The 56,285-nt window shown below is 70.3% G+C and carries 49 protein-coding genes and 2 pseudogenes (1 of these 51 running past the window's edge); 27 read left to right on the forward strand and 24 right to left on the reverse strand.

Translation table 11 applies throughout. The features are described 5' to 3' along the window. The first annotated feature begins 215 nt into the window (after nucleotides 1–215). On the forward strand, nucleotides 216–857 hold the full coding sequence (locus ABH927_RS30715; protein WP_370027347.1) for a TetR/AcrR family transcriptional regulator: 642 nt from the start codon (nucleotides 216–218) through the stop codon (nucleotides 855–857). Here ABH927_RS30715 and ABH927_RS30720 read toward each other — a convergent pair. The 4 genes from ABH927_RS30720 to ABH927_RS30735 are packed head-to-tail and all read right to left on the reverse strand — an operon-like array spanning nucleotide 829 to nucleotide 4,658. Further along, nucleotides 829–1,917 (reverse strand): ABC transporter ATP-binding protein, encoded by a 1,089-nt coding sequence (locus tag ABH927_RS30720; protein WP_370027349.1) that lies wholly within the window; start codon nucleotides 1,915–1,917, stop codon nucleotides 829–831. The genes ABH927_RS30715 and ABH927_RS30720 overlap by 29 nt on opposite strands. Before the next feature lie 5 nt (nucleotides 1,918–1,922). After that, entirely contained in the window at nucleotides 1,923–2,708 is a 786-nt protein-coding gene (locus tag ABH927_RS30725) for an ABC transporter permease (protein WP_370027351.1), read from the reverse strand. Further along, nucleotides 2,698–3,558 (reverse strand): ABC transporter permease, encoded by an 861-nt coding sequence (locus ABH927_RS30730; protein ID WP_370027353.1) that lies wholly within the window; start codon nucleotides 3,556–3,558, stop codon nucleotides 2,698–2,700. The genes ABH927_RS30725 and ABH927_RS30730 overlap by 11 nt, the downstream gene beginning before the upstream one ends. Beyond that, nucleotides 3,555–4,658, reverse strand: coding sequence for a spermidine/putrescine ABC transporter substrate-binding protein (locus tag ABH927_RS30735; RefSeq protein WP_370027355.1), 1,104 nt, complete (start codon nucleotides 4,656–4,658; stop codon nucleotides 3,555–3,557). The genes ABH927_RS30730 and ABH927_RS30735 overlap by 4 nt, the downstream gene beginning before the upstream one ends. Before the next feature lie 135 nt (nucleotides 4,659–4,793). Here ABH927_RS30735 and ABH927_RS30740 point away from each other — a divergent pair, with 135 nt between their 5' ends. Together ABH927_RS30740 and ABH927_RS30745 are read left to right on the forward strand one after the other, a co-directional pair. Continuing rightward, a complete protein-coding gene (locus ABH927_RS30740) occupies nucleotides 4,794–5,969 on the forward strand; it encodes a hypothetical protein (RefSeq protein WP_370027357.1) in 1,176 nt (391 codons plus the stop codon). 27 nt (nucleotides 5,970–5,996) lie between these two features. Next, a complete protein-coding gene (locus ABH927_RS30745) occupies nucleotides 5,997–6,941 on the forward strand; it encodes an SIS domain-containing protein (protein ID WP_370027359.1) in 945 nt (314 codons plus the stop codon). Nucleotides 6,942–6,949: 8 nt separating this feature from the next. On the opposite strand, the gene ABH927_RS30750 is transcribed toward ABH927_RS30745, so the two are convergent. Then, on the reverse strand, nucleotides 6,950–7,183 hold the full coding sequence (locus ABH927_RS30750; protein ID WP_370027361.1) for a hypothetical protein: 234 nt from the start codon (nucleotides 7,181–7,183) through the stop codon (nucleotides 6,950–6,952). A gap of 98 nt (nucleotides 7,184–7,281) precedes the next feature. Then, nucleotides 7,282–8,355, reverse strand: coding sequence for a thiolase C-terminal domain-containing protein (locus ABH927_RS30755; RefSeq protein WP_370027462.1), 1,074 nt, complete (start codon nucleotides 8,353–8,355; stop codon nucleotides 7,282–7,284). 419 nt (nucleotides 8,356–8,774) lie between these two features. On the opposite strand from ABH927_RS30755, the gene ABH927_RS30760 reads away from it, so the two are divergent. Beyond that, nucleotides 8,775–9,827, forward strand: a complete 1,053-nt coding sequence (locus tag ABH927_RS30760; protein WP_370027362.1) for an LLM class flavin-dependent oxidoreductase — start codon at nucleotides 8,775–8,777, stop codon at nucleotides 9,825–9,827. A 43-nt stretch (nucleotides 9,828–9,870) separates the two neighbouring features. Continuing rightward, on the forward strand, nucleotides 9,871–11,403 hold the full coding sequence (locus tag ABH927_RS30765; protein ID WP_370027364.1) for an AMP-binding protein: 1,533 nt from the start codon (nucleotides 9,871–9,873) through the stop codon (nucleotides 11,401–11,403). Between the two features lie 126 nt (nucleotides 11,404–11,529). Here ABH927_RS30765 and ABH927_RS30770 read toward each other — a convergent pair whose 3' ends face one another. After that, the gene (locus ABH927_RS30770) at nucleotides 11,530–12,459 is read right to left on the reverse strand and encodes a cyclase family protein (RefSeq protein ID WP_370027365.1); all 930 of its coding nucleotides are present in this window, start codon (nucleotides 12,457–12,459) and stop codon (nucleotides 11,530–11,532) included. A 31-nt stretch (nucleotides 12,460–12,490) separates the two neighbouring features. On the opposite strand from ABH927_RS30770, the gene ABH927_RS30775 reads away from it, so the two are divergent. Then, nucleotides 12,491–13,675: a serine hydrolase domain-containing protein gene (locus tag ABH927_RS30775; RefSeq protein WP_370027367.1), complete on the forward strand. Its 1,185-nt coding sequence runs from the start codon at nucleotides 12,491–12,493 to the stop codon at nucleotides 13,673–13,675. 47 nt (nucleotides 13,676–13,722) lie between these two features. Here ABH927_RS30775 and ABH927_RS30780 read toward each other — a convergent pair whose 3' ends face one another. Then, nucleotides 13,723–14,472 (reverse strand): SDR family NAD(P)-dependent oxidoreductase, encoded by a 750-nt coding sequence (locus ABH927_RS30780; RefSeq protein WP_370027463.1) that lies wholly within the window; start codon nucleotides 14,470–14,472, stop codon nucleotides 13,723–13,725. 43 nt (nucleotides 14,473–14,515) lie between these two features. After that, nucleotides 14,516–15,103 carry an isochorismatase family protein gene (locus tag ABH927_RS30785; protein ID WP_370027368.1) on the reverse strand — a complete coding sequence of 196 codons (588 nt, stop codon included), beginning with the start codon at nucleotides 15,101–15,103 and terminating at the stop codon, nucleotides 14,516–14,518. 116 nt (nucleotides 15,104–15,219) lie between these two features. Here ABH927_RS30785 and ABH927_RS30790 point away from each other — a divergent pair, with 116 nt between their 5' ends. Together ABH927_RS30790 and ABH927_RS30795 are read left to right on the forward strand one after the other, a co-directional pair. Continuing rightward, the gene (locus tag ABH927_RS30790) at nucleotides 15,220–17,568 is read left to right on the forward strand and encodes a serine/threonine-protein kinase (protein WP_370027370.1); all 2,349 of its coding nucleotides are present in this window, start codon (nucleotides 15,220–15,222) and stop codon (nucleotides 17,566–17,568) included. Nucleotides 17,569–17,637: 69 nt separating this feature from the next. Further along, a complete protein-coding gene (locus ABH927_RS30795) occupies nucleotides 17,638–18,006 on the forward strand; it encodes a Zn-ribbon domain-containing OB-fold protein (protein ID WP_370027372.1) in 369 nt (122 codons plus the stop codon). A gap of 34 nt (nucleotides 18,007–18,040) precedes the next feature. Here the strand turns inward: ABH927_RS30795 and ABH927_RS30800 are convergent. Beyond that, a pseudogene (locus tag ABH927_RS30800) lies at nucleotides 18,041–18,372 on the reverse strand (RNA-guided endonuclease InsQ/TnpB family protein); the annotation flags it as partial. Nucleotides 18,373–18,385: 13 nt separating this feature from the next. Beyond that, nucleotides 18,386–18,478, reverse strand: a pseudogene (locus ABH927_RS30805) (helix-turn-helix domain-containing protein); the annotation flags it as partial. 149 nt (nucleotides 18,479–18,627) lie between these two features. Between ABH927_RS30805 and ABH927_RS30810 the strand changes: the two are divergent. The 4 genes from ABH927_RS30810 to ABH927_RS30825 all read left to right on the forward strand — a co-directional run bounded on the left by ABH927_RS30810 (nucleotide 18,628) and on the right by ABH927_RS30825 (nucleotide 23,572). Continuing rightward, on the forward strand, nucleotides 18,628–18,978 hold the full coding sequence (locus ABH927_RS30810) for a VOC family protein (protein ID WP_370027374.1): 351 nt from the start codon (nucleotides 18,628–18,630) through the stop codon (nucleotides 18,976–18,978). A 103-nt stretch (nucleotides 18,979–19,081) separates the two neighbouring features. Further along, nucleotides 19,082–20,614, forward strand: coding sequence for a class I adenylate-forming enzyme family protein (locus ABH927_RS30815; protein ID WP_370027375.1), 1,533 nt, complete (start codon nucleotides 19,082–19,084; stop codon nucleotides 20,612–20,614). A gap of 101 nt (nucleotides 20,615–20,715) precedes the next feature. Beyond that, a complete protein-coding gene (locus ABH927_RS30820) occupies nucleotides 20,716–22,836 on the forward strand; it encodes an acetate--CoA ligase family protein (RefSeq protein WP_370027377.1) in 2,121 nt (706 codons plus the stop codon). Next, nucleotides 22,823–23,572, forward strand: a complete 750-nt coding sequence (locus ABH927_RS30825) for a glucose 1-dehydrogenase (RefSeq protein WP_370027379.1) — start codon at nucleotides 22,823–22,825, stop codon at nucleotides 23,570–23,572. Before ABH927_RS30820 ends, ABH927_RS30825 begins: the two co-directional genes overlap by 14 nt. On the opposite strand, the gene ABH927_RS30830 is transcribed toward ABH927_RS30825, so the two are convergent. Continuing rightward, nucleotides 23,566–24,231, reverse strand: a complete 666-nt coding sequence (locus tag ABH927_RS30830; protein WP_370027381.1) for a PaaI family thioesterase — start codon at nucleotides 24,229–24,231, stop codon at nucleotides 23,566–23,568. The genes ABH927_RS30825 and ABH927_RS30830 overlap by 7 nt on opposite strands. A gap of 164 nt (nucleotides 24,232–24,395) precedes the next feature. Here ABH927_RS30830 and ABH927_RS30835 point away from each other — a divergent pair, with 164 nt between their 5' ends. Beyond that, on the forward strand, nucleotides 24,396–26,216 hold the full coding sequence (locus ABH927_RS30835; RefSeq protein WP_370027383.1) for a CHAP domain-containing protein: 1,821 nt from the start codon (nucleotides 24,396–24,398) through the stop codon (nucleotides 26,214–26,216). Between the two features lie 46 nt (nucleotides 26,217–26,262). Here ABH927_RS30835 and ABH927_RS30840 read toward each other — a convergent pair whose 3' ends face one another. The 3 genes from ABH927_RS30840 to ABH927_RS30850 all read right to left on the reverse strand — a co-directional run bounded on the left by ABH927_RS30840 (nucleotide 26,263) and on the right by ABH927_RS30850 (nucleotide 29,187). Beyond that, complete coding sequence (locus ABH927_RS30840; RefSeq protein ID WP_370027385.1) at nucleotides 26,263–27,309, reverse strand: acyl-CoA dehydrogenase family protein; 1,047 nt, start codon at nucleotides 27,307–27,309, stop codon at nucleotides 26,263–26,265. An 87-nt stretch (nucleotides 27,310–27,396) separates the two neighbouring features. Beyond that, nucleotides 27,397–28,539, reverse strand: a complete 1,143-nt coding sequence (locus tag ABH927_RS30845; RefSeq protein WP_370027387.1) for an acyl-CoA dehydrogenase family protein — start codon at nucleotides 28,537–28,539, stop codon at nucleotides 27,397–27,399. Nucleotides 28,540–28,608: 69 nt separating this feature from the next. Then, nucleotides 28,609–29,187 (reverse strand): TetR/AcrR family transcriptional regulator, encoded by a 579-nt coding sequence (locus ABH927_RS30850; protein WP_370027389.1) that lies wholly within the window; start codon nucleotides 29,185–29,187, stop codon nucleotides 28,609–28,611. Between the two features lie 93 nt (nucleotides 29,188–29,280). On the opposite strand from ABH927_RS30850, the gene ABH927_RS30855 reads away from it, so the two are divergent. Both ABH927_RS30855 and ABH927_RS30860 read left to right on the forward strand, forming a co-directional pair. Beyond that, nucleotides 29,281–29,694, forward strand: a complete 414-nt coding sequence (locus ABH927_RS30855) for an organic hydroperoxide resistance protein (RefSeq protein ID WP_370027391.1) — start codon at nucleotides 29,281–29,283, stop codon at nucleotides 29,692–29,694. A gap of 137 nt (nucleotides 29,695–29,831) precedes the next feature. Next, a complete protein-coding gene (locus tag ABH927_RS30860; protein WP_370027393.1) occupies nucleotides 29,832–30,935 on the forward strand; it encodes an alcohol dehydrogenase catalytic domain-containing protein in 1,104 nt (367 codons plus the stop codon). A 120-nt stretch (nucleotides 30,936–31,055) separates the two neighbouring features. Here ABH927_RS30860 and ABH927_RS30865 read toward each other — a convergent pair whose 3' ends face one another. Further along, on the reverse strand, nucleotides 31,056–33,365 hold the full coding sequence (locus ABH927_RS30865) for an MMPL family transporter (RefSeq protein WP_370027395.1): 2,310 nt from the start codon (nucleotides 33,363–33,365) through the stop codon (nucleotides 31,056–31,058). 115 nt (nucleotides 33,366–33,480) lie between these two features. Here ABH927_RS30865 and ABH927_RS30870 point away from each other — a divergent pair, with 115 nt between their 5' ends. From ABH927_RS30870 to ABH927_RS30910, 9 genes are all read left to right on the forward strand, one after another. Further along, nucleotides 33,481–34,020, forward strand: a complete 540-nt coding sequence (locus ABH927_RS30870) for a TetR/AcrR family transcriptional regulator (RefSeq protein WP_370027397.1) — start codon at nucleotides 33,481–33,483, stop codon at nucleotides 34,018–34,020. A 143-nt stretch (nucleotides 34,021–34,163) separates the two neighbouring features. Then, on the forward strand, nucleotides 34,164–36,758 hold the full coding sequence (locus ABH927_RS30875; protein ID WP_370027399.1) for an AAA family ATPase: 2,595 nt from the start codon (nucleotides 34,164–34,166) through the stop codon (nucleotides 36,756–36,758). Between the two features lie 51 nt (nucleotides 36,759–36,809). After that, the gene (locus tag ABH927_RS30880; RefSeq protein WP_370027400.1) at nucleotides 36,810–39,002 is read left to right on the forward strand and encodes a transglycosylase domain-containing protein; all 2,193 of its coding nucleotides are present in this window, start codon (nucleotides 36,810–36,812) and stop codon (nucleotides 39,000–39,002) included. 68 nt (nucleotides 39,003–39,070) lie between these two features. Beyond that, nucleotides 39,071–40,399: an alkyl sulfatase dimerization domain-containing protein gene (locus ABH927_RS30885; protein WP_370027402.1), complete on the forward strand. Its 1,329-nt coding sequence runs from the start codon at nucleotides 39,071–39,073 to the stop codon at nucleotides 40,397–40,399. Between the two features lie 130 nt (nucleotides 40,400–40,529). Then, nucleotides 40,530–41,327 carry an alpha/beta fold hydrolase gene (locus ABH927_RS30890; RefSeq protein WP_370027404.1) on the forward strand — a complete coding sequence of 266 codons (798 nt, stop codon included), beginning with the start codon at nucleotides 40,530–40,532 and terminating at the stop codon, nucleotides 41,325–41,327. Then, a complete protein-coding gene (locus ABH927_RS30895; RefSeq protein ID WP_370027406.1) occupies nucleotides 41,324–42,574 on the forward strand; it encodes an LLM class flavin-dependent oxidoreductase in 1,251 nt (416 codons plus the stop codon). Before ABH927_RS30890 ends, ABH927_RS30895 begins: the two co-directional genes overlap by 4 nt. Before the next feature lie 29 nt (nucleotides 42,575–42,603). Then, nucleotides 42,604–43,485 (forward strand): TIGR03619 family F420-dependent LLM class oxidoreductase, encoded by an 882-nt coding sequence (locus ABH927_RS30900; protein ID WP_370027408.1) that lies wholly within the window; start codon nucleotides 42,604–42,606, stop codon nucleotides 43,483–43,485. A gap of 33 nt (nucleotides 43,486–43,518) precedes the next feature. Further along, entirely contained in the window at nucleotides 43,519–44,352 is an 834-nt protein-coding gene (locus ABH927_RS30905; protein ID WP_370027410.1) for a HipA family kinase, read from the forward strand. After that, on the forward strand, nucleotides 44,349–44,735 hold the full coding sequence (locus tag ABH927_RS30910) for a DUF3037 domain-containing protein (protein ID WP_370027412.1): 387 nt from the start codon (nucleotides 44,349–44,351) through the stop codon (nucleotides 44,733–44,735). Before ABH927_RS30905 ends, ABH927_RS30910 begins: the two co-directional genes overlap by 4 nt. On the opposite strand, the gene ABH927_RS30915 is transcribed toward ABH927_RS30910, so the two are convergent. Further along, entirely contained in the window at nucleotides 44,716–45,558 is an 843-nt protein-coding gene (locus ABH927_RS30915) for a GNAT family N-acetyltransferase (RefSeq protein ID WP_370027465.1), read from the reverse strand. The two genes, ABH927_RS30910 and ABH927_RS30915, sit on opposite strands and share 20 nt — an antisense overlap. A 78-nt stretch (nucleotides 45,559–45,636) precedes the next feature. Then, the gene (locus ABH927_RS30920; RefSeq protein ID WP_370027414.1) at nucleotides 45,637–47,412 is read right to left on the reverse strand and encodes an alpha/beta hydrolase; all 1,776 of its coding nucleotides are present in this window, start codon (nucleotides 47,410–47,412) and stop codon (nucleotides 45,637–45,639) included. A gap of 343 nt (nucleotides 47,413–47,755) precedes the next feature. Between ABH927_RS30920 and ABH927_RS30925 the strand changes: the two genes are divergently transcribed. Next, on the forward strand, nucleotides 47,756–48,616 hold the full coding sequence (locus ABH927_RS30925; protein ID WP_370027416.1) for an LLM class F420-dependent oxidoreductase: 861 nt from the start codon (nucleotides 47,756–47,758) through the stop codon (nucleotides 48,614–48,616). A 33-nt stretch (nucleotides 48,617–48,649) separates the two neighbouring features. On the opposite strand, the gene ispG is transcribed toward ABH927_RS30925, so the two are convergent. Next, the gene (ispG, locus tag ABH927_RS30930; RefSeq protein ID WP_370027418.1) at nucleotides 48,650–49,813 is read right to left on the reverse strand and encodes a flavodoxin-dependent (E)-4-hydroxy-3-methylbut-2-enyl-diphosphate synthase; all 1,164 of its coding nucleotides are present in this window, start codon (nucleotides 49,811–49,813) and stop codon (nucleotides 48,650–48,652) included. A 153-nt stretch (nucleotides 49,814–49,966) separates the two neighbouring features. Continuing rightward, nucleotides 49,967–51,154 (reverse strand): 1-deoxy-D-xylulose-5-phosphate reductoisomerase, encoded by a 1,188-nt coding sequence (gene dxr, locus ABH927_RS30935; protein WP_370027420.1) that lies wholly within the window; start codon nucleotides 51,152–51,154, stop codon nucleotides 49,967–49,969. Between the two features lie 199 nt (nucleotides 51,155–51,353). On the opposite strand from dxr, the gene ABH927_RS30940 reads away from it, so the two are divergent. Together ABH927_RS30940 and ABH927_RS30945 are read left to right on the forward strand one after the other, a co-directional pair. Then, nucleotides 51,354–52,400 (forward strand): serine protease, encoded by a 1,047-nt coding sequence (locus tag ABH927_RS30940; protein WP_370027422.1) that lies wholly within the window; start codon nucleotides 51,354–51,356, stop codon nucleotides 52,398–52,400. A 51-nt stretch (nucleotides 52,401–52,451) separates the two neighbouring features. After that, the gene (locus ABH927_RS30945) at nucleotides 52,452–53,477 is read left to right on the forward strand and encodes a serine protease (protein WP_370027424.1); all 1,026 of its coding nucleotides are present in this window, start codon (nucleotides 52,452–52,454) and stop codon (nucleotides 53,475–53,477) included. Here ABH927_RS30945 and ppk2 read toward each other — a convergent pair. The 4 genes from ppk2 to ABH927_RS30965 form a co-directional block, all read right to left on the reverse strand. Further along, nucleotides 53,474–54,394: a polyphosphate kinase 2 gene (gene ppk2, locus ABH927_RS30950; RefSeq protein WP_370027426.1), complete on the reverse strand. Its 921-nt coding sequence runs from the start codon at nucleotides 54,392–54,394 to the stop codon at nucleotides 53,474–53,476. The two genes, ABH927_RS30945 and ppk2, sit on opposite strands and share 4 nt — an antisense overlap. A gap of 8 nt (nucleotides 54,395–54,402) precedes the next feature. After that, on the reverse strand, nucleotides 54,403–54,633 hold the full coding sequence (locus tag ABH927_RS30955; protein ID WP_370027428.1) for a hypothetical protein: 231 nt from the start codon (nucleotides 54,631–54,633) through the stop codon (nucleotides 54,403–54,405). A 13-nt stretch (nucleotides 54,634–54,646) separates the two neighbouring features. Further along, complete coding sequence (locus tag ABH927_RS30960) at nucleotides 54,647–55,792, reverse strand: anion permease (protein ID WP_370027430.1); 1,146 nt, start codon at nucleotides 55,790–55,792, stop codon at nucleotides 54,647–54,649. Nucleotides 55,793–55,898: 106 nt separating this feature from the next. After that, nucleotides 55,899–56,285: the final stretch of an aldehyde dehydrogenase family protein gene (locus ABH927_RS30965; protein WP_370027432.1), read on the reverse strand. 1,059 nt of this gene lie beyond the right edge of the window; 387 of the gene's 1,446 nt are visible here — the last part of the coding sequence; the start codon falls outside the window, past its right edge — the gene reads right to left on this strand; its stop codon occupies nucleotides 55,899–55,901.

A 56,285-nucleotide genomic window follows, 5' to 3' on the forward strand; every position in this document is an offset into this window, starting at 1 on the left:
ACCACCCGGTGACCGCGACGCCGCAGGACGTCCCCGATCCCGATGCAGTTGTTCGTCGGGCCGTAGGCACTCTCCGGCATGAACAGGATCGTCAGCTGCTTGTCTGTCATCTGGGGGCTCCCTGGTTCTTGTTGAATCGAGATTCAAATACGTATCTGGCTTACCCGTCAAGACCTGCGAGAGTATGGTGTCGCGTGCAGATGAAGCGGGGTGCAATGACTCAGCGCAAGAGCAAGGCGGACCGGCGGGTCGACCTGATCGACGCGGCCCGGAGGGCGATGATCCAGCACGGCGCCGAAGGCGTCCATCTGAACCAGATCGCGGAAGAGGCCGGCCTGACGTCGGGCGCGGTGCTGTACCACTACCCCGACCTGCGCGATCTGCTGATCGAGGCGCACCACGCCGGGATGGAGCGCTTCTACGAGCAGCGGGTCAAGAAGATCAGCGGCATCGCCGACCCGGCGCAGAAGCTCATCACGACGATCCGTTCGGGCCTCCCCGAGGGCCCCGACGACGCGGGCGTCCGGCTGCTGTGCGAGCTGGGCGGCGCGGCCGGGCGCAACCGGGTGTACGGCACGCTGCTGACGACGCTGTTCGACCGGCAGGTGTCGATGTTCCAGACGATCCTGGAGACCGGAGCGGCCCACGGCATCTTCACCCTCGCGCAGGACTCCGAGACGATCGGCCGCAACCTCGTCGCCCTCGAGGACGCGTACGGCTACCGCATCATGGCCCGCCATCACTCGATCGACGCGGAGCGGGCGGTCGAGCTCATCCTCGACTACGCCCGCCTCGCCACGGGGAACCCCCTCAAGGCCGCTAGCCCGGTCAAACCGAACGGTCGCCGCGCTCGCTGACCGGGATGAGGCTGGCGTCGGCGGCGTCCCAGCCGAGCTGGACCTCCGTACCGGTCTCGACCCTCGCCGGCCCCTGGGTGGCCACGAGGACGTGCCCCTCGTGGCCGGGCACGCTCAGCGCCACATGCGACGTGCCGCCGTAGAAGCTGACGTCCACGACCGTCCCCCTCAGCTCGCCCGCGCCGAGCCGTACCCGCTCGGGACGGACGGCGAGCAGCGCCCGCGCGCCCACCTGGAAATCCCCGGCGAGGCCTGTGGCGGGCGCGGGCAGGACGCCGAGGCCGCCGACCTCCAGGCCCTTGGCGGTCACGGTGCCGGGGAACAGGTTGTTGGCCCCGATGAAGTCGGCCACGAACGGCGTGCGCGGCCGGTCGTAGAGGGCGACGGGGGCGTCCAGTTGCTCGACCCGGCCGCCCTGCATGACGGCGATGCGATCGGCGAGCGACATGGCCTCCTCCTGGTCGTGGGTGACCACGACGAAGGTGATGCCGACCTCGTTCTGGAGCCGCTTCAGTTCGAGCTGCATCTCGGCCCGGACCTTCTTGTCCAGCGCGGACAGCGGCTCGTCGAGCAGCAGCAGCCGGGGGCGCTTCACGATCGCCCGTGCGAGCGCGACCCGCTGGCGCTGCCCGCCCGAAAGCTGATGCGGCCTCCGGCGGGCGTGGGCGCCCAGGCCCACGGTCTCCAGCACCTCGGAGACCCGCTTCCTGATCTCCTCGCGGGGCAGCTTCTCCCGCTCCAGGCCGTAGGCCACGTTCTTCTCGACGCTCATGTGCGGGAACAGCGCGTACGACTGGAACATCAGGTTGACCGGGCGGCGGTGGGCCGGGACGGCCAGCAGGTCGGCGCCGTCGAGCCGCACCGAGCCGGTGTCCGGCTCCTCGAACCCGGCGAGGATCCGCAGCAGGGTCGTCTTGCCGCAGCCGGAGGGCCCGAGCAACGCGAAGAACTCGCCCTGCCGGATGTCCAGGCTGACCGAGTCGAGCGCGGTGACATCGCCGAACCGGCGGCTGACGCCGTCGATGGAGATCAGACTGGTCGTGGTGGTGGTCCCCGTCATGTGATTCACAGCGCCTCGGTCAGCTTGGTCAGGCGCTGGGCGGCGATCACGACGGTGAAGCTCACCGCGAGCAGCAGCGTCGCCAGCGCGTTGATCTCGGGAGTGACGCCGAACCGCACCATCGAGTAGATGACGATGGGCAGGGTCGGCTGGGATGGGGCCGCCGTGAAGAACGCGATCACGAACTCGTCGAGCGAGAGCGTGAAGGCGAGCAGCGCCCCGGCGACGATGCCCGGAGCGAGCGTCGGCAGCGTCACCTGGATGAACGTGGCGAACGGCGTCGCGCCGAGGTCCCGGGAGGCCTCCTCCAGCGACGTGTCCACGTGAGTCAGCCGCGCCCGGACGACCGCCGCCACGAAGGCCATGCCGAACACCGTGTGCGCGATCAGCACCGAGTGCAGCCCCAGCGTCATCTTGATCGCGGAGTAGAACACCAGCAGGCCGATCGCCAGGACCAGGTCGGGCAGGATCGCGGGCAGCGTGGCCAGCGCGTCCAGCAGCTTCGACCGCGTGTGACGCGCCAGGCCGATCGCGAGGAGCGTGCCGAGAATCGTGGACAGCGCGGTGGAGCCGAAGGCGACGATCAGCGTGTTCACCAGGCCCGTGCGGATGTCGGCGTTCCCGGCGAGCTTGCCGTACCAGTCGAGGGAGAAGCCGCCCCACGAGTACGGCGTCTTGTTCCGGTTGAACGACATGACGACGAGCACGACGATCGGCGCGTACAGGAAAAGGTAGGTGAGCCAGAACGGCAGCCGCAGCCAGCCGTTCCCGGACGTGCCCTTACGACGCATCGCGGCCCACCCTCCGGCTGGCCCAGGCCTGGGCGAACAGCAGCAGCACGAGCACGGCGATCACGGCGAGCGCGAGCACCGACCCGAACGGCCAGTCCCTCGCCTTGAGGAACTGGTCGCGGATGAGGTTGCCCACCATGATCCGGCGGCCGCCGCCCAGCAGCTCGGGGATGACGAAGTTGCCCAGGCTCGGCACGAACACGAACACGCAGCCCGTCAGCACGCCGGGCAGCGAGAGCGGCAGCGTGACCGACCAGAACGTGCGGGCCGGCCGCGCGCCCAGGTTCGCCGAGGCCTCCCTGAGCTGGGGGTCGAGGCGCTCGATCGCCGAGTAGAGGGGAAGGATCATCAGCGGCAGGTACGCGTAGAGCAGCCCGGCGACGATGGCTCCGTCGGTGTAGAGCAGCTCGACGGGGTCGAGCCCGACCGCCTTCAGCCCCGAGTTGACCAGCCCCTCGGAGTTGAGCAGCACGATCCAGGCGTACGTCCGGATCAGGAAGTTCGTCCAGAACGGCAGCACGACGGCCACCAGGGCGATGACCTTCCACCGTCCGGGCAGCCTGGCGATCATGTACGCCGTGGGGTAGCCGAGCAGCAGCGCGAGCGCCGTCGTGAGCGCCGCGAGCTTGACCGACCCGGCCACCACGTCGAGGTAGAGCGGGTCGGCCAGGCGCGTGAAGTTCTCTCCCGTCGGCTGGTAGACGATCCCGCCGAACCGGCCGCGGCGGAACACGGTGTAGCTCAGCACCAGCGCCAGCGGCACGAGCAGGAAGACGGTCAGGAAGCCGAACCCGGGCCCCAGCGTGACGACCCGGGCGACTGCCTTCCTGACCACCGGCGGAGACGTCATTGGGCCGCCGCGACCTCGGTGGACAGGCGCGTGTACGCGGTGGACGCCTCGCCGAGGTCGATCAGGCCCTCACCCTTGAGCAGGTCGGCCGGGGGCAGCGCCAGCTCGGGGTGGTCCTTGAGCAGGGCCGGGTCGACGGCGTCCATCGCGGCCTTGTTCGGGACCTTGTAGAGGATGTTCGCGGGCACCCAGCCGTGAACGGACGGGTCGAGGACGTAGTTGATGAAGGCGTGCGCCGCCTCCTTGTTCTTCGAGCTCTTGAGGATCACCATCGTGTCCGTCCAGAGGTCGCTGCCCTCCTTCGGCACCACGAACTTGATGTTCTTCTGGTCCGTGGGGCACCAGCCGTCCCAGGCCTCGACCATCACGGCCTCACCCGACTTGAGCCGGTCGCCGAAGGTCGTGTCGTCGTATGCCAGGAGGTCGGGCTTGACCTTCAGCAGGGCCGCCTTGGCCTTGTCGAGCGTGGCCTGGTCGGTGGTGTTGACCGAGGCGCCGAGCAGCTTGAGCGCCGGGAGCGCCAGCCACCGCTCGGTGGTCATCATGGTGATCTTCTTCTTGAGGTCGGCGGACGGGTTCAGCAGGTCGTTCCAGCTCGTCGGCGGCGTCTTCACCAGGTCACTGCGGTAGCACAGCCCCGTGGTGCCCCAGGTGTACGGAACCGAGAACTTGTTGCCCTTGTCGTAGGCGAGCTGGGTCGCCTCGGGGTAGAGGTTCTTCAGGTTCGGGATCAGCTCGGTGTGGAGCGGCTCCAGCAGGCCCTGGGCGTTGAGGGCCTGCGCGTACTGCCCCGACACGAAGGCCACGTCGATGCCGCTGTCGCCACCGGCCGTCAGCTTCGCCATCACGGTCTCGTTGGTGTCGTGGATGGCGACCTTGGTGTCGAAGCCGAGCTTCGCCTTGACCTGCTGCGGCAGGTCCTTGGGGCTGTAACCGTCCCAGATGGAGATCGTGAGGCTCTGCTTGGAGAGGTCCGCCTTGGCGTTGAGCGCGTCGGGTGCGGCCTGCCCTCCGGAGTCCGTTGTCGATGCGCCGCCACAGGCGGCGAGGGCGAACGCCAGGCCGGCGGAGGCCAGAGCGACGGGCACGTGACGCGGCATGGGGGCTCCCTTGCGATGAGGATGGCCGTCAGTGTTGCAGGACTGCTCAACGTAGACAAGACTTTGTCCAGCATCGTGAGCTTTACGTTTGTGTTTCGATTTGAATTATGATTCAGGAACAGTAGGGGAGAGTGCGTGGAACCCTCGCCATGGCCGGCCGTGTCCGAGCGGCCCGACGGCTCGCTGGAACTGGAGGCGAGGGAGGGCGTGACCGAGTCCGTCATCCGTGCGCTGGCTCAGGGCGCGTCTCCGGCGGAGGCCCACGATGGCCGGGGGGTCCCGCCGCCCTTCTCGGTCCGCGCGCTGGCTCCCCTGCCGGCCGTACCACCCGGTGAGCGGGCGATCGCCGTCGACCAGACGAACCACTCGGTGATCGCGGGCGAGACCGTGGTGGTCAAGTGGTTTCCCCGGCCGTCGCGGGCGCCGCATCCCGCCCCCGGGCTGCTCGCCCATCTGGCCGGATTCCCGCGCACGGCCACGCCGTACGCCGCGATCTTCTGGGAGGACGCGCTGGTCGCCCTGGTCACCGCGTACCTGCCCGGCGCGCAGGACGGCTGGGAGTGGTGCGTGGACGAGGCCGTCGCCGGGCGTACGGCTTTCGCCGCCGAGATCGGCCGCCTGGCCGCCGAGCTGCACGTCGCCATGGCCACGCCGTCGGAGATCTTCCCCGATCCGGTGCGGCTGCCTCCCCGGCCCGACTCCGCGACACGGCCCGACTTCGCGACACGGGCGGAGGAGGCGCTGCGGGAGGCGCTGACGCTCCACGACGCGGACCGGCCGAATGACCCGGACCGGCCGGACGGCCAGGAATGGCTGAACGACGCGGAATGGCTGCGCCTGCACGCCGATCACCTGCGGTGGGAGCTCGCCCCGCTGGCGTCCGCCGGGACGAGCCCGCTCATCCGGATCCATGGCGACCTGCACGTGGGCCAGATCCTCCGGTGGCGCGAGGGGTACGCCGTGGTGGACTTCGACGGCAACCCGACCGTGACGGACGCCGAGGCGTTCCAGCCCGCGGCGCGTGACCTGGCCCAGCTCACGACGAGCGTGGAGCACGTCGGCCAGGTGGCGATCAAGCGCAGGTCCGTGAACCCGGCCGCCATGGTCGCCTGGGTGGCGGCGGCGCGCGCGGGCGTGGAGACGGCCTATGCGGACGCGCTGGCCGAGGCGGGCCGGGAGGAACTGCTCGACCGGTCGCTGCTGCGGCCGTTCGAGGTCGAGCAGGAATGCCGCGAGCTCATTTACGCGGCTCGTCACCTGCCGCGCTGGCGCTACGCCCCCATGGGAGTGCTGCGTTCGTGGTTCGCATGATGACAACAACGGTGAGGGGTGGGTGTGGTGGACGCTGAGCTTTATCTGGCCGATCTGGAGGCCAAGCCGGAGGCGCTGGGCGCGCTGGCGGACTACCTGGACAGGGAAGACCCGTTCGAGGGGCTGCCGGAGTACGACCGGGTGGTGTTCCTCGGGATGGGCAGCTCGCGGTACGCGGCGGGCGTGGCGGCCCAGCGTCTCCGGGCGGCGGGGATCGACGCGGTCGCCGAATACGCCTCCGCGTCGATGGGCACTCCCCCGAGCCCACGGACGCTGGCGGTCGCCATCTCGGCGTCCGGCGGCAGCCGCGAGACGCTCGACGCGGTGTCCCGCCACGCGGGAACGTCCTTCGTCGTCGCGATGACCAACAAGCCGGGTTCGGCGATCACCGAGGGCGCCGGCCTGGTGGTGCCCATGGTCGCGGGCGAGGAGCGGGGCAGCGTGGCCTGCCGGACGTTCCAGCACACGCTGGCCCTCCTGCTCGCCTTCACCGCGCAGGCCCGCGCGGGGGACGAGATCTCAGGACTCGTACGGCGGGCCGCCGAGGCCACCGCCGACCTGCTCGACCGGCGGGGCGACTGGCTGGAGGAGACGGCGACACTACTCGACGGTCCGTACGGCGTCTACACGATCGCACCCGCCGAGCGGCTGTCGTCGGCCGAGCAGTCCGCGCTGATGTTCCGGGAGGGGCCGCGCCGCCAGGCGGACGCCTGCGAGACGGGCGACTGGGCCCACGTGGACGTGTATCTCACGAAGACGTATGACTACAGGGCTCTGCTGTTCCCCGGCTCCCGCTACGACGACCAGGCGATGGACTGGATCCGCCAGCGGGGCTCGACCGTCGTCACAGTGGGAGGCGACCTGGACGGCCAGGCGGGCTCGGTACGTTACCGGCACGACGACGACCCGGACGTCGCCCTGCTCACCGAGACACTGGTGGCCGAGCTGGTCGCCGCCACGTACTGGATGTAGCGGACGGCCTAACGCCAGCCGAGGCGGGTGGCGGCGTCGTCGGGGACGTAGCCGTCGGACTTCGCCTCGCCGATCCACAGGATGTCGTCGAACTCGGCGAGCGGGCCGACGGTATAGCTCATGGGCATCCGCGGCTGCACGGCGAACCGCACTTCGAGGTCTGGATCGAAACGCTCCAGAGCGTCGATGAGATCCCCCACGGTCTCGATGCCCTGCATCTTCCCGCGCCTGTGCCTGCCCATGGGTCTTTCTCCGCGCGTTCGTTCTGAAAGGTAGACGGAGCGTAGCCCATAGGCCCCAACAGTGACTATTGCCTCTGCGGGCGCATCCACCGGGCATATCACGACGTCACGAGGAGCGCCGCGCTGCCGTAGCTGCCGCCGAAGCCGGTGACGAGCGCGACGCCGTGATCCAAGCCGTGACCCAATCGCAACGCGCGGACGGCCTCCGCCACGTTGTTGAGACCGTGGACGTAGCCCTCGGAAAGGAGCCCGCCGTGGGGGTTGACCGGCACCTCGCCCGTGGGCCCGTGACCCCGGCCGAGCAGGAATCCGCCGAGGTCAGCGCGGTCCACCAGCCCGAAGTCCGCCAACTGCCGGGGCACCAGCCATGAGTACGCGTCGTAGAGGAACGCCGCGTCCACGTCTCGTGGCGACAGGCCGGAGAACCCCCACAGCCGTCCGGCGATGTGACCGGAGAAGATCCTCGTGACGTCATGGGAACGGTCCATGGTCGAGCAGCCCTCGCCGCCGCCCCGGACGACGGTGTGAATCCGCGGCTCCTGCGGTGCCAGCCGTACGTCGCGGACCACCAGCGCGCAGGCGCCGTCGGTCTCCTGGCAGCAGTCGGCGGTCCGGAGGGGGGTGCAGACGTACGGCCTGGCCAGGTAGTCGGCGAGCGGCAGCGGGTCGCGGCGCAGGGCGCGGGGGTTGGCCGCGGCGTTGTCCCGCGACTGCGCGACGACGGCGTGCAGATGCTCCTCCGACAGGCCCGTGTCGTGCAGGTAGCGCTGGGCCGCCAGCGCGAACAGCGGGATCGGGCCGGCGACGCCGTACGGGATCGTGAAGCTCTCCTGCGGCCCGGCCTGGACCGTGTTCATCCGCTTGCCGGATCGTCCGTTCAAGGCGCGATATATGAGGACGGTCCGGGCGACTCCAGCGGCGATGAGCATGGCGGCGTCTCCGAGGATGGACGCCGCCTGGGTGCCGCCGCCCGCGATGTCGTTGTGCCAGCCGATCGGCTCGATGCGCAGCGCCCGGGCGACCTGGATGGCCGGGACGGAGTCGTTCAGGTGATAGCTGAGGACGGCGTCGATCTCACCGGGCTCCACCGCCGCGTCGGCCATCGCGGCGCGGCAGGCCTCCATCGCGAGATCCAGCTCACCGCGCCCCGACTCGCGGGTGAGCGCCGTCATTCCGACCCCGGCGACGGCGGCCCTCCCCCGCACCCCCCCTTCGGCGTGATCATGCACAGGGTCCCGCCGCTCCCCGGCGGCCTGCGCATTCCCGAGCCGTGATCATGAGCGGGTTCCCGGTTCTCCTTGACGACCTGCGCATCGGCCAGTCGTGATCATGCACGCCTCCTCGCCCCGGGACTGTGCCGCCCGCCGGGGCGGGGCGCGATCCATCCCGGCGGGCGGCGCTCTGGTGCCCGGACGCCACGCTAACCTCAGCCCCTTGGTTAGGCAAGCGCTTGCTCGGTCACTCGTCCGGCGGTGGCGTAGCGGTAGCCCTCCGGGCGCGTATCGGTATACGCTCACCAAGCGAGCGCTTGGTCAAGCGCGCTCAGTGCGGCCTCCGCGCTGGGAGACGACGGCCTCAGGGGTATCGGCGCATGAAGTTCTCGACCTTCCACCTGTTCCACCGGTTCGACGGCCAGAGCTTCAGGGACGTCTACGACTACCACCTGCGGCTGATCGAGCTGGCCGAGGAGCTCGGCTTCCACGGCGTACGGCTGGCCGAGCACCACTTCCGCGACTACGGCGTGGCGCCCAACCTGTTCACGATGCTGGCCCACGCCGCGGCCCGCACCTCCCGCATCCGCCTGGGAACCGGCATCGTGGTGCTGCCGCTGCACAACCCGATCCACGTCGCCGAGGAGGCGGCCCAGGTCGACGTGCTCTCCGGTGGCCGCCTCGATCTCGGCATCGGACGCGGCTACCAGAGCTTCGAGTTCGAGGGGTTCGGCATCGACCTCGCCGAGGCCCGGGACAGGTTCAACGAGTCCCTTGAGGTGATCCTCGGCCTCTGGACCGGCGAGACCTTCCAGCACGACGGCAAGTTCTACCGGACCGGCACCGAGGTGTCGCTCGTCCCGGCGCCGCTGCAGCGTCCGCACCCGCCGATCCATGTGGCGGCCGTCTCGCCCGAGACCGTGACCATGTACGCGGAGCGCGGGCTGCCGATCCTGGCCGACCCGGCGGCCACGTTCCGCAAGGTCGTCCAGGCGGCCGAGACCTGGCGCACCACCGCCGCGCGGTCGGGGCACACCGGCGACGCCGACCTGGTGGTGGCGCGCAGCGTCTACGTCGCGCCCACGCTGGAGCGCGCCCGCGAGGACCAGGCCAGATTCGAGGCGATGTTCGACCGGTCGCGGATCTTCAACGAGAAGAGCGCGCCGATCGACCCCAAGACCGGCAAGGCCGCCCAGGGGTTCGAGTACTACCAGGACCGCTACCTCAAGGGCGGCTCGGTGAGCACCGACTTCCGGTGGGAGCAACTGGAGATCATCGGCGACCCGGAGCGGGTGATCGGGCAGATCCGGCTGCTGCGGGACGCGGGCTTCACCGACCTGCTCTGCGACTTCGGCAGCACCCGCCCCGTCCCGCTGGAGGACATGGAGAGCGTCATGCGGTTCTTCGCCGCAGAGGTCATGCCCGCGTTCTGAACCCACCGCCCCCGCCACAACCCCCCTGCCGAGGAGGCGTGTCATGAGCAGCATCGTCCACCGGCTCACCCTCTCCGACGTGCTGGCCGACCACGCGCGCAGCCGGCCGCAGGCCACGGCCGCCGTCGACGGTGGCGTACGGCTGACCTATCCCGAGCTGGACGCCCGGGTCACCCGCCTGGCGAACGGGCTCGCTTCGGCGGGCGTGGGGCGCGGCGACCGCGTGCTGTGGCTGGGGCGGAACTCCCACCGGGTGCTCGAACTGCTCCTCGCCTGCTCGCGCCTGGGGGCGATCTTCTGCCCGGCCAACTGGCGGCAGTCGGCCGACGAGCTCCGCTTCGTCCTCGACGACCTGGCCCCTTCCCTGGTGGTGTACGAGCCGGGCATCACCCCCGAGGGCGCGGCCTCGTGGATCCAGTCGGGCGACGAGTACGAGTCACTCCTCAGCTCACTCCTCAGCCGGGACGAATCTCCTCTCCCGGCGGCGGATGAGCGGATGGATGAGCGGGCGGATGAGCGGGCGGACGACACGCTGCCCGTGCTGGCGCTCTACACGGCGGCCTTCGACGGCCGGCCCGGCGCGGCTCTGCTGAGCGACGCCGCGCTGATCGCGCACAGCGCGTCGCTGCTGCACGTCCGGCAGATGGAGCCGGATTTCGCCTTCCTCAACAACGGGCCGCTCTTCCACGTCGGCACGATGATGTTTACGCTGGCGACGCTGCTGGCCGGGGGCAAGAACGTCTTCATCCCGGCCTTCGACCCCGAGGAGGTCTGCCGCCTCATCGACGCCGAGAAGTGCACGCAGGCGTTCCTGTTCGGTCAGATGATCGACAGCGTGGTCGCCGCCAACGCGGGCGGCGAATACGACCTCACGTCGCTGCGGTTCATCTCGCACTCCCCGGAGTGGGACGAGATGACCACGGTGGACGACTCGCCATGGTGCCGGTCCAAGATGGGCGGGTACGGCCAGACCGAGGTCGGCGGCATGCTGACCTTCCTCGGGCTGGCTCCGGCGGCCGCGGGCTTCGCCGGGCGGCCGTCGCCGCTGGTGCAGGTGCGTCTGCTCGATCCGGACGGCTCCGAGGTGGCCCCGGGCGAGGTCGGGGAGATCTGCGCCCGCGGCAAGTCCATCTTCTCCGGATATTTCAACAGACCGGAGCTCAACGAGGCCAAAACGCGGGGCGGCTGGCACCACACCGGCGACCTTGGCCGCCGGGAGCCCGACGGCACGCTCACCTTCATCGGCCCGAGGCTCCGCATGATCAAGTCCGGGAACGAGAACATCTACCCCGCCGAGGTCGAACGGGCTCTGAAGTCGCATCCGGCCGTGGCCGACGCGGCGGTCATCGGCGTGCCCGACGAGCGGTGGAGGCAGACGGTTAAGGCGGTCGTCGTCCTCCGCGAGGGAGCCGAGGCGACGGCCGATGACCTCGTCGAGCACGTCCGCGGCCAGATCGCCTCCTACAAGAGACCCCGGCACGTGGAGTTCGCCGCGTCCATCCCCAAGAAGGGCTTCACCCCCGACTACGACGCCCTGGACGCGGCCTACGGCGGAGGCGCCTACCCCGGCGCGTGATCACGCCACACGTTCGCGCTGGTGGCGCGAGATGTCCGGGAATTCGTGCCGTGTCACGGACCGGTGTCGAGCCAGCTCGGCCGGGGTCTCCGGGAACCTGTGCATGATCACGCGTGATCACGGGGGTCAGAGGATAGCGAGGGGGTTGATGGGGCTGCCGGTGCCTCCTTCGATCTTGAGCGGGGCCGCGACGAACACGAATTCCGTACGGCCGGCCGCACCGGCGCGGATGACGTCCGCCAGCTCCTCAAGCCAGAGCATCTCGGCCAGATGGACGCCGTGACGCCAGAGCAGGATCATGTGCAGGTCGTCCGCGAGCCCTTCGTCGGCGAGCTGCCCGGAGTTGAGGCCGCCGATGGCCGCGTTGTCGCTCGCCACCACGGCGACGTCTCGCGCGGCGAGCCAGCGGCCCCCGTCGGCGGACAGCCCCGGCTGCCCGGACCAGTACTCCTCCCGCGACCGTTCCCAGGTCAGCGGCCAGCCGGTCCGGATGACCGCCACGTCGCCCGGCCGTACGTCCGGTGCGATCTCCTCCAGCAGCTCGCCGTCGGCCCGGAAGTCCACCGGGAGATGATCCAGACCCAGGTGGCGGGGCAGGTCGAAGAGCACGCCGCGCGCCACCACGCCGCCCACGGTCTCGATCCCGCACCGCGTCGCGCCGTACGACCGGACACGGGCGGCCGGGTGGCCGTTGTAGAGCTCCTCCCCCGACCACATGTGGCACAGCGCGTCCATGTGGGTGGTCGTGCCGTGGTGGGTGACGATCAGCGCGTCGTCGGCCATCCGCAGGCCCGGCCCGACGGCTCGCGCGCCCGCCGCGTAGTCACCGCCGTCAACCGACATGAAGTGCTGCGGAAGCGGCCGCCCGCGCAGATGGGGCACGCCGCTCGGAGCGGCCGAGGAGGTGGCTCCCCTGATGGGCATGGAGAGGCTGACCACCTGGCCGGTCGTGGCCGCGCCCAGGGCGCGGAGCACGGTCTCACCGGTGAGCAGGTTCAGCGTCCCACGCTGATCGTCTGGGCCGAAGCGGCCCCAGTTGTTAGGCTCGGACACCAAGCAAGTGCTCACTTTCTTTCGAGGATGGTCCATGATGATCGGCGGGCACTGCGATCCCCGGTTCCGGCGGGTACGCGAGGTCTTCGAGCGGCACTTCGCCACCGGCCAGGAGCTGGGAGCGGCGTTCGCGGTGTTCCTGCGGGGCGAGCCGGTGGTGGACCTGTGGGGCGGCGTGGCCGACCGGACCACCGGCAGGCCTTGGGAGCGCCACACGCCCGTCCTCGCCTACTCCTGCACCAAGGCCGTCGCGGCCACCGCCCTGCTGCTGCACGCCGAGCGCGGCCAGGTCGACCTCCGGGCTCCCGTCGGCGGGCTCTGGCCGGAGTTCGCCGCGAACGGCAAGGCGGGGGTGACCGTCGAGCACGTGCTGAGCCACCAGGCCGGGCTGCCCGCGCTGGAGGAGGAGGTGCCGGTGGAGGAGTTCGAGGACCTGGCCGCCATCGCCGCCCGCCTCGCGCGGCAGGCCCCGCTGTGGGAGCCCGGCACCGCCCATGGCTACCACGCCCTCACCTACGGGTTCCTGGTCGGCGAGATCATCCACCGGGTCACCGGCAAATCGGCGGGTGACGTGGTGGCCGCCGAGATCGCCGGGCCGCGCGGGCTGGAGCTGTGGCTCGGCGCACCTCCCGACGTGGCCGCCCGCGCCGCCCGTCTCTCCGCGGGAGAACGTACGGCTCCCGCCGGCGCCGGCGCGGCTGCCGGGGCGGGGGGTGGCGGCGACCCTCAGGAGGCGACTGCGGCCGCGGCGATGGACGGGAACAGCCTGATGAACCGGGCATTCGGCAACCCGCCGATCCACCGGCTGCGCGGCGGGGCCAACAATCCCGTCATGCTGCGCGCCGGATGGCCCGCCCTGGGGGTCGTCACGACCGCCCGCGGCCTGGCGGGCTTCTACCGCGACCTGGTGGCGGGCGAGATCCTCAGCGGGGACACCCTCGACGACGCCCTGAGGCGGCGGGTCGACGGGCCCGACCGGGTGCTGTACATCGAGAGCTCGTTCGGCCTCGGCTACATGCGTGCCTCGCACACCTTCCCCGCGCCGCCCGCCGGAGCCGGATCGGCGTTCGGGCACACCGGCCTCGGCGGATCTCTCGGCCTGGGCGACGTCGAGCACGGCATCGGCATGGCCTACACGATGAACAAGATGGCGAACGCGGTGAGCGGCGGCACCCGCGCCCGCGATCTCGCCAAGGCGGTCTACGACTCCCTGCGCTGACCATCGCAGGGTGGCGAGGCGCTGCTCAGGGCCCGGTCCGAGGCCGTTCACTGCATCGTGATCCCGCCGCTGACGGACAGGGTCTGCCCGGTGACGTAGGCCGCGCGCTCGGTGCAGAGGTAGGCCACCAGGCCCGCCACGTCCTTCGGGGTGCCGAGCCGCCGCAGGGGAATCCCCTTGGCGAGCTTGTCCACGAGACCTGGCTCCGCGTCGCCGATCTTGCGGAGCATGGGCGTGTCCGTGGGTCCGGGGCAGACGACGTTCGAGGTCACGTCGTGCCGCGCCGCCTCACGAGCCAGCGTCTTCGCCAGCCCGAAGAGGCCCGCTTTGGTGGCCGCGTAGGCGGCCTCCCCGCCGGAACCCGCCCGCGCGCCGTCGGAGGAGACGAATATCAGCCGCCCCCACGACCGCGCGCACATACCCGCGAGCAGCGACCTGGTCAGCAGCATCGGCCCCCTCAGGTTCACCTGCCACATGAGCTCCCAGCCGGCCGGATCGCCGGACAGGAACGGCTCGACGATCGACACTCCGGCGTTGTGGACCACGATGTCCACCGGGCCGGCCGCCGAGCAGAAGTCCTCGACCGACGCCGGGTCCGCGAGGTCGAGGAGCATCGGCACGACCTCGGCTCCGGCACGGGACAACCGGCGGGCGACCGTGACGGCTCCGGCGTGGTCGAGGTCCGCCACGATGACGCGGGCACCGAGGGCCGCCAGGTCCGCGCAGATCGCGGCCCCGATCGCACCCGCTCCTCCGGTGACGACGGCGAGTCTGCCGTCCAGCCGCAAGTCGTCCATCATGCCAGGACGTTATCCGAACTAGCACTTGCTTGGCCAGCCGTCACCAGGTGGACAGCAGCTCCGCGGCGGTCACGCGAGAGGCGAGCAGGCTCACGGTGTTCCTGAGGACGGCCTGGGCGTACTCCTCCGGGATCCCGGCGACGGCGTCCGTGACCACCACGACCCGGTAGCCCAGGTTGACCGCCTCAAGGGCGAGGCCCGGGATGCCGAGGTTGAGCGAGACGCCGACGGCGACGACGGTCGTGACGCCGAGCGAGCGCAGCGTCATGTCGAGCGAGGTCCCGGTGAAGGGCGAGAAGCCGTGGTAGCGGCGCGATTCGAGGTCGCCGGGATCGCGCAGCGACGGCAGGACCTCCACGGCTCCCGTGCCCTCCAGCATGTGTCCCGGGTCCTTGAGGAGCACCGCGAGGAAGGGGCTGTTGGTCGTGTGCGAGCCCATCCGGTCGGACCGGAAGGCCGCGGTGCAGTGGATCACCGGGATGCCGGCCGTACGGGCCGCGGAGAGCACCACCCGGGCGTTGTCCACGACGTGGTGCCGCTCGCATGCCGCCACCAGATCCGGAAATTTCGCGAGATCGCCGATGACTCCTCGCTGCATCTCCATGACCAGTACGGCGCTGCGACCCATGCCATATACCTAGCAAGCGCTTGGCCGGATTACAACCTTTAGGTGACATTATGCTCCGGTGACAACGGGCCTTTCGGGTGAGACCTTGGTTCAGGGCTATCCGAGGGGGCGGCGTCATGAACGCCTGGTCGGTTCCGGGATACCGGGAAGTGCGCGAGCTCGGCACGGGCGGCGCAGGCAGGGTCGTGCTCGCGACCTACTCGACGACCGGGGCCTACGTCGCGATCAAGTACCTCCGTGACGAGTTACGGCGTGACCCCCGGTTCCTGGCGGGCTTCCGCCACGAGGCCCGCGTCATGGTCGAGCTCAACGACCCCAACATCGTGCGGCTCTACGAGTACGTCGAGACCCGCGACGGCGCGGCCATCGTCATGGAGCTGGTCGACGGCGTCTCGCTCCGCAGGATCCTGGCCGAGCACGGGACGACCAGCCCCGAGGCGGCGCTGGTCGTGCTCAAGGGCTCGCTCACCGGCCTCTCGCTCGCGCACGCCTCCGGGATCGTCCACCGGGACTACAAGCCGGAGAACGTGCTGATCCAGGCCGACGGCACCAGCAAGCTGTCGGACTTCGGGATCGCGACGCCCAGCGGCGGTCCCGGAATGCCGGCGGGCACCCCGCCCTACATGGCGCCCGAACAGTGGGACGCCAGCCCGGCGAGCCCGGCCACCGACGTCTACGCCGCGACCTGCGTGTTCTTCGAATGCCTCACCGGGCGCAGGCCGTACCGAGCCGATCATGTCGCCGGGCTGCGGCACCAGCACCAGACGGCGCCGATCCCGGTGAACGACGTGCCGAGCTCGGTGCGGGGGCTGGTGGCGAGGGGGCTGGCCAAGAACCCGGCGGACCGGCCGCCCACCGCCAGGGCGTTCGTCGGCGACCTGGAGTCCGCGGCGGTGGCGGCCTACGGCCCCGACTGGGAGCAGCGCGGGCGACGCCACATCGCGGAGCTCGCCACCCTGCTCGCTCTGACGTTCCCCCTGGCCAAGCCCGCCGAACCGGTCGAGGTCAGCACCTCGCTGGCCAGGACCGTGCTGTCCAACCGGCTCGCGCACTTCGCCCCCCGGTTCGCCATCGGCGCCGCCGTGCTGTCCGCCGTGGTCATCGCGGCGCTCGTCGCGGCGAACCGGCAGACCCCGATGGCCGAGGACACGCTGCTCACCCCGACCCCGATGACGACCCCGATGACGACCCCGAAGACGACCCCGAAGACGCAGCATGTGCAGCCACCGGTCACCGAGCCCACCACGATCGTGACCGCTGACACCACGGACCCGTCGCCGACGGGGAGCCCGAGCCTGGGCGGCACGGCGGGACCCACGACGGGCCCCACAACCGTGCCCGCCATCGCTCCCCTGGGTTCGCCGCGTCCGACGCCTCCCGTCACGCCTCCTGCCACGCCTCCCGTCACACCGCCGGTCACGCCGAAGCCCGCGGCGGTGACGAGCCTCGGCATCAGCGGCTTCGACGGCCAGTCGGCGACGATCCACGTGAAGACCACGACCACGGGCAAGGTGACGCTCGCGGTGCGGTTCTCGGAGGGACCGGCGCCTGACGAGTTGCTCGCGGCCAGTCCGCAGACCATCCCGCTGGAGGGCGCCACCTCGTACGACCCCGGCGTCCAGCACGGCTTCGCCACCCCGAAGTGCGACACGACCGTCTACCGCCGCGTGGAGGCGGCGACCGTGCCCAAGGCTGCGGGCGGCACCCGTAGCAAGGTCGTGAAGGTGAAGGGCGCCCCCTGCCCGCCGCCCACCGTCGAAAGCCTGTCGATCACCGGCTGGGACGGCGGCACGGCCGCCGTCGCCGTGAAGACCGGCGGCCCCGGCAAGGTGAAGGTGTCCACCGAGTTCAGCCGGGATGGCAAGACCGTGGACACCGACTCCCGGACGCTGTCCGGCAAGACGGCCTACTCCTTCGGCGTCGCGGGCGACCTCGGACCGGTGGACTGCGAGAAGGTCGCCGTGTTCGGCGTGCGGATCACCACCGACCCGGCCGCGGCGAACGGCACGCAGAGTAGGGAGACCCGCGTGACCGGGCCGAAGTGCCCGCCCCCGACCGTCGCGATCGGCTCGTGGAACGGCACGACGGCCGTGGTGAACGTCAAAGCCGGCACGACCGCCCCCGTCACCCTGGCCGTCGCCTTCACGCAGAAGCTCACCTACGCCGAGCACACGGTGTCGTTCGAGGACGACGACAAGGCGACGGTGGAGGGGGAGAACGCCTACTCCAAGACGTTCACCGTGCAGTTCAGACGGCCGAAGTGCGGCTTCACCGACGTCAGCACCGTCACCGTCACCGCCTCACCGGGTGGCGCGAGCGACTCCGCCACCTTCACCGTCGACGGCCCGCCGTGCCCCGAGCCGAGCGACGAGCCGTCCGGCGACCCGTCGAGCGGCTCAGACGGCGGCTCCGACACTGGATCGAACGGAAACTCAGACGGCACACCCAACCGCGCGGCCGCCTGACCACGGAATACAGGCAGGCCCGGGGCGGGGCCTTGTTAGCACACCAAGCGTGCGCTAGCTTGGCGAGCGATGGCCTCGGATCCTCTCACCGCGCCCTACTGGGATGCCTGCCGCCGCCGCGAGCTGGTCATCCAGGCATGTACGGCATGCGCGCGCCGCGTCCATCTCCCCGCGCTCCAGTGCCCCTACTGCGGCTGTGCCGAGCTGACCTGGGAGCCCGTCTCCGGGGAGGGTGTGGTCCACACGTTCACGGTCGTCCATCGCAGCTTCGTCACTCCGGAGCGCGAGCCGTACGCCGTGGCCTGGATCGACCTGGCGGAGGGGGCCAGGGCGTTCGGCGAGATCGTCGGGTGTCCGCACGACGGAATACACATCGGCATGCCCGTCCGGGTGAGCTGGGATGAACACAGCTCGCTGCCCAAGTGGAGGCCCGCTTGACTTCCTTCCCTCCCTGAAGGGAGGGGATTCCAACCGTCGCCGGTTGGCCTTCCTGCTTCACTGCCGGTTGCCCGCCAGAGAGGACTCTCTTTGAGGTCTTACACCAGCTCCACAGGCGTTTTACCTCTCCGCCAGCCCGGCGGCGAGGATGTTCTTGGCCGCGTTGACGTCCCGGTCGTGGACCACCCCGCAGGCACACACCCACTGCCGGACGTTCAACGGCATCGTGCCTTGCAGCGTTCCGCAGGCCGAGCACAGCTTGGAGGAGGGGAACCAGCGGTCGATCACGATCAACTCCCGGCCATACCAGGCCGCTTCGTACTCCAGCATCGAGCGCAGGTCCCGCCAGGCCGCATCGGAAATGGCTGTTGTAGACCAAGCGGACGCAGCCGAACGTCCGGGCAAGCTCTTCCGCCTGCTCGGGGGTCGGATAGAAGCGGTACTTGTAGGCCCGCTTCACGAGCCGCGCCATGCCTCACATTTTGCCGCAGGATCAGTTAAGAACTGCCCTGTTGTCGTAGACGGCGGTCCGCCTGGCGGCGAATCGCCTGCCCCTGCCCTGCTCCGCAGGGGTCCGATTCCTACCCGCCTAAAAGGCGGGGGTTTCCTCGGAGGTATCTGATGACCCAGATCCAGAAGGTCGGCAACGTGTTGATCCCCGTGGACGACCTGGACAAGGCGGTCGCGTTCTACTCGGACGGCCTGGGGCTGCCCGTGAAGTTCCGGGACGGCGACCGCTTCGCGGCCCTCGACGGCGGAGGCGTCACCGTCGCGCTGGTCGGCCCCGAGGAGCAGGTGTCCGGCACGACGACCGCCCCGTCGTACAAGGTCGCCGACGTGGCGGCAGCCGTACAGGACCTGACCGAGACGGGGGCGGTCGTGGTGCGCGAGCCGGAGGCGGGGCCGCACGAGGTCCGGGCCGTGCTGCGCGACCCATCGGGGAACGTCTTCATCCTCTACTCGTCCCTCTAGCCGGGAGGCCCCCGTGTCGACCAGCCCCCTGCCGTCCAGCCCTGTGTCGTCCAGCTCTGTGTCGTCCAGCTCTGCGTCGTCCAGCTCTGCGTCGCCAAGCCCCGTGTCGCCCTATGGCAACTACGCGTACGCCGTCCTGACCGCGAACGCGCTGCGGACCCCGGACAAGGTCGCTCTGACCTACTGCGGCGAGCGGAGCTTCACCTACGACGTGCTCAACCGGCTGGTCAACAGGCGGGCGAACGCGCTGGCCGCGGCGGGCGTCCGGCCGGGGCAGCGGGTCGCCGCGCTGCTGAACGAGACGCTGAAGGTGGCCGAGGTCTACCTCGCGCAGGCGAAGCTGGGCGCGGTGACCGCCGCGCTCAACCCCTACTGGCCGGTCGAGACGCTGCGCGCGGTCGTGGAGCACTCGGAAGCGGACACCTTCCTCTACGACGCCACGGTGGAGCGGGTCGTCGGGCAGATCAGGCCCGGCCTTCCGGGCGTGACGACCTGGATCGAGGTGGCCGATCTCAGCGAATCCGAGTCGAGCGACGCCGAGCCTCCGGTGGGCGGCGCGGGCGACGACCCGCTCGCGCTCTACTACACCTCGGGCACGACGGGCCTGCCCAAGGCGGTGATCCACACGCACGCGTCGTCGCTGGCCACCGCCCAGATCTGGCTGGACGTGCCGCGCTCGAGCGGCTCGGTCTTCGGCACCGGGGCCATCATCTGGGGCATCGGCTTCCCCGCGATCGTCGGCCCGGCGCTCTACGCGGGAATGCGCCTGGTCCTGGAGCAGGACTGGGGCCCGGCGAACTTCCTCCGCGTGGTGCCGCGCGAGCGGGTCTCGCACGTCTCGCAGATCCCGTCGTTCTACGCCGCCCTGCTCGCCTCCGACGACCACGCATCCGCCGACCTGTCGTCCCTCCGCGTGATCATGCTGGGCGGCGAGCCGCTGACGGGCTCCCTGCTCGGCCGCATCAAGGAGCGCTTACCCGACGCGGGGGTGTACTCCTACTACGGGCAGACGGAGGCCCCCTACACCTGCGTCGGCCGGGTGGACGACGGCTCGACCCCGCTCGGCTCGTCGGGCCGGGCCCGGACCGGCTGTGCCGTACGGATCACCGGCCCGTCGGGCAACCGGGTCGTCGGCCAGGTAGGTGAGATCAACCTCGCGGGACCCCACCGGATGACCGGCTACGACAAGCTGCCGGACAAGACGGCCGAGGTGCTGCGCGGCGACTGGTACGTCGGCGGCGACCTCGGCACGCTCTCCGAAGACGGCGTGCTGAACGTTCTCGGCCGCCGCGAGGACTCGATCCTCAAAGGCGGCCAATGGACGCAGCCGTCGGTCATCGAGGAGGCCGCGACCACCGTCGAGGACGTGGCCGAGGCGGGCGCCGTGGGCGTACCGGCGCACGTCGAAGGCGAGAACGCGGTGGAGCAGCGGATCATCCTCGCCGTCGTCCCCCGTTCGGGACATTCGGTCGACCCCGCCAAGCTCGCCCTGGCCCTGGCGGAGTCGCTGCCCGAGTGGCAGCGCCCGGACCACATCGTCGTCACCGAGGAGTTGCCCCACTTCCAGGACGCCTCCGGCGGCCCCGGCAAGCTCCTCCGCCGCGAGATCCGCGACCGATTCGCCCCTTGCCCGTGACCATGCACGGGCTCCCGCGCATCCCGCGTGACCAGCGCACCCTCTTGCCGTGATCATGCAGGGCCGGAGAGCGCCCGCCCGCCAGCCGAGAAGGGAAGCCGGTGCACCTCCCCGAACACCACGTCAAGTCACTCCTCCGCGGCGCCGGGATCGCGGTCCCCCGTGGCGCCACCACGACTCTGCTCGACGATGTGGCGGCGATCGCCAAGGAGCTCCGGCCTCCCCTCGTGGTCAAGGCGTACGGGCCCGACCTGGTGCACAAGTCGGACGCGGGAGCCGTACGACTCGGTCTGAAATCCCCGGCCGAGGCGGCACGGGCGGCGAGCGAGATGGCGGCACGTCTGGGCGCCCACGCCGGAGGGTTCCTGGTGGAGGAGCAGGCGGCGCCGGGAGTCGAGATCCTCGTCGGGCTGGTGCACGACGCCGGATTCGGCCCGGTCGTCCTCGCGGGGCTCGGCGGTGTGTGGACCGAGGCGCTGGGCGACACGGCGCTGCGGCTCTGCCCGATCTCCGAGGCCGACGCACACGAGATGCTGGCGTCGTTGCGAGGCGCTCCGCTCCTGTACGGCTACCGCGGACGACCGGCGGTGGACGTGGACGCCCTCGTCACGCTGCTCGTACGGCTCGGCGGCGCCGGCGGGCTGTGGGAGCGGCTGGATCTCGGGGAGTTCGAGCTCAACCCGATCATCGCCGGCGAGACCGGGGTGATCGCCGTAGACGCACGATATCTGCCCGCTGCACGATCACTGACGCCGTATTCGCAGCTCAGCGGCGCGGTGACGGAATCTGCGCATGATCACGGCCAAGAGGGGGGGCTCGGGGGTGGGGATTTCACGCGGCTGTTCGAGCCGCGGGCGGTGGCCGTCGTGGGGGCCTCCACGAGCAGGCCCAACTTCGGGAACATGTTCCTGGAGTTCTACAGGGCCACCGGACTTCCGCTGGTCGCGGTGCATCCGTCGGCCGTGGAAATCGGTGGAGTGCCCTGTGTGCCCACGCTGGCCGAGGCCGCGGTCGACTACGCCCTCGTCGCCGTGCCCGCCGCCCGCTGCGCCGATGTCGTACGGCAGGCCGCCGGCGTGCCGTACGTCCAGGTGATGAGCGGCGGCTTCGGCGAGATGGGCCACCCCGAGCTGGAGGCCGACCTGATCGATGCCCTGCCGCCCGGCACCCGGCTGCTCGGGCCCAACTGCATGGGCGTCTACAGTCCGCGCGGCGGCCAGACGTTCGTCGGCGGCGGCCAGGGGCCTCCCGGACACATCGCGCTGATCTCCCAGAGCGGCGGCCTGGCCGGTGAAGTGATCAAGGTGGGCGAGCGGCGCGGCCTGGCGTTCAGCCGGGTGTCCACCGTGGGCAACGCGGCCGACGTCACCCCCGCCGAGCTGCTCCGCTGGCTCGCGACCGACCCGGAGACCCGGGCCGTCGGCCTCTACCTCGAGGACCCGCGCGACGGGCGTGCGCTCTTCCAGGCGCTCCTCGACGTCCGCGGCCGGCTGCCCGTCGTCATGTTGGTGGGCGGGCGAAGCTCCCAGGGCCGCAGGGCCGCCGCGTCGCACACGGGCGGCATGGTCAGCGACGCGCGGGTCTGGCAGGCCCTCGCCACCCAGACCGGCGCCTCGCTCGTGACCAGCCAGGACGATCTGATCGGCGTCTTGGCGTTCTTCCAGGCCCACGCCTCTCGGCTGGAGAGCGCCGAGAACGGGGAAGACGTCCTGGTCATCGGGCCGAGCGGAGGGGCGAGCGTGCTGGCGGCGGACGTGTTCGACCGCGCCGGGCTCTCGCTGAGCGCCCTTGCCGGCACCACTCGCGACGCTCTGACCGCGCTCGGGATCGGCGTCGGCAGCTCACTGGCCAACCCGCTGGAGATCCCCGTCGGCCCGCGCGGCCGTCCCGGTCTCGTCACGCAGGCCGTCTCCGCCATCGTCTCGCGGCAGTCGTACCCCGATGTGGTGGCACACGTGAACGTGCAGAGCTTCTTCACGTACGGCAGCGCGGCAGAGCCGCTGTACGAGTACGCGAGGCACCTCGTCAAGGCGCAGGAGGCCATCTCGCCCATCAGGATCACGCTGGTGACGAGGAACGGCGAGTGCGCCCCGCCGGGCGTCGAGGACGAGGTTCGTTCGATCGCGGCGAAGGCCGGCATCCCGGTTTACCGTTCGATGGAAGCCGCGGCCACCGCCGTCGCGGCCGGAAAGCGTTGTGGGGGCTCTCATGGGCATGCTTGACGGCAAGGTCGCGCTGATCACGGGTGGCGCTCGGGGCATGGGCGCGTCGCATGTCCGGCTGTTCCTGGAGGAGGGCGCGCGGGTGGTCTTCGGCGACGTGCTCGACGACGAGGGCAAGGCCCTGGCGGAGGAGACCGGCGCCGTCTACCTCCACCACGACGTGGCCCGACCGGCCGATTGGGAACGCGCCGTCGCGGCCACCGTCGAGACGTACGGCAAGCTCGACGTGCTGGTGAACAACGCCGGGATCCTGATCTACCGCCGGATCGCCGACATGACGCTGGAGGAGTACGAGCGGGTGATCGACGTCAACCTCAAGGGCACGTTCCTGGGGGTCAAGTCGGTGATCGAGCCGATGAAGGCGGCCGGTCGCGGCTCGATCGTGAACATCTCCTCGATCGAGGGGTTCATGGCGGCCGAGGGCATGGCGGCCTATGCCTCGTCCAAGTTCGGGGTCCGGGGAGTGACCAAGGCGGCCGCCCGCGAGCTCGCGCGGTTCAAGATCCGGGTGAACTCGGTGCATCCGGGCGCGATCAACACCACGATGGCGACGGACCCCGAGTTGATGGCCGCGGTGGACGGCGAGCAGTTCCTCAAGGTCATGGTGATGAAGCGATTCGCCAAGCCGGTCGAGGTCTCCCATGTCGTGGCGTTCCTGGCCTCCGACCGCGCCTCGTACTGCACGGGCAGCGAGGTCCTCGTCGACGGCGGCCTCCTCACCGGCGCCGGCTACTGACCCGGATCGGCGAGCCGCCCTTCGCCGAGGGCGGCGAGGGCGTCCGCCCAGACCGCCGGGGTGATGAACAGGCCCGTCGCCTCGACCAGCGGCGTGCCGTCCGGAAGCGCGATCGAGCCCTCGACCCAGGTCTTGCGGCCCTCGCCACGCGTGACGATGGCCGAAGCCACGACCGGCTCGCCGTACGGCACGCGCCGGCGGTATCGGATGGTCAGCGTGCCCGTCATGCCGGGCCTCCCGGAGGCGGCGACGGCGTCACCGAGAAGGTGGTCGAGGACCATCGCGACGACGCCGCCGTGAACGGTGGACGGCGGTCCCTCATGCATGGGGCGGAACGTCACGGAGGCCCGTGACCCGCCCTCTGGAGTCCGCTCGATCGCCAGGGGAAGCGCGTGAGGGTTGCAGGCGCCCGTGACGGCGTTGCCCAGATGCCGGAACATGCCGTCGGGGCCGACCTCGTGGGGTCGCGGAGTGTCGCGCCGCACGGCCCTGAGCCGTTCCGTCAGCGCTATGAGCTCGGCGGTCACGGCCGCCATCTCGGTCTCGTCCACGTCGGAGAGTGTTACGGCGTCCATCAGCTCCCGGGTCTGCTGGGAGAGCACCGCCAGGGCCGCGAGCCGCGCTTCCTGCGCTTCCCCGTTGGCGAGATCGATCGTCATGGCGTCGATTCTAGAACATGTTCTAGCCTGCCAGGGTACTTTGTTCATGTCTAGGTAAATAAACATTGCTTTGTCTATATGTGGGCGGTTTGCGAAGATAGCCTCTCCGGCGTCACGGATGTCCCTCCCGGAACGGCAGGCCCCCGATTCGCATGAGTCCCGAGATGAAGAAACTGCTCGACCTACTACGGAGCCAGGTCGGCTACAGCGAGCACGCAGGCGGTTACACGAAGTTCGGCCACTGGTACAACACCATCGAGTCGGACACCGACTACTCCACCGAGCCGTGGTGCGACATGTTCCTCTCGTGGGGAGCGAACAAGCTCGGCTACCAGGACTGGTTCGGCCAGTTCGCCTACACCGTCGGCCACGCCAGGTGGTTCAAGGAACAGGGCGCGTGGGGGCACCATCCCGTGCCCGGCGCCGTGGTCTTCTTCGACTGGAGCGGCTCCGGCACGATCGACGGCATCGACCACGTGGGAATCGTCACGAAAGTCGACGGTGACCGGATCCACACGATCGAGGGCAACGTCGACGGCGAGTACGTCGAGAAGAAGGTCCGCGACAGCAGCTCGATCGTCGGGTACGGATATCCCGAGGAGATCAAGGCCCGTCTCGCCGAGAACGCCGCCCCCGCCACGGCGGCAGAACCGGCGGCGCCCACGCTCAAGGCCGCCTCGCATGCCCTATCGAGCCACGCCGTATCGAGCCGCTCTCTGGCCGCGTCTTCGGCGGCAGGCATGCGGGCGGCCGTGGCGGGCAAGGCGGCGAACGGCTCACTTATGGATGGCACGCCCTCGGACAGCTCACCCTCGGACAGCTCACCCTCGGACAGCTCACCCTCGGACAGCTCACCCTCGGACGGCTCACCCTCGACCGGCTCGCCCTCAGACAGCGTGCCGACGAACGTCTCCCCCTCGGACGACTCGCCGACGCCGGCCGTAAGCCAGGCAGCGGCCGAGACTCCGGCCATGGCGGTCAGCTCAGACGGGACCTCGGGGACAGGAGGACCCGAACCCACAGACAGTCCGGCCGCATCCCCGGCGAAGACGCCATCCCCCACCTCGACCGACCCCGGACCCGCGACGTCTCCCGCCTCCGGGGCAAAAGCCTTGGCGAAGACGCTGGTCAAGCCATGGACAGGCCGGACAGCGAAGACGGCCGCCAAGCCGGGGGCCAAGGCGAAACCCAAGGCGAAACCCAAGGCCGGAACGGCTGAGAAGCCCACGCCATCCCTCAGCGCACTTCACGTGGCGTCCTTCCAGCATGTTGGGCACGCGGGCCTTGAGCTCGGCGCTCCCACGCTCCTCACACCGCTCGTGGTCGCCGTCCTCGCCTTCGCCTACGTGAAGATCCGCCGGAGTTCCGTACGGCTCGCGGCCAACGGAGGCGACCTCCAGCAGTCATCCCTCGGCGGCGCGGGCGGAAGCCGTACCAGAGGACATGACGCCACGGCGCAATCGACGCGGGTCCAGTGGAGCACCTCCCTTCTCCCCTCAGGAACGACCAGCCCTTCCGGCGGCACTGTGCCGCCTCCCTGGCCGCAGCCGCCGGCGGACCGCTCGGGCACGGCAGCCCTGACCGGCCAGATGACCGACGGGGGTACGCCTCCCGAGCGCGGCGACCTGGGCCGGGACAGGTTACGCCCCACTGATCTCTATCGGGGCACAGGACTCGCCGACGCCCTCGAAGCCTCCTGGAACGCGGCCCGGGATCCGGACGAGCCGACCGCCCGCCCTGACGCCTACTTTTTACATGACTCCTCCCAGGCCCACCTTCCGCACATCAACCAGCACGAGCACTCCGCCCAGCAGGACGAACCGAACGACCGGCACGAGCAGCCCAGCGGGTCCGCGAGCTTCTACCCGTACCAGCGCCCTGACGCCGACGACCTGCCGCGCGGCACGCGCCATCGCGAGGGGTCGCCGGACACCCCACCTTCCACAGCGCCCAAAGGCCGAGGTGGACGACACCGGAAGCGATGAGCCTCCAGACCGCTGCCACGCGAGGGTTGCGTGAGGGTTGCGTGAGTTACGGCCAGCGAGTGAGGTGGGGGGTCCCCAGGATGGCGGCGCGAAGGCGGGATCGATGGACACCGGTGTCCCCGTATGCCGAGGCCAGGGACCATACGCGGGCGAGCCAGAGCCTTAGGTCGAGCTCGCCGGTGTACCCGATCGCGCCATGCACTTGCAGCGCGACCCTCGCCGCCCGTGTCGCGGCCTCTCCCGCCGTAGCCTTGGCCGCGCTCACGGCCCGGTCGACCCCGCCCGCCGCCGCTGTACCGCTGGCCCGGTCGACCGCGAGGGCGGCCGCGTAGACAAGCGGAGCGGCGAAGTCTATTGCGATCGCCACGTCGGCGAGCTGGTGCTTGACGGCCTGGAAGGAGCCGATGGGCGCGCCGAACTGCTTACGGCTCTTGGCATACTCCACCGAGGTCTCCAGCAGATGCCTCGCCAGCCCCACCAATTGGGCGGCCACGGCCACGGTCGCCGTCCGCAGGGGATGCGCGGCTGTCGCGTCGAGCCGCCGGCCCAGTTCCCGCTTTCCACCATCGACGGCCTCGGGCGATCCGAAGGCCACGCTGAAGAGGCGGCGTACGGGGTCGACCCCCGCCTGGGGCGTGAGCCGTACCGAACCTGCTGAAACGGCATGAAGCTCGCCGTGCCGCTCTACGACGAGCAGGTCGGCCAGGTCCGCGTCGGGGGCGTAGACCTGGTCGCCTAGCCGTACCGACACACGCAGGCCGCCCCCGGCCAGGCGGGCGAGCAGGGCGTCATCGCCGAGCAGCGCCGGCGCGACCGCCGCCGTCTCGACCACCGGACCGGGCAGAGCGGCACGCCCGGTCTCCTCGAAGGCCAAAATCGCGTCGGCGAGCCCGAGGCCGAGGCCGTCGTACGCCTCCGGGACGAGCATCCCGAAGAAGCCGATCTCCGCCAGTTGGGGCCACGCGGGTAATCGCTCGTCCCGTGGCGCCGCCTGGCCGGCGTGCCGTACGGCTGTCGCCGGGCAGTGCTCGGTGAGCACCTCCCGCACCGTGGAAGCGAGCGCCAGCTGGTCGTCGGTGAACGCGAAGTTCATCTCCGCACCCCGTTCATGTGCACACTTTGAGGTGTACGGCCTGCGCGTGGTGAGACGCCATGGCGAAGGCTGCCAATGATCGATCCATCAACGCGGGAGTCCCAGGATGCGCTCGGCGATGATGGTCCGCTGGATCTCGTTGGTGCCCGCGTAGATCGGCCCGGCGAGGGAGAACAGGAACCCGTCGAGCCATCGGCCGCCATCCTCGGCATCAGGAGCGCCCTCCGCCAGCAGGCCCCGCTCTCCGAGCAGCCGGACCGCGAGGGCGTGCAACCGGACATCGAGCTCGGACCAGAAGACCTTGCCCATGCTGGAAGCGGGGCCGATCTCCTCTCCGGAGGCGATCCGGCGTGCGACGCCGAACGTGTGCAGCCGGTAGGCCTCGGCGTCCATCCACGCTCGGGCGATCTCGTCGGCCAGCGCGGGATCGGTCGCCGTCGACCGCGCCAGCCTCACGAGCCGGTCGGCGGTGGCCATGAAGCGGCCGGGGCTGCGAAGCGTGAGGCCCCGCTCGGACGACGTGGTGGCCATCGCGATCCGCCAGCCGTCCCCGGGCGCCCCGAGGACCTGGCAGTCGGGGACGAAGACGCCGTCGAAGAACAGCTCGGCGAAGCCGGGCTCCCCGTCGAGCTGGACGATCGGGCGGACGGTCACCTCGTGCAGCGGAAAGAGGAAGTAGGTCAACCCTCTGTGCCGGGTCGAATCGGGGTCCGAGCGGAACAGCCCGAAGCCCCAGTCTGCGTAGGTCGCCCGCGAGCTCCACGTCTTCTGGCCGTAGAGCCGCCAGCCGCCGGCGACGCGCTCGGCCCTCGACCGGAGCGAGGCCAGATCGCTGCCGGCCTCGGGCTCCGACCAGGCCTGCGCCCAGATGTCGTCGGCCCTGGCCATCCGGTGGAGGAAGCGGTCCTTCTGTTCGGCCGTGCCGTACGAGAAGATCGTGGGGGCGAGCAGGAAGATGCCGTTCTGGCTGACCCGGCCGGGCGCTCCGGCGGCCCAGTACTCCTCCTCGAAGATCAGCCACTCGACCAGGCTCGCGCCGCACCCGCCGAACCGCTCGGGCCATGAGACGACCGAAAGCCGGGCATCGGCGAGCAGCCGCTCCCATTCACGGTGGGCCTCGAAGCCGTCGCGGGTGTCCATGGACGGCAGCCGCTCGGGCACATGGGCGGCGAGCCAGTCCCGCATCTCCGCCCGGAACGCCCGCTCCTGAGGCGTGAAGTCCAAATCCACGAACACCAACCTAGCGCACGCTTGGTCAGCCAAGAAGCCCCGTCCGCGAGCCCAACGTGGGGGCGAGGCTCAGCCGGCCCGGCCGTACATGGCCCTCTGGACCACGACGCAGAGCGTGTCGACGGCCTCCGCGGAGGAGTCGGCGGCGAACACGGCGAACTTCATCCTGATCAGCGCGTGGGCCAGGCTCTGGGGATCCGGGCCAGGCCCGGCCAGCCCCTCCTGACGGTCACGGGCGATCCTGGCGGCGACCTCCTTGATGTACCCGGCCACGACGTTCTCCCGGAAGAAGGCGAACTCCTCATCCTCGGCCAGCAACGCCTGGCGCAGCAGCGGGCCGTGCTCGCGCCACAGCCGGGCGCTGACCTCCAGGGCATGCCGCAGCGACTCCGGATCGTCCCCCGACCCGGCCAGCCACCGTCGAGCCGCCTCCGCCATCTCCTCGGCGATCTCGTCGAGCAGCGCCTCCAGCACGGCGGACTTGGAGTCGAAGTAGAAGTAGAAGCTCGATCGCGAAATGCCGGCTCCGGCGGTGAGCTGGTCGATCGTGATGCGGGCGACGGGCGTCGAGGGGAGCAGGGCACGAGCGGTGTCCAGGATCGCCCGCTCGCGACGATCTCCCTTGGTCGTTCCTCTGCGGCGTCCCATGTGATCCAGCTTACTCAACACTCTGCCGGGAATAATCAACATGGCGTTGAGTATTGTGCGGTTGTCGACTTCATCGAGGCAAGGAGCATTCAAATGACGCCGCTGTACACCGCGATCGCCACCGCCACGGGCCGCGAGGGCCGCGCGTTCAGCAACGACGGCAAGCTTGACGTGCGGCTCGCCGCGCCCAAGGAGATGGGCGGCACGGGCGAGGGAACCAACCCGGAGCAGCTCTTCGCCACCGGGTACGCCGCCTGCTTCGCCAGCGCTCTGTCCCTCGTCGCCAAGCGCATGAAGGTGGACGTTTCGGACGCCTCGGTGACCGCTGAGGTCGGCCTGGGCAGCATCGGAGACGGCCGGTTCGGTCTTGCGGTCACGCTGCGCGTCGAACTGCCGGAGGAGCTTCAGGGCGAGGAGGGCGCCAAGCTGGTCGAGGCCACCCACCAGGTGTGCCCCTACTCCAACGCCACCCGCGGCAACATCGACGTCCAACTCGTCGTCGAATGACCCTCGGCGCGCCAAGCAAGTGCTTGCTAAGAGTCATGTGCCTCGATAGCGTGCCGTACAGACCCGTAAGGCCGGTCATGCCGTAGGCCATACGGCTTGTGAGTGCCGTGCAGAGGCTCGTGAACGGAGTCTGGCCGATGTTGATGCGCGCCGCCGTGCTGACCCGCTTCAACGCCCCGATGGAGGTCCGCGAGGTCGAGATCGCGGACCCGGAGCCGGGCGAGGTGCGGGTGCGGATCGCGGCCTCGGGGGTGTGCGGCTCCGACATCAAGGCGCTGGACGGCAAGAGCCCGGTCGTCCGGCAGGTCCCGTTCGTTCTGGGCCACGAGAGCGCCGGAGTCGTCGAGAGCGTGGGCGCCGGGGTTACGGCCGTCAAGCCAGGCGACCACGTGATCGTGGCCATGAACGGCGCCTGCGGCCGCTGCCGCAACTGCGGCCGGGGGGCCTTCCACCTGTGCTCGGGCCCGGCGCGGCTGGCGGCCGTGATGGGCACCATGCGCGACGGGACGACGCGGGTCACCGTGGACGGCGCGGCCGCGCGCGCCATGATCGGCATCGGCTCGTTCGCGGAATACGTGGTAGTCAACGAGCCGATGTGCGTCAAGATCCCGGACGACGCCCCCATGGACCTGATGTGCCTGCTGGCCTGCGGCGTCGTCACGGGCATCGGCGCGGTGCTGAACGTCGCCCAGGTCACGCCGGGGTCGAGCGTGCTCGTCGTGGGCTGCGGCGGGGTGGGTCTGAACGTCGTGCAGGGCGCGGTGCTGGCAGGGGCCACCACGATCATCGCGGCCGACGTCGCCGAGCAGAAGTTGAAGCTCGCCCAGCGGTTCGGCGCCACCCACACGATTTTGTCGCAGGACCTGCCGGCACAGGTCGGCGCGATCGTGCGCGGGGGCGTCGACTACGCCTTCGACGTGACAGGGGTTCCGGGCGTGCTGAGCCAGGCGTTCGCGGCCACCCAGCCGGGCGGGACCACCGTCATGGTCGGCAGCCCGCCCCAGGGACAGCCGCTGAGCATCGAGCCCGGCCTGCTCTTCGCGTCGCGCCGCCTGATGGGCACCCAGGGCGGCGACGCCGCGCCGCTTCGCGACCTGCCGATGCTCGTGGAGCAGCACCGGCTCGGCCGCCTCGACCTCGGTGGGCTGGTCAGCGAACGGGTCCCCCTCGACCAGATCAACGACGCCGTGGAGCGTGTCCGCCAGGGAGCCGTCGCCCGCAGCGTCATCGTCTTCGGCTGACTCCCTCGGGCCCCACCCATCGGGCTCGACCACGTACATGATCACGTACGGCTGCCGCCCAGCGCGGCCCGCACGCCTGGGAACCCGTGCATGATCACGCCGGAGGGAGGGCGGGTGGGATCAGCGGCCGGTGGTGACGAGTTCGGGGGTCGCGGGGGCCGTGGGCTCGTGCTCCTCCTCGTTGCCCTCGATCGAGAGGTTGGGCAACACGCGGTCGAGCCAGCGTGGGATCCACCAGTTGAGCCTGCCGAGCAGCACCATCGTCGCCGGCACGAGGAAGCCCCGGATGATCGTGGCGTCCACGGTGATGGCCACGGCGAGCCCCACACCGAAGACCTTGACCACGGGATCGGGGTACGCGATGAACGCCGTGAACACCGCGACCATGATCAAGGCGGCCGACGTGATGACGCGGCCCGTCGAGCCCAGCCCCTCGGCCACGGACCTCCGGTTGTCGCCGGTCCGCGCGTAGGCCTGCCGTACCGAGGTGAGCAGGAAGACCTCGTAGTCCATCGACAGCCCGAACAGCACGGCGAACAGCATCAGCGGGACATAGGTCTCGATCGGCACGGAGAAGAACAGCGTGGCGAGGGTCGACCCATCGGTGGACGGCGGCGGGTCCATGCCGACGAGGCGGCTGCCGAGACCGATCGAGAACACGACGGCCAGCGCGCCGAAGGCCGCGCCCAGCGAGACGAGGTTCATCAGCGCGGCCTTGATCGCGATGACCGGCGCGCGGAACGCGAACAGCAGCAGGAGCGCGCTGAGCAGCACGACGATGCCGACGACCAGCGGCGTCCTGCCCACGATGCGGTCACCGGCGTCGGCGAGACCGGCGACCTTGCCGCCCACATGGACGTGGACCCCCGGCATCTCGATCGACCGCACCCGCTTCACGACGTCCAGAGCGCGGGGGTCGCTGGGCGCGTATTCGGGCACGACCTCCATGAGCACCGACCTGCCGGTCTGGTTGACCTTGGGCGTGGCGACGTGGGCCACGCCGTCGGTGTGCTCGATCCGCTGCCTGAGCACCTGCACCACGGGGTCGGCGGGCGTGGAGTCGGCGATCTTCTGGTCCAGCTCGGCGACGACGATGAGCGCGCCGTCGGCTCCCGGGCCGAAGCCGACGGCGATGAGCTCGTAGGCGCGGCGCGACGGGGTGCCCTTGTCGCCGTACCCGGCGTCGAGCGGGCCCAGCTTGAGCGCGGCCGCAGGGGCCGCGAGCGCCGCCAGGGCGAGCGCCGTGACGATGAGCACCCGCCAGGGCCGCCGGGCGACCCAGTTGCCGAGCGCCCCCCACCCGGTCGCCGCGCCGCCCTCAGCCCGCCGCCCGGTCTCCCGCTGAGAGTCCCGCCCCGAGTCCCGCCCCGAGTCCGGCCCCGAGTCCGGCTTGGTGGCGCGCCCGACGAAGGGGATGCGCAGCGCGTTGACCCGATGCCCGAGCAGGCCGAGCAGCGCGGGGACCAGCGTGATCGACGTGAGCACCGCGCACACCACCGAGATGCCGGTGATCCAGCCGAGCGTGCTCAGCATCGGGAACCCGGTGAACATGAGCGCGCTCAGCGCGATGACCACCGTGCCGCCCGCGAAGAGGACCGCGCCACCGGAGCTCGCCACCGTCCGCCGGACCGCCTCCATCACCGGCACGCCGTCGGCCAGCAGCTTCCGATGCCGGGAGAGCAGGAACAGCGCGTAGTCGATCCCGACGCCCAGGCCGATCATCGTGGCCATGATGGACGCGGACTTGGGCATGTCGATGACATGGCCGAGCAGCGCGATCACGCCGAGCCCCACGCCGATGCTGATCAGCGCGGTGAAGATCGGGACGAGCGCGGCGACCAGCGTGCCGAAGGCGAACAGGAGCACGAGCAGCGCGACCACCATACCGATGATCTCGCTGGCGCCGGTCTTGACCTCCTTGTCGGCGGGCGTGGAGGAGTCGGCGGGCACCGCCTCGATCCCGAGGTCGGTCGCGGGCTTGGCCGCGGCGATGAGCCGCTGCGAGGTCTCGGCGACCTTGGCACCGTCCTGCCCGCGCAGCTTCACGGTGATCACACCGATGCGCAGGTTGGACGCGATCCCGCCCTTCCGGTACGGCGTCTGCACCTCGGAGACGTGGGGCACCCGGCGCATGGCGTCCATCGCCTGCCCGACGGCGCGCTTCCGGTTGTCCGCGATCAGGGGGCCGTCCTTTGCGTAGAGGACGACCTGGACGGTGCCGCCGGCGTCGTAGCCGGGGCCGAAGCCCTCCCGCATCAGGTCGTGCGCCCGCTGGGCGTCGGTGCCCGGGATGGCGGCGTTGTTGTTGACCGGCCGTCCCCACACCAGTGTGCCCGCTGTCAGCAGGCCCGCCGCGAGCACCCACAGTGCCAGTACGATCCGGCCGTGCCGCGCGCACCAGCCGCCAAGCCGTCCCAAGAGCCCGCTCATCGTTGACCGCCTATTAACTTGGGTAGTCTGCCTGTAACACCGTCCTGTACGGGCGTACAGTACGAGCGTAGGCGCGAACTATATGAAACGCTGTAGATCGCGTGGAAATGAGACGATGACCACACTTGACCAAGGGAACGAGACCCGGTCCCGCATCCTCGCCGCCGCCCGTGAGCTGTTCGCCCAGCGGGGGTACGCGGCGACCTCGCTTGCCGACATCGCGGCGGCGGTGGGCCTGACCAAGACGGCGGTCGCCTACCACTTCCATCCGAAGGACCGGCTCGCGGCCGAGCTCATCACCCCCGCCGCCGAGGACATGATCACGCTGCTCGGCACCGAGTTCCCGGACGGCCGGGAGTTCCTCCGGGCCTTCGCGGACTTCGCCGTACGGCACCGCGCGGTGGCCCGGCTCCTCATCGAGGACATCGGCGGTGCCGACGACGCTCCGCCAGGCTCCCCCGGCGAGGCGATCAGGACCTTCCGCGACGAGCTCTACGCGAAGATCGCCGGGCCGGACCCCTCCCCCGGCATGCGGATCCGCGCCTGGGCCGCCCTGGGGTCGGTGCACAACGGCGCGGTCAAGACCATCGACCTGCCGGAAGACCTCGTCCGGGAGACCCTGGTCGCCGCGGCTCTCGCCGTCTACGACTCCTGATCCGACCGCCGCGCCATAAATTACCCCTTGCGATCACGGGCATTCCCGCGTCACATTCGGGTGAACGTTCAACCATCCCGCCGCGTCCTACTGGTACCAGTGGGACGGATGCGAAGGGGGTGACCGCCGGCGTGGATCTCCGGATGGTCACTGTGGGCCGGGCAGACATCCTCGACCGGGTGGCCTCGACCCTGTCCAGGACGCCGCGCAGCGTCCTCATCGGCGGCGAGCCCGGCATCGGGAAGACCCACCTCCTCGGTGAGGTCACCAAGCGGCTGAGCGAATTCCGCGTGCTGCGCGGCCAGGCCCGCGAGCTGGACGGCGGTCTCGCGTACGCCCCTCTCGTCGACGCGTTCGCCGCGCTGCGCGCCGAGGTGCCGGACGCGCTGTCACGGCTCCATGAGGCGATCGACGAGGCGGTGCACGGCCACTCCCCCGCGGCCCCCGCCGTGCTGTCGGCGCAGCTCCTGGAGTCGCTGCCCGGCCCGACGCTGATCGCCATCGACGATCTCCACCTCGCCGACGCGGACACGCTTCGGGTGCTGAGGTCGCTTCCCCGCCACGTCCCCCACCTGGCCGTCCTGTGCACGGCACGGCGCCCGCCGGCGCTCGACGTCGATCTGGCCGTCAGGCTGGAGCCGCTGTCGATGGCCGAGGTGTCCCGGCTCGTCACCGCGCTGCTGGGCCGTACGCCCAGTGACGTGATCCTCCAGCGGATCCACACCGCGAGCCGGGGCAACCCGTGGTTCGTCCAGGAGGCCGTGCTGACCCTGGTGCAGGGCGGCGCCGTACGGTCCCCCGATCCGGGCGCGCGGCGCGGCGCCATCCTGAGCCGGCTCTTCCAGCGCGACCAGGGCGGGCGCGACCTGGCCAGGGTGCTCGCCGCGCTGTCGAGGACGAGAGAGACGACCGACCTGGCCGCGCTCGCCGAGCTCGCGGGGCTCGGCCTGCGCGAGGCGGAGCGCGCCTTCGACAACCTGGTCCGCGACGGTGTCGTCACCCGCACCGGCGACGGCTACGGGCTCGCGCATCCGCTCGTGGCCGAGGCGCTCTACGACGACCTCGGCGTGGCGGAGAGGCGCCGGGTCCATGCCCGGATCGCCGAGCTGCTGCAGCGGGAGGGCCTGACCGGCACGCGGCGGGTGCTGGAGTGGGCCACGCATGTCGCCGAGGGCGGCTCGGCGGCCGAGGCGCTGCCCGCGATGCTGCGTGCCGCCGAGCTCACCCGCTGGACCGCCCCCCTTTCCGCCGCCCACTGGTACGGCAGGGCCGCCGAGATCGCCGATGACCGCGGCGACCTCCTGGCCAGGCAGGCCATGGCGTACTGGAAGGGCTCCCGGCCCGCGCTGGCGCTGAACTCGGGACAGCGGGCGCTGGCAGTGCTGTCTCCCGGGCGCAGGCACACCCGCACCGCGTACACCGCCGTCAGCGCCGCGCACACCATGGGCTGGTACGAGGTGGCCCTGGCCATCGCCGGGCGGCAGCTCGCGAAGGTCGACGACCCCACTGCCCTGCTCGCGCAGCAGGCGCTGATCAACGCGGAGCTCGGCCGGCCGAGCGACGATCTGACGCGGCGTGCGTGGGACGGCCTGCCCGACTGCCCGCCGGAGGACCGCGTCGTCACCGCGGGGTGCCTGGCCCTGCACGCCGTGATCCAGGGCGACTGGGCGGAGGCGCAGCGGGCGGTGGACGACCTGCTCGGCTTCGCCGCGGCGCTGCCTCCCGGCGCCCGGCTGGCGTCGCTGGAGTCCGCGGCCCACGTGATGTCGGTCGCGGGGCTGCGTTCCCAAACCCTTGAGCTGCTCGGCGAGGCGGAGCGGATCCACCGCGGGCTCGGCTGGCACGACATCGCCGGGCAGCACGTGCGGACGATGGCCGTGGTCCGGCGGCTCGGCGGCGAATGGGAACGGGCGCTCGCCGACATCGCGACCGGCGCGAGCGCCCTGGCCGAAGCGGGCCTGCTGGAGAACCTCGCCCTGCTGCGGAACATCGAGCTCGACATCCTGATCGACCAGGGCAGGACAGCGGAGGCCGCGCGGGTCCTGGCCGAGCCTCCGCCCGAGTGCCCCATGCACTCGGGCACGCGCAGCACATTCCGGGCCCGCCTCGCCCTCCTCCAGGGCGACAGGGCCACGGCCCGGCGGGAACTGACGCGCGCGCTCGAACACAACGTCCCCGAGGTGGTCCACCGGGCACTCGCCGTCGAGGTTCTGCTGCACGCCGCCTCGGGTGACATCGCGGCCTGCCGTACGGCCGCCGCCCGGCTGGCCGAGCTGTCGGCCACCGGCACGCCACGCGCCCAGCTCGCCGCCGACGTGGCGATGGGATGGGCCTTCCGCGACCGCTCGCGGGCCGGTGCGGCGCTGGAACGGGCGCGGGCCGACGGCCTGCCGTTCGAGGAGGCCCAGGCCCGGTTCGTGCTCGGCGTCCTGGGGGACCAGGCGCAGTTCCCCCGATCTCACGCGATCTTCGCCAAATTGGGGGCGATTCCCTGGCGGGACGCCGCCGAGCGCCGCCTGCGGGCGGCGGGCCTGGTGCCGGAGCAGACCGGCGGCCTCACCCCCAGCGAGCGGCGGGTGATCGCGCTGGTCGCCGACGGCCTCAGCAACCCCCAGATCGCGGAGGAGCTGAACTACAGCCGCAAGACCGTCGAGGTCTACCTCACCCGCGTGTACGCCAAGACCGGCCTCAGGTCCCGCGTGGAGCTGGCTCTCGCCGTCGAGCGGGGCGAGCTGTGAGCTGCCATAACTCACGTCACATCAGTCACTTGAACCTAATAACCTGTGATTGTGTCAGTTCGGGGGATATTTCAGACAAGCACCGGTAAAGCCATCGCCCTGCTTCTGGCGCTCGGGGTCGCCGCGGGCGTTCTGGTGGCGGGGATCACGCTGCCGGCGGTGGGCGGCGTGGGCGTCGGGATCGTGACCGCGTCGAACGACCTGGACATCAAACCGGAGGACCTCCACGAGCCGCCGCTGCCCGAGAAGACGATCGTGCTCGACGCGGACGGCCAACAAATCGCCCAGTTCTACGACCAGTACCGGGCGAGCGTCCCGCTCACCCAGGTGGCCGACGTGATGAAGACCGCGATCATCTCGATCGAGGACTACCGCTTCTACCAGCACGGGCCGATCGACATCGAGGGCACGGTCCGCGCCCTGGCCAAGAACCTGATCTCCGGCGGGGTGAGCCAGGGCGGCTCCAGCATCACCCAGCAGTACGTCAAGCAGGTGATGCTGAACAAGGCGTCCACCAAGCAGGAGCAGAACGAGGCGCTCGCCCCCAGCTACGGGCGCAAGCTCAACGAACTGCGGTACGCCATGGGTCTGGAGCGGAAATACTCCAAGGACGAGATCCTGGAGAAATACCTGGACATCGCCTACTTCGGGGCGGGGGCCAACGGGGTGGAGGCCGCGGCCGAGCGGTTCTTCGGGGTGTCGGCGGCCCACCTGAACCTGGCCCAGGCGGCGACCCTGGCGGGAGCCGTACAGCAGCCGAACAACACCGACCCCTCGGCGGGGAAGAAGAGCCGGCAACGGCTGGTGGCACGGCGCAACACCGTGCTCGACCGGATGGCGGAGCTCAAGAAGATCACGCCGCAGCAGGCCGAAGAGGCCATGAGCAAGCCGCTGGGATACAAGGGCACCCCCCTGCCCGGTGGGTGCGAGGCCAGCCCCTATCCCTACTTCTGCATGTACGTGCGCGCCGACATCCTCACCAACCCGGTCTTCAGCGCGTTCGGAAAGACGGCGGAGGAGCGCAACGTCTTCCTCAAGCGCGGCGGCCTGACCATCAAGACCACGCTCGAACCGAAGACGCAGGCCGCGGCCGACAAGGCCATCAGGGACCGGGTCTACGCCACGGACAACCCGGTCGCCGCGGAAGCCCTGGTCGAGCCGGGGACGGGCGAGATCAAGGCGATGGCGGCCAGCCGGAAGTACGGCACCGACGCACGCAAGAAGGAGGTCTCCTACAACCTGGTGGCCGACGCCGCGCACGGCGGCGGCACGGGCTTCCAGGCCGGCTCGACCTTCAAGGTGTTCACGCTCCTCACCGCCCTCGAAAAGGGATGGAAGATCGACGACGGCCTCAGCGCCCCCGCCGGTTACACCGCCCCCGGCTCCTCGGCGTTCAAGAACTGCAGGGGCCAGAACATCGGAGACCCGGCCCACACCGTCACCAACGACGAGGGGTCGGGCGGGTTCAAGACCCTGGCGACGGGCACCTGGCAGTCGGTCAACACCTTCTTCGTTGAGCTGGAGCAGAAGGTCGGCCTGTGCGACGTGGTCAAGACCGCCAAGTCGCTGGGCATCAAGCGTGCCGACGGCCGGCCGCTGCAGGAGTTCGAGACCTTCACACTCGGCATCAACGAGATGGACCCCGTGACCGTCGCCACCGCCTACGCCGCCATCGCCGCGCGGGGCGAGTACTGCCCGCCCCAGGCCATCACGAAGATCACCGACCGCGACGGCAGGACCACCACGTACGAGCCGCGGTGCCGCCAGGTCCTGGACCCCGGGGTCGCCGACGCGGCCGCGCACATCATGAAGGGTGTCTTCGGCCCCCAGGGCACCATGAGCGCCGTCGGAGGCATCGGCCGCGACGCGGCGGGCAAGACCGGCACCACTGACGGCTACTCCACCGCGTGGTTCGCCGGGTTCACCCCGGACCTCGCCGGCGCGGTGAGTCTCGGCGACCCCCGGGGAGCCACCGGCCACAAGCTGAGCGGCGTGACCATCGGCGGCCGGTACTACAGCGTGGTCTTCGGGGCGGACATCTCAGGCCGGATCTGGAAGAGCACCATGCTCAAAGCCCTGAGGGACACCGAGGCGACGCCGTTCCGTCCGGTCGACGGCGCCCGCTTCGGCGGCTGCGGCAGCGGATGCGCGCCCCAGCAGCCGTCCGGATACGACTCCGGGTACGACTCCGGACATGACGGCGTCGACCCCGGCCCCGGCTTCGCGGGGCGGGAGGACTTCTGAGGCCCGCGCCCTGCTCTAGGGACCTCCCTACTGGGCGCGGGCACCGGGAGACGGCGAAGCTCTGGGACATGACTTCACCGATCCTGGAATACGCTGACAAAGTGTGGCGTGGTTCGGTGCCCGCCAACGAGGTCCCCCTCGCGGAGCTGCGGCTGGGCGGCGCCCAGGAGATCGCCCACGGCGTGGCGATGTGGCCGGCGTTCGGCAATGTCTACGCAGTCCGGGGACAGGAAGGGCTGGCGCTGTTCGACACGGGCAACGCCGTGGACGCCCCGGCCATGTATCGGGCGATCAGGAAATGGTCGGAGCAGCCCGTCAAGTATGCGATCTTCTCGCACGGCCACCTCGACCACGTGGCCGGCATGGAGGCGTTCGACGAGGAGAGCGGCGCCCGGCCGATCGTCGTCGCCCACGAGGGCATCGCGCGGAGGTTCGGCCGGTACGCCCGGACGGCCGGATACAACACCGTGGTCGACCAGCGGCAGTTCGGCTTCGTCCGGATGGTCTGGCCCACCAGCTACCGGCTGCCGGACATGACGTACCAGAGCAGGCTGAACCTGTCGCTGGGGGACGTCACGTTCCAGTTGCGGCACGCCCGCGGCGAGACCGACGACGCCACCTGGGCCTTCCTGCCCGAGCGGGGCGTGCTGCTGACCGGCGACCTGTTCGTCTGGGTGACCCCCAACGCCGGGAACCCGCAGAAGGTGCAGCGCTACCCCGACGAGTGGGCGGTCGCGCTGCGCACTATGGCCACGCTCGACGCGGAGATGCTGCTCCCCGGCCACGGGCTGCCCATCGCGGGGGCCGACCGGGTGCGGCGGGCGCTCGTGGACACCGCCGACTACCTCGACAGCCTGGTGGAGCAGACCCTCGACCTGATGAACGCGGGCGCCCGCCTGGACGAGATCCTGCACAGCGTCGAGCCGCCACCCGAGCTGGCCGGCCGGGTCTACCTCCAGCCGTTCTACGACGAGCCCGAGTTCATCGTGCGCAACATCTGGCGGCTGCACGGCGGCTGGCACGACGGCAACCCGGCCCATCTCAAGCCCGCGCCGGACGCCGTCTTCGCGAGGGCCGTCGCGGAGCTGTCATCGGGCGCGGCCTCGGTCGCCGGGCGGGCCGTCACGGCCGCGGCGGACGGCGACCTGCGGCTCGCCTGCCAGCTCGCCGAGCTGGCCGCGCAGGCCGAGCCCGACGACCACAAGGTCCACGAGATCAGAGCCCGCGTCTACGCGCTGCGCGTCCAGCAGGAGACCGGCGCGATGGCCAGAGGTGTGTTCGCCTGGGCGGCCGCCGAGTCGCGCAGCAAGATCACCGGAATGGACCTTCTCGACGTCTACCACGAGGTCGCCGGCGGCCACATGTGGTGGATTCCGAGCTCTACCCGGGAAACCTGACCCGGCGGGCGCGCGGAGGGGAGGCGCCCGCCGGGTCACCCAGGGATGAGCCTGCTCAACAGCCTTCTTCGAACAAGCGATTGCTCGGTTGCCCTCTCCTGAGGTAGCTTGCCAGGCGGAGGGAGGCCGAATGCCGTTCGCCGATCTCGGAGACGTGCGTCTGTTCTACACCGACGACGGCTCCGCGCGCCCGGTCCTGCTGCTCGTGCACGGCTGGGGCTCCGACTCGCACGAGTGGACGCACCACATCCCGGCGCTGCGCGAAAGGCACCGGGTCATCGCCGTCGACCTGCGCGGGCACGGCTACTCGTCGGCGGCCGAGTCAGGCAACACCCCGCGCCGCATGGCCGACGATCTCGTACGGCTCTGCGGCCGGTTGGGCGTCGAGTCCGTGATCCCGATCGGGCACTCGATGGGCGCCCAGGTGGTCTCGCACCTCGCCGTCGAGCATCCCTCGCTCGTGCGGGCCCTGGTCACCGTCGACCCCGGCTACGGCTTCACCGGGGCCGTCGCGGACGGCTTCCCCGCCATGGTGGCCGCGCTCCGGGACGGCGACGCCAACGCGACAGCCGTACAGATGGATCAGTGGACCTTCACTCCGGCGTCGCCGGGCTGGCTGAAGGAGTGGCACCGGCGGCGGCTCCTCGCGATGCCCGCGCACGTGCTGGCCGAGTCCTTCGCCGCGATGTTCGGCGAGCCGGGCTCGATCGGCGTACGGCCCGCCTCCGAGGAGTACCTGGCGCGGCGCGAGTGCCCGGTGCTCTCGTTCTGGTTCGACCCGGCCCAGGCGGCCTGGGAGCAGACCGTCTTCAAGGACCCCCGCTCCAAGACGGTCGTCTGGGAAGGCAGCGGCCACCGACTGCACGAGGAACGGCCAGGGGAGTTCCTCCTCGTCGTCAACACATGGGTGAAAGAGGTCACGCGGTGAAGTTCTCGATCTTTCTGAACCCGCAGATCCCGGGCTCCGGTTACGGGAGCGAGGAGAACGCGGTCGCCAGACGGCCCATCGGCCGGGACACCGAGTCGTACCAGGACCTCCTCCACGAGGTCCGCGAGATCGCCGTCCACGCCGACCAGATCGGCTTCGACGCGCTCATGATGACCGAGCACCACTTCCACTCGGAGGGATTCGAGTTCTCGGTCAACCCGCTGATGTTCCTCACCGACCTCGCCGCCAGGACCGAGCGCATCCTGCTCGCCCCGCTCGGCATCGTGCTGCCCGCCTGGGACCCGATCCGGGCGGCCGAGGACGTGGCGCTGCTCGACCAGTTCTGCAAGGGACGGCTGCGCCTCGGCGTGGCCCGGGGCTACCAGAACCGCTGGATGAACGTGCTCGGCCAGCGCTGGAAGGCCGCGGCCGCCCGTTCGGACGGGTCCGCCTCCGACACACGCAACTTCGACGTGTTCGGCGAAGTGCTGAAGATCATGAAGATGGCCTGGACGCAGGACACGCTCCGCTACAAGTCCGACGTCCTCGACTACGAGGTGCCCTCGCCGTACGACGGGATCGAGGGCTGGCCCGCGCTGGAGTGGACGCGGAAGTTCGGCGCGCCCGGCGAGGTGTCCGAGGACGGCAGGATCCAGGCCGTCTCGGTCTGCCCCAAGCCGTACCAGCAGCCCTATCCCGAGCTGTGGCAGCCGTTCACGATCTCCGACAGGTCGGTCATCCGGGCCGCGCAGGAGGACATTCTGCCGTGGATGTTCACTCCCAACCCGGACGAGCACGCCGCGAAGGCCCGGCTCTACCAGGAGGAGTCCGCCAAGTGCGGGCGGGACTACAAGCTCGGGGAGCACACCGGCATCCTGAAGATCGTCGGCATGGCGGACACCCGGGAAGAGGCCATCGCGACGTACGGCACGAGCATGCAGAAGGACTTCGCCGCCTTCTTCGGCCCCTTCGGATATCTGGAGGTGCTGCGGAAGAAGGAGGACGACAGGCATCAGCCGATCTCGCCAGAGAAGGGCGACTTCGCCCGGATGAACGAGGTCGAGATGGCCCTTCTGGGCGGTCCGGACGATGTGAAGCGCGGCATTCAGCGCATGCTCGACCGGATGCCCGACCTGGAGTGGTTCGGCCTGTTCATGCAGGGCCAGCAGGGCGTGCTGCCGCTCGACACGGTCAAGCGCAACCTCGAACTGTTCGCCACCAAGGTCATCCCCGAATTCGCCGACTGAGCCGACTGAGCCGACCTAAGGGAGCGGGCATGCGTTTCTGGCTAGGCGCGTCCTTCACGGAGACCGACCAGTTCGTCGAGCTGGCCAAGGCGTCCGATCGCTGCGGCTTCGACACCCTCACCCTGTCCGACCACATCTTCTTCGCCGACTACCAGTCGCGGTATCCCTACTCGCCGACGGGCGCCCCGCCGTACGACGCCGGGACCCACTGGCCGGACGTGTGGGTCACCATCGGGGCCATGGCCGCCGTCACCGAACGGCTCCGCTTCGCCCCCAACGTCTACATCGCCCCGGCCCGCGACCTGTTCACGGTCGCCAAGCAGGTGTCCACGGCCGCCGTGCTCTCCCACGACCGGGTCTCCTTCGGCGTCGGAGTCGGGTGGTGCAAGGACGAGTTCCTGCAGACCGGCCAGGACTTCCACACCCGGGGCAGGCGGCTGGACGAGATGATCCCCGTGCTCCGCGAGCTATGGAAGGGCGGCACGGTCGAGCATCACGGGGAGTTCTTCGACTTCGGCCCGCTGTCGATCGCCCCCACCCCGGCGCGGCCGGTGCCGTTCTACATCGGCGGCGACAGCGAGGCCGCGCTGCGCCGGGCGGCGCGGATCGGTGACGGCTGGATCGGCAACCGCGTCTACAGCGAGGAGCAACTCGACGCGGTGATCGCCGACCTCCGTCGTTACCTCAAGGAGTACGGCAGGGCCGAGGACGCCATCGAGATCGTCGCCGCTGTGGCGCTCGTTCCCGACCCGGCGATCTGCCGGAGGCTGGAGGACAAGGGCCTCACCGCCACCATGGCCGCCCCCTGGTGGCTCGCCACCTTCGAGGAGACCGCCAAGCACGGCAACTCCGTGGAGTTCAAGATCGCCACCATGGAGCGCTTCGCCGAGGAGATCATCTCCCGGGTGTGAGCACGCCGCGGGAACGCCGGTAGCCTTCCTGTCGTGCTGGAACAGATCACGGCGACGAGATACGTCACGCCCCTCCGGGAGGGCGGGTCACTTCCCGGCGTCCTCGAAGCCGATGATCTCGGCACCTATGTCGTGAAATTCAGGGGCGCCGGGCAGGGCCGCCGTGTGCTCGTCGCCGAGATCATCTGTGCCGAGCTGGCCCGGCGGCTCGGCTTCGCCACCCCCGAGCTCAAGGTGATCGACCTCGACCCCCAGATCGGCGCCCGCGAGCCCGACGAGGAGATCCAGGATCTGCTCACCGCCAGCGCGGGCCACAACCTCGCGATCGACTTCCTGCCCGGCGCGCTCGGCTTCGACCCGCTGGTGTGGGAGCCGGACGCCGGCTTCGCGTCGCGGGTGCTCTGGTTCGACGCGTTGATCCACAACGTAGACCGGAGCTGGCGCAACCCCAACCTCCTCGTCTGGCATGGAGGTGTGTGGCTGATCGACCACGGCGCCGCCCTGTGGTTCCACCACAACTGGCCCACCGCCGATCCCCGGCGCCGCTACGACGCGGGCGACCACGTGCTCGCGCCGTTCGCGACGAAGCTGACCGAGGCCGACGCCGACCTCAGCGGGCAGATCACGCGCGAGCTGCTCGACACGGTCACCGCCCTGGTTCCCGACGAGTGGCTCGACGGCGAGCCCGGCTTCGACAGCGCCGATGCCGTACGGCAGGCCTATGTCGAGCACCTTCTCACCCGCGCGCGGGGGCCGAGGGAGTGGCTTCCCGACCCGGCCGCGTCGCGGGGCGCGAGACCCGGGCCGCGGCGTGAGCGGAGCACCATCGGCGGCTTCTGGCGCGCCACCCGAGGTGAGAGCCGATGAGCCGGGACGTCTACGAGTACGCCGTGATCCGCGTCATGCCCAGCGTGGAGCGCGGAGAGCTGATCAACGCCGGTGTGATCGTCTACTGCCAGCCTCAGGGCTACCTGTGCGCCCGCGTCGAGCTCGACGAGCGGCGGCTGCTCGCGCTGGGTGGACAGATCGACCTTCCCGGGGTACGGCACGCGCTCGCGGCCTACGAGGTGGCCTGCGGCGAGGAGGCGGGGCCCCTGAGCGGGGAGTCGCTCGGCAGCCGCTTCCGCTGGCTCACCGCGCCGAGGAGCACGATCGTGCAGACCGGCCCGGTCCACGCGGGGCTGACCGGCGACCCGGCGGCCGAGCTCGACCACCTGATGGCGAGGCTGGTCAGAACAGTACGGACATGAACGTGTCGACCTCACGGAAGCCCACCCTGCGGTAAGTGGCCCGCGCCGACACGTTGAAGTCGTTGACGTACAGGGTCACGAGGGGCGCGAAGTATTTCAGCGCCTGCTCCACCACGGCGGCCATCCCCGCGACGGCGTGACCGCGCCCCCGGTGGTCGGGGTGCACCCAGACGCCCTGGATCTGGCACGCCTGTGGAGTCACCGCGCCGATCTCGGCCTTGAAGACCACCTTGCCGTCCTCGATCCGGGCGTAGGACCGGCCGATGCGGATCAGCTCGGCTACCCTCGATCGGTAGAGCGCGCCGCCGTCGCCGTTGTCCGGGGAGATGCCGACCTCCTCGGTGAACATCGCCACGCAGGCCGGCAGCAGAGTGCCGAACTCCTCGGGCCGGACCCTCCGTACGAGCGGGTCGGGCTCGACGGGGGGCGCGGAGCCGGTCGCCATGACGGGCTGCGCCCAGCGGATCGCCCGCGCGCTCCCCCAGTGCGGCTCCAGCCGCTCCCACATCCGCTCGACGGCGCCCGCCGGGCCGACGATCGAGGAGCACCGCCGTCCCTGCCTGCGGGCACGGTCGGCGAAGGCGTGGACGGCCTCACTGGTGGCGTTGACCGGGACCAGGTTGGCTCCCGAGTAACAGAGGGACACGAGCCCGCCGCGCGGGCCGAACCCCCACATCTGGCCGCCCAACCGGGAGGGATTCAGGCCCACGGTCCTGACCCGGGAGGCGACGAAGACGTTGGCGACCGGATCGGTGTCGAGAAGCGCCAGCACCTCGTCGCGATCATTGTCGTCGAGCACGCGCGACGCCGATGTACGCAGCATCACGGGCCAAGCCTACGCGACGACGTGAACTTTGAAAGTTACGGACGCGACACGCCGACAAACCCGGCCAACACCGGTCTAGCGGACAACGGACAGCGGCCCCCGCGACAACTGACCCACCAGCAGCACCCCGGCGAACAGCGGCCCACCGAGCAATGGGCCGGCGGAGCCGGGGCCGGACATTCGCGCCTTCCTGGACACCAGGGGGCGAGGCTCCGGCTGGGCCGGGCAGGTCGCGTCCGCTCGTCGCATGGCCCGGCGCTGCGGCAGCAGGGTCGCGTCCCGCAGGTAGGCGGCGAGGTGGCGGTCGACGCACGGGTTACCCGCGAGCGAGACGCCGTGGTTGCCACCGTCCTCGCTGATCATCCGCGCGGTCGGGAACAGGCGGCGCATGTGCAGCGCCCCCGGGTACGGCGTGGCGGCGTCGTGCTGCGACTGGATCAGCAGAATGGGCGGAAGCTGGGCGGTCCCGACCTTGACCGGGGTGCCGCCCCTTTCTGGCCAGAAGGCGCAGGGCGCGTTGTAGACGGCGTTGGGCCAGGCCATGAACGGAGCCTCGGCCTGCACCCTCTCCGTGTCCGCGTGCCAGCGCGCCCAGGAGCGCGGCCAGGCCGCGTCGCGGCACTGGACGCCGAGATAGACCGCGTAGTTGTTCTCCTCCTTGGCGTCGATCTCGGCTTGGCCGTGGAAGAGCGCGACCAGGCCCGCGGTGTCGCCCTTGAGCACGTAGTCGGAGAACGCCTGAGCCAGCCGCGGCCACACCCGGTCGGAGTATCCGCCCGTCGTGTAGATGTCGTCCAGCTCGCTCGGGCCCACGATGCCCCCCGCGGGCTTCTCCCGGAGCCGGGAGCGCATGCTGTACCACGCGAAGCTCGCGGCCGCCGGGGTCTGCCCGAGGTGGAAGACGCGGTCGTATCGGGAGACCCAGGCGAGGAAGTCCTTGTGACGCCGGTCGAAGGCGTAGTCCTGGGCGATGTTCGCGTCGTACCAGACCCCCTCGGGATCGACCACGCTGTCCAGCACGAGCCGCCGCACCCGCTGCGGGAACAGCGTCGCGTAGACGGCCCCCAGGTAGGTGCCGTACGAGTAGCCAAGGTAGCTGATCTTCTCCTCGCCCAGGGCCGCGCGGATGGCGTCCATGTCACGAGCGGCGTTCTCCGTGGTGAGGTAGGGCAGGAACCAGGCCCACCGGTTGCCGCAGCTCTCCGCGTACTGCCGGGCCCGGTCGATCAGCGCGTCCTCATCCGCCTTTCCGCGCGGCACGTTGTCGAGCCGGGGCGGGGCGTAGAAGCGCTTCGGGTCCACGCAGCTGATCGAGGGCTCGCTCGCCCCGACTCCGCGAGGGTCGAAGCCGATCACGTCGAACCTGGCCGCGACGTCCCTGGGCAGCGCGGCCGCCACGTACTGCGCCAGCCCGCGGCCCGACCCGCCCGGCCCGCCGGGATTGACCAGCAGCGCGCCGAGATGGTTGCCGTCCGGGTTGGCGGTGCCCCTGATCCGGTTCAGCGCCAGAGTGATCTGCTGCCCGAGCGGCTCCCGGTAGTCGAGCGGAACCCGGACGGTCGCACACTCCACCGGATTCCCCACCGGGGCCCTGCCCGGAGCCGCGACCGGCGCCATGCCCGCCGTGGCCGCGGTGAACGTGCGTGACCTGGCGGGCTGGGAACCCAGCGGACGCAGGACCCCGCCCAGCGCCCCAGCCTGACCCGGCTGGGCGCAGGGTCCCCAGGCGATGCCTCGCATGGGGCCCCGCATCGGGCCCGGCACCGGTACGGCCCGCGCCCCATCCGGCCCGGTGACCAGTCCGGCACTCAGCATCGCGACACCCGCGACCAATCCGACAACCCGCTTCACCAGCACGCTCCCTCTGCTCACACGGCAGAGGCCAGCTTCCCGGACGTGATCGCGCGGCTACGCCCGCATACTCCGATGAATGACAGTGTGTAGTCAATCATTTGCTACCTGTAATCATCATCAAAGATCGCGGATCCGCGGCCGCGCCGGCGGCGTGACCGGGCGGTGGAGCTTGCCTTGACATTGGTGACAAGGTCCTAGCGTTGCGGCGGGACTACGAGGCACACGGGATCGACGGGGATGGTACGGCCACTGCGCTCCGCCAGCCTCTACCACGCCTACGACAAGGCAGAGCTGCGGGTCGTACACGAATCGATCCGCATAGCCAACCGGAGGAACAACGATGAAGTTCGCGATCAGCTATAACACGGCCTACTACGGTGCCGATCCCGACAGGATCATGTCCTATGCCCGGCATGCCGAGGATTGCGGCTTCGAGTCGCTGTACCTGCCGGAGCACATCGTGCTGTATCCCGGTGCGATGGTGGGGCCCTATGAGATGCCGCCGTCGCTGCCGTACGCCGATCCGCTCGATTGCCTGAGTTTCGTCGCCGCGGCCACCCAGCGGATCCTGCTCGGAACGGGTGTGCTGCTGTTGCCGTACCACCACCCGGTCATCCTCGCCAAACGTCTGGCGACCATCGACGTGCTGTCCAAGGGGCGGATGCGGCTGCTGACCGTGGGGCTCGGCACCCTGCCGGGTGAGGCCAGGGCGGTGGGGGTCGACTTCAGCACCCGCGGCCGTCGTGCCGACGAGGCGATCGACGTGCTGCGACTGCTCTGGACCGGCGGCGAAGACGGCGTCAGCTTCGACGGGGAATTCTTCGCCTTCGACAACCTGTCCAGCTTTCCCAAGCCCTACGGGGTCGCTCAACTGCCGATCCACATCGGCGGATCGAGCCGGGCGGCCGCACGCCGAGCCGGGCGGCGCGGCGACGGCTACTTTCCCGGTGGCGCGCTTGATCCCCAGGAGCGCGCCATCCAGATGGAACTCGCCCGATCGACCGCCATCGAAGCGGGGCGTAGCCCGGAAACGCTCGAATACACGCGGTGGGGGTCGATCGACATGACCGTCGAACGGGTCGAGGCGTTCGCCGCGCTGGGCGTGACCCGCATCGTGGTGAGTCCCACCACCATCGAACCAGACCAGCAACGCGACGAGATGTCCGCGTTCGCCCAGCGGCTCGCAACACTTTGTGTGTGATCACCAAAACGGGGTCGGCGGGACACCCCTTTCCTAGCGGACGACGACCTCGGGGCCCGCGGCGTCGTCGTCGAGGTCCACGTCGACGCCCATCTCCTCGGCCAGGCGCAGGGCCTCCTCGATGAGGGTCTCCACGATCTGCGACTCCGGGACGGTCTTGATGACCTCGCCCTTCACGAAGATCTGGCCCTTGCCGTTGCCGGAGGCGACGCCGAGGTCGGCCTCCCTGGCCTCGCCGGGGCCGTTGACGACACAGCCCATGACGGCCACCCGAAGCGGCACCTTGAGCCCCGTGAGACCGGCCTGCACCTGCTCGGCGAGGGTGTAGACGTCGACCTGGGCCCGGCCGCACGACGGGCAGGAGACGATCTCCAGGCCGCGCTCGCGCAGGTTGAGCGACTCCAGGATCTGGGTGCCGACCTTGACCTCCTCGACCGGGGGCGCGGAGAGCGAGACGCGGATGGTGTCGCCGATGCCCTCGGCCAGCAGGGCGCCGAACGCTACGGCGGACTTGATCGTGCCCTGGAAGGCGGGGCCCGCCTCCGTGACGCCGAGGTGCAGCGGGTAGTCGCACCGCTCGGCCAGCAGGCGGTAGGCCTGGATCATCACGACCGGGTCGTTGTGCTTCACCGAGATCTTGATGTCGCGGAAGCCGTGCTCCTCGAACAGCGAGCACTCCCACAGCGCCGACTCGACCAGGGCCTCAGGGGTGGCCTTGCCGTACTTCTGGAGCAGTCGCGGGTCGAGCGAGCCGGCGTTGACGCCGATGCGGATCGGGGTGCCCGCGTCGGCGGCGGCGCGGGCGATCTCACCGACCTTGTCGTCGAACTTCTTGATGTTGCCGGGGTTGACCCGGACGGCGGCGCATCCGGCGTCGATGGCCGCGAAGACGTACTTCGGCTGGAAGTGGATGTCGGCGATCACCGGGATCTGCGACTTCCTGGCGATCATCGGGAGCGCGTCGGCGTCGTCCTGAGAAGGGACCGCGACCCGGACGATCTGGCAGCCGGCGGCGGTGAGCTCGGCGATCTGCTGGAGGGTCGAGTTGACGTCGGCGGTCAGCGTGGTGGTCATCGACTGCACCGAGACCGGCGCGTCACCACCGACCGGAACCGAGCCGACCATGATCTGCCGCGAGACCCGCCGCTTGGCGATCGGCTGGGATCGTACGGACGGAATCCCGAGATCAACAGACATTTCAGTCCCTTGTGCGGTGGCGTGAAGCGACTCCATCAGTTTAGGCAGTCCGCCAGCCGCACCTGCCCTGGGTTCGCCCAGCAAACCAAACTCGCACACCAAACCCGCACATCACTGGGCATATCCCCGCCTCGCTCCGTCTGCCCCGCGAGTTCAGCGGACGAGTTCGGCGGCGCGGGCGCGTGCCCAGGAGTCGGCGGCCAGGACCTCCTCCACCGAGGAGGCGGGGCCGGCGGAATGCTCGGCGACCACTCGCTCGATCGTGTCCACGATGCCGAGGAACGGCAGGCCGCCCTTGAGGAACGCCTCGACGCACACCTCGTTGGCGGCGTTGTACACGGCGGGAGCCGTACCGCCGAGGGCTCCGACGTGGCGGGCGAGCGCCACGGACGGGAAGGCCTCGTCGTCGAGCGGTTCGAAGGTCCAGGTGTGGGCGGCGGTCCAGTCGACGGCCGACGCCGCGTCCGGAACGCGCTCGGGGTGGCCAAGGGCCAGGGAGATCGGCAGGCGCATGTCCGGCGGGCTCGCCTGCGCGATCGTCGAGCCGTCGGTGAACTCCACCATCGAGTGGATCACGGACTGCGGATGCACCACGACTTCGATGCGGTCGAACCCGATGTCGAAGAGCAGATGCGCCTCGATGACCTCCAGACCCTTGTTGACCAGGGTCGCGGAGTTCACCGTGATCACGGGACCCATGTTCCAGGTCGGGTGGTTGAGCGCCATCTCCGGCGTGACGTCCCCCAGCTCGGCCCGGGATCTCCCCCGGAACGGGCCGCCGCTCGCGGTCACGACCAGGCGGCGTACGGCTTTCGCGTCGGCGCCCCCGCCGTATCCCCCCGGGCCCACCGCCCAGAGGCACTGGGCCAGCGCGGAATGCTCCGAGTCGACCGGGAGCAACTGACCGGGAGCCGCCAGGCGCTTCACCAGCGGACCGCCGATGATCAGGGACTCCTTGTTGGCCAGCGCGAGCACGCGCCCGGCCTCCAGCGCCGCCAGCGTGGAGGTCAGCCCGAGCGCGCCGGTGATCCCGTTCAGCACGACGTCACAGGGCCAGGCGGCCAGCTCGGCGACGCCTTCGGGGCCCGCCAGGATCCTCGGCCGCGCGCCGTTCGCGGCGAGCGCCTCTTCGAGTGCCGGTACGGCTGCCGCGTCGGCGACGGCGACGGCCTCGGCCCCGCACTCGGCCGCCTGCCGGGCGAGCAGGTCCACCCGCCCGCCTCCGGCCGCCAGGGCCACCACGCGGAACCTGCCGGGGGCCTGGGCGACGACTTCGAGTGCCTGGGTGCCGATGGAGCCGGTGGAGCCCAGCACGACGATCGACCGGGGTTGGGAAGTCACTCCCCCATTCTCCCCGACGAGCGAGAGCCGTCAGCCCGGGCATTCGCGCGGACCCGAGCCTGTCATCACGGGAACACCGGGGCAGCCGAGAAACCAGTACATAAATGCCCGAATCTGCCCATAACCGTATATGCGAATCGTGAGAAATCCGGATTGCGGGCTCGCTACCTTCGCCGGGACATCCGACACGGAGGTACGCATGCACCCCACGGCACGACGTTTCGCCACTCTCACAGTCCCCGTCCTGGCCGTGGCCGGGGCCCTGCTTCCCGTAGCGAGCGCTCACGGCGCCACCCGCGTCACAGCCCCGAACCCGCACCCTGTGATCCACGAGGCGGCGGACACCAAGGCGGAGCAGCGCAGCGTCAAGAGCTACTGGACAGAGGCCAAGATGGAGACGGCCAAGCCCCTTGACGCCCCCGACTCAGACGACATGAGCTTCGCCAGCACGTCGGCGCTCCTCGACGCCCCTGCCGCGAAGCCCGCGACCGTCGCGCCCACGCTGACCGCCGACACGACCTACGGCATGTCCTACGCCTCGTCACGCAGCTCAGGCGCGGCGTGGACGGGCGGCGGCGCGATCGTGAAGACCGCCGGGCGCGTGTTCTTCACCATCACGGCGGGCTCGGACGCGGGGCGGAACGCCTCGTGTTCGGGCAACGCCGTGACCAGCGTCAACAAGAGCGTCGTCATCACGGCCGGGCACTGCGTCAAGATCAACGGCGGCTTCCACAGCAACTGGGTCTTCGTCCCCGGCTACGACCAGGGCAACCGCCCGAACGGCACCTGGCCCGCGACCAACCTGCTGACGACTCCGCAGTGGAGCTCCAGCGAGGACATGAACTACGACGTCGCGGCGGCCGTCGTCGCCCCCCAGGGCGGCCAGAGCCTCACCGACGTCGTGGGCGGCCAGGGCATCGCCTTCAACCAGCCCCGCGGGCGGCAGATGTACTCCTTCGGCTACCCGGCGGCCTCGCCGTACGACGGGTCGAAGCTGGTCTACTGCGGCGGCCGGACGTTCGACGACTTCCTGCAGTCGGAGGACCAGGGGCTCAACTGCAACATGACCGGCGGCTCCAGCGGCGGCCCCTGGTTCCTCAGCTTCAACGAGAGCACCGGCGCGGGCCTGCTGAACTCGGTGAACAGCTTCAAGTACAACTTCGCGAGCTTCTGGATGTTCGGGCCCTACTTCGGCCCCGAGGCCCAGGCGGTCTACAACGCCGCCCAGAGCACGTCGCTGACCTGATTTACCGAAAGTAGCCACAAGAACACGTGACGTGGTCCAGACTCGGGTGCCATGACTCCGAGCCTCCCCCTGCTTGCCGTTGCCACGCTTGCCGCCGGGCTCATGTCGGGCCCGGCTCCCCGGGTCGCCCCGGTGGCGGATGTCGTCGAGCACGTGGCCGCGCCGGCGCCCAAGACGTACTGGACGCCGGAGCGGATGGCGCGGGCGATCCCCATCGACCTGCTCTCCACGGTCAAGCAGGTGGGGGCGCTCACAACCGGCGTCCTGCCCCCGCCCGCCCAGCCCTGGACCGCCCTGACCGCCCGTGCGCTGAGCCACGCCAGGCCCGTACGGCAGGCCGCGCAGGTACGCCGCGCGGCATCGGCGGCGCGGCCGAGGACGGCTCCGGCGGCCACCACGAGTGGGTCGCAGTGGGACGCCGGAGGCTCGGTGACGAGGACGACCGGCCGGGTGTTCCTCAGCATGAACGGCGTCGACTTCGTCTGCTCGGCGAGCGCCGTGAGGAGCGCGAACAGGGACGTGGTGGTCACCGCCGGGCACTGTGTGAAGGACGGCTCGGGCCCCTGGGCGGAGAACTGGACCTTCATCCCCGGCTACCAGGACGGGCGGCAGCCGTACGGCACCTTCTCGGCCCGGCGGATGTTCGTGCCCGGACCGTGGTCGCGAAGCGGCGACGACGACCACGACGTGGGCATGGTGGCGGTGACGAGCCAGGGCGGCAGTCACCTGGCCGACGCGGTGGGCGGGCAGCAGATCGGCTTCGCCCCCAGGCGGGGGCTGCGGACCTACGGGTTCGGCTTCCCCGCCGACGCGCCGTACGACGGGGAGCACCTGCTGTACTGCGCGGGCGTCGTCCACGGCGACCCGCAGGGCCAGACCCGCGACCAGGGCCTGCGCTGCGACCTCACGGCGGGCGCCAGCGGCGGCCCGTGGCTCAGCGACTTCGACCCGGCCACCGGGCGCGGCACGCTGACCTCGGTGAGCAGTTTCAAGTACAGCAACGACCACGGCACGATGTACGGCCCCTACTTCGGCGCCGCGACCCGAGACCTCTTCCGGCTGGCCGAGCGCGCCTAACCGAGGGGACTGAGCGGCTCGGCGTTGTCCTCGTCGACGATGTCGGCGGCGGACCGCACGATCAGCGGGTCCGGCGTGCCGACTATGGAGGCTTCCTTGTCCTGGTAGTCGAACAGCGACAGGACATACCGCATGGCCTCAAGGCGTCCGCGTTTCTTGTCGTTGCTCTTGATGACCGTCCAGGGGGCTTCCTCGGTGTCCGTGTTGAGAAAGACGTCCTCCTTGGCCCTGGTGTAGTCGTCCCAGAGGTCGAGCGACGCGATGTCCATCGGGGAGAGCTTCCACTGCCTGACCGGGTCGACCTGCCGGATCACGAAGCGGGTGCGCTGCTCGGCCCGCGACACCGAGAACCACAGCTTGACCAGGTGGACGCCGTCGCGCACGAGCATCCGCTCGAACATCGGCGTCTGGTACATGAACTCGACGTACTCCTCATGGGTGCAGAACCCCATGACCCGCTCGACGCCGGCCCGGTTATACCACGACCTGTCGAACAGCACGATCTCGCCCGCCGACGGGAGATGGGCGGTGTAGCGCTGGAAGTACCACTGGGTCTTCTCACGCTCGGTGGGCTTCTCCAGGGCCACGACCGTGGCGCCCCGGGGGTTGAGATGCTCCATGAAGCGCTTGATCGTGCCGCCCTTGCCGGCCGCGTCCCGCCCCTCGAAGAGGATCACCAAACGGCCGCCGGTGGCCTTCAGCCAATACTGCAGCTTGAGCAGTTCGATCTGGAGCAGCCGCTTGTTGTAGTCGTACTCGTGGCGGGACAGGCGCTCGTCGTAGGGGTAATGCTCGCGCCAGGTGTCCACGGGCCGCCCGTCGGCCCGGAGGAGGATGGGATCGTCGTCATCGTCGTCCACCACCTTCAGACCTGGTGTTCGCCGCAGCAGTTCGGCACCGTTGGACATCTTTGACATATCTCCAATCATTTGGCCAGCATCACATAAATCCCAAGCCCGGCCCCGGCGAGGACGATGAGTAAGCACCCCACCGCCACGGCCAGACCGGCGGGCCGGGCCCCCGAGTTGGTGTCCTCGGCGGTGTAGGCGGACAGGCCGGCCAGCCCCAGGGCGTACACGGCGGCCAGCCCGGCGCCTCCGAGCAGCCCGGCGACCAGCACTTTCCAGAGGGATTCCACATCGATGAACTGGCTCATGCCCCTCCTCCGCTCATGCCACGGGCTCCTTCGTGGGTGGGAGCTTCCCCGTCCATTCGGAGTTGACGTTGGCGTGGTTGACGGGCTGCCTGCGCGCGGCCAGGTAGAGCCCGACGGCGAAGATCAGCGCGACGACGAAGACGGCGGTCACCCCTCCCGTTCCGCCGATGAGGTCGGCGCCCTTCCAGGCGCCCGCGCCGACCAGGGCGGCGGCGGGGAGGGTGCACAACCAGGCCGTCACCATGCGGCCCGCGAGCCCCCACCGGACCTCGGCGAGCCGTTTGCCGACCCCGGCGCCCATGATGGAGCCGCTGCACACGTGGGTCGTGGAGAGCGGGAACCCGAAGTGCGTGGCCGCGAAGATGATCGCGGCCGACGATGCCTCGGCCGCGAACCCCTGCGGGCTCTCGATCTCGGTCAGCCCCTTGCCGAGTGTTCTGATCACCCGCCAGCCGCCGATGTAGGTGCCGAGCGCGATGGCGAGCGCGCAGGCGACGATCACCCAGAACGGCGTGCCGTCGTTCTGGGTGATGGAGTGGTTGGCGATCAGTGCCAGCGTGATGACGCCCATGGTCTTCTGGGCGTCGTTGGTGCCGTGGGCCAGCGAGACCAGCGAGGCGGAGCCGATCTGACCGAGCCGGAACCCGCGCGTCCGCACCCGGTCGGGCACGTTCGCGGTGATCCGGTACACCAGGTAGGTGCCGATCGTGGCCACGACGATGGCGAAGACCGGCGCGAGGATCGCGGGGACGAGGATCTTCGACACGATGCCCGCGCCCTTGACCGCGGACGCGCCCGCCGCGATCAGGGTCGCGCCCACGACGCCGCCGATCAGCGCGTGGGACGAGCTCGACGGTATGCCGAAGTACCAGGTCAGGAGATTCCACGCCAGGCCGCCGACCAGGCCGGCGAAGACGACGGTCAGCGTGATCGCGCCGCTGTCCACGATGCCCTTCGCGATCGTGGCCGCCACCTCCAGCGAGAGGAACGCGCCGACGAAGTTCAGCACCGCCGACAGCGCGACGGCCACCCGCGGCGGAAGCGCCCGGGTCGCGATCGACGTCGCCATGGCGTTGGCGGTGTCGTGGAATCCGTTCGTGAAGTCGAAGGTCAGCGCCGTCGCGACGACGACGCCCAGCAGAAGGGTATTGGCCTCCATGCCTGGTCAACTGCGCCGATCGGGGGAGATTAATCCCCCGGGCGACACAGTTTCCCCAGAGTTCATCCGGCGGCGCGAGCAGGGCTCCGAAAACCCCCGAGGAGTTTCAGAGCGACAGGCCGGTGAGGACCATGACCTTCTCGAAGGTCATGTCCGCCATCGCGGACCGGAGGCCCTCGCGGCCGACGCCCGACTCCTTGACGCCTCCGTAGGGCATCTGGTCGGCCCGGTAGGACGGGACGTCGCCGATGATCACGCCGCCGACCTCCAGCTCCCGGTTCGCCCGGAAGGCGGCGTCCAGGCTCCGGGTGAAGACACCGGCCTGCAGGCCGTACTTGGAGTCGTTGACGGCGGCGAACGCCTCGTCGATGGACGCGACCCGCTGCACCAGCATGACGGGGCCGAAGACCTCCTCGGCCGCGACCTTGGCGCCGGAGGGCACCTCGGCGAGAACGGTCGGGGTGATCGTGGCGCCGTCACGGGTCCCGCCGGT

Origin of the sequence: Planotetraspora sp. GP83 (assembly GCF_041262585.1) — a bacterium.
Taxonomy (GTDB): domain Bacteria; phylum Actinomycetota; class Actinomycetes; order Streptosporangiales; family Streptosporangiaceae; genus JAOEGB01.

What these genes read in the sequence shown, in the direction of transcription:
- ABH927_RS30715 (WP_370027347.1), top strand. Translation starts at nt 216, where the DNA reads ATGACTCAGCGCAAGAGCAAGGCGGACCGGCGGGTCGACCTGATCGAC.
- ABH927_RS30720 (WP_370027349.1), bottom strand. Translation starts at nt 1,917, where the DNA reads ATGACGGGGACCACCACCACGACCAGTCTGATCTCCATCGACGGCGTC.
- ABH927_RS30725 (WP_370027351.1), bottom strand. Translation starts at nt 2,708, where the DNA reads ATGCGTCGTAAGGGCACGTCCGGGAACGGCTGGCTGCGGCTGCCGTTC.
- ABH927_RS30730 (WP_370027353.1), bottom strand. Translation starts at nt 3,558, where the DNA reads ATGACGTCTCCGCCGGTGGTCAGGAAGGCAGTCGCCCGGGTCGTCACG.
- ABH927_RS30735 (WP_370027355.1), bottom strand. Translation starts at nt 4,658, where the DNA reads ATGCCGCGTCACGTGCCCGTCGCTCTGGCCTCCGCCGGCCTGGCGTTC.
- ABH927_RS30750 (WP_370027361.1), bottom strand. Translation starts at nt 7,183, where the DNA reads ATGGGCAGGCACAGGCGCGGGAAGATGCAGGGCATCGAGACCGTGGGG.
- ABH927_RS30755 (WP_370027462.1), bottom strand. Translation starts at nt 8,355, where the DNA reads ATGACGGCGCTCACCCGCGAGTCGGGGCGCGGTGAGCTGGATCTCGCG.
- ABH927_RS30760 (WP_370027362.1), top strand. Translation starts at nt 8,775, where the DNA reads ATGAAGTTCTCGACCTTCCACCTGTTCCACCGGTTCGACGGCCAGAGC.
- ABH927_RS30765 (WP_370027364.1), top strand. Translation starts at nt 9,871, where the DNA reads ATGAGCAGCATCGTCCACCGGCTCACCCTCTCCGACGTGCTGGCCGAC.
- ABH927_RS30775 (WP_370027367.1), top strand. Translation starts at nt 12,491, where the DNA reads ATGATGATCGGCGGGCACTGCGATCCCCGGTTCCGGCGGGTACGCGAG.
- ABH927_RS30780 (WP_370027463.1), bottom strand. Translation starts at nt 14,472, where the DNA reads ATGGACGACTTGCGGCTGGACGGCAGACTCGCCGTCGTCACCGGAGGA.
- ABH927_RS30785 (WP_370027368.1), bottom strand. Translation starts at nt 15,103, where the DNA reads ATGGGTCGCAGCGCCGTACTGGTCATGGAGATGCAGCGAGGAGTCATC.
- ABH927_RS30790 (WP_370027370.1), top strand. Translation starts at nt 15,220, where the DNA reads ATGAACGCCTGGTCGGTTCCGGGATACCGGGAAGTGCGCGAGCTCGGC.
- ABH927_RS30795 (WP_370027372.1), top strand. Translation starts at nt 17,638, where the DNA reads ATGGCCTCGGATCCTCTCACCGCGCCCTACTGGGATGCCTGCCGCCGC.
- ABH927_RS30810 (WP_370027374.1), top strand. Translation starts at nt 18,628, where the DNA reads ATGACCCAGATCCAGAAGGTCGGCAACGTGTTGATCCCCGTGGACGAC.
- ABH927_RS30825 (WP_370027379.1), top strand. Translation starts at nt 22,823, where the DNA reads ATGGGCATGCTTGACGGCAAGGTCGCGCTGATCACGGGTGGCGCTCGG.
- ABH927_RS30830 (WP_370027381.1), bottom strand. Translation starts at nt 24,231, where the DNA reads ATGACGATCGATCTCGCCAACGGGGAAGCGCAGGAAGCGCGGCTCGCG.
- ABH927_RS30835 (WP_370027383.1), top strand. Translation starts at nt 24,396, where the DNA reads ATGAAGAAACTGCTCGACCTACTACGGAGCCAGGTCGGCTACAGCGAG.
- ABH927_RS30840 (WP_370027385.1), bottom strand. Translation starts at nt 27,309, where the DNA reads ATGAACTTCGCGTTCACCGACGACCAGCTGGCGCTCGCTTCCACGGTG.
- ABH927_RS30850 (WP_370027389.1), bottom strand. Translation starts at nt 29,187, where the DNA reads ATGGGACGCCGCAGAGGAACGACCAAGGGAGATCGTCGCGAGCGGGCG.
- ABH927_RS30855 (WP_370027391.1), top strand. Translation starts at nt 29,281, where the DNA reads ATGACGCCGCTGTACACCGCGATCGCCACCGCCACGGGCCGCGAGGGC.
- ABH927_RS30860 (WP_370027393.1), top strand. Translation starts at nt 29,832, where the DNA reads ATGTTGATGCGCGCCGCCGTGCTGACCCGCTTCAACGCCCCGATGGAG.
- ABH927_RS30865 (WP_370027395.1), bottom strand. Translation starts at nt 33,365, where the DNA reads ATGAGCGGGCTCTTGGGACGGCTTGGCGGCTGGTGCGCGCGGCACGGC.
- ABH927_RS30870 (WP_370027397.1), top strand. Translation starts at nt 33,481, where the DNA reads ATGACCACACTTGACCAAGGGAACGAGACCCGGTCCCGCATCCTCGCC.
- ABH927_RS30875 (WP_370027399.1), top strand. Translation starts at nt 34,164, where the DNA reads ATGGTCACTGTGGGCCGGGCAGACATCCTCGACCGGGTGGCCTCGACC.
- ABH927_RS30885 (WP_370027402.1), top strand. Translation starts at nt 39,071, where the DNA reads ATGACTTCACCGATCCTGGAATACGCTGACAAAGTGTGGCGTGGTTCG.
- ABH927_RS30890 (WP_370027404.1), top strand. Translation starts at nt 40,530, where the DNA reads ATGCCGTTCGCCGATCTCGGAGACGTGCGTCTGTTCTACACCGACGAC.
- ABH927_RS30900 (WP_370027408.1), top strand. Translation starts at nt 42,604, where the DNA reads ATGCGTTTCTGGCTAGGCGCGTCCTTCACGGAGACCGACCAGTTCGTC.
- ABH927_RS30910 (WP_370027412.1), top strand. Translation starts at nt 44,349, where the DNA reads ATGAGCCGGGACGTCTACGAGTACGCCGTGATCCGCGTCATGCCCAGC.
- ABH927_RS30915 (WP_370027465.1), bottom strand. Translation starts at nt 45,558, where the DNA reads ATGCTGCGTACATCGGCGTCGCGCGTGCTCGACGACAATGATCGCGAC.
- ABH927_RS30925 (WP_370027416.1), top strand. Translation starts at nt 47,756, where the DNA reads ATGAAGTTCGCGATCAGCTATAACACGGCCTACTACGGTGCCGATCCC.
- ispG (WP_370027418.1), bottom strand. Translation starts at nt 49,813, where the DNA reads ATGTCTGTTGATCTCGGGATTCCGTCCGTACGATCCCAGCCGATCGCC.
- ABH927_RS30940 (WP_370027422.1), top strand. Translation starts at nt 51,354, where the DNA reads ATGCACCCCACGGCACGACGTTTCGCCACTCTCACAGTCCCCGTCCTG.
- ABH927_RS30945 (WP_370027424.1), top strand. Translation starts at nt 52,452, where the DNA reads ATGACTCCGAGCCTCCCCCTGCTTGCCGTTGCCACGCTTGCCGCCGGG.
- ppk2 (WP_370027426.1), bottom strand. Translation starts at nt 54,394, where the DNA reads ATGTCAAAGATGTCCAACGGTGCCGAACTGCTGCGGCGAACACCAGGT.
- ABH927_RS30955 (WP_370027428.1), bottom strand. Translation starts at nt 54,633, where the DNA reads ATGAGCCAGTTCATCGATGTGGAATCCCTCTGGAAAGTGCTGGTCGCC.
- ABH927_RS30960 (WP_370027430.1), bottom strand. Translation starts at nt 55,792, where the DNA reads ATGGAGGCCAATACCCTTCTGCTGGGCGTCGTCGTCGCGACGGCGCTG.